Origin of the sequence: Kitasatospora sp. NPDC048722 (assembly GCF_040650235.1) — a bacterium.
Classification (GTDB): Bacteria; Actinomycetota; Actinomycetes; order Streptomycetales; family Streptomycetaceae; genus Kitasatospora.
Genome location: NZ_JBEZGX010000044.1, coordinates 1 through 56,738, shown reverse-complemented (window position 1 = coordinate 56,738; position 56,738 = coordinate 1). Strand labels below are relative to the sequence as shown.

The 56,738-nt window shown below is 74.9% G+C and carries 47 protein-coding genes, 3 tRNA genes, 1 pseudogene and 1 riboswitch (1 of these 52 running past the window's edge); of the genes and pseudogenes, 22 read left to right on the top strand and 29 right to left on the bottom strand.

Going from position 1 to position 56,738, the window contains the following annotated elements; genetic code table 11:
- On the bottom strand, positions 1 to 758 hold the 5' portion of the coding sequence (locus AB0C76_RS28480; protein ID WP_359971045.1) for a DNA-binding response regulator. It extends 22 nt beyond the left edge of the window; 758 of the gene's 780 nt are visible here — the first part of the coding sequence; the start codon lies at positions 756 to 758; the stop codon falls past the left edge of the window.
- Positions 759 to 1,437: 679 nt separating this feature from the next.
- On the opposite strand from AB0C76_RS28480, the gene AB0C76_RS28475 reads away from it, so the two are divergent.
- From AB0C76_RS28475 to AB0C76_RS28430, 10 genes are all read left to right on the top strand, one after another.
- Positions 1,438 to 4,230, top strand: a complete 2,793-nt coding sequence (locus AB0C76_RS28475; RefSeq protein ID WP_359971043.1) for a non-ribosomal peptide synthetase — start codon at positions 1,438 to 1,440, stop codon at positions 4,228 to 4,230.
- Between the two features lie 20 nt (positions 4,231 to 4,250).
- Positions 4,251 to 5,210, top strand: a complete 960-nt coding sequence (locus tag AB0C76_RS28470) for an NAD(P)-dependent oxidoreductase (protein ID WP_359971041.1) — start codon at positions 4,251 to 4,253, stop codon at positions 5,208 to 5,210.
- Between the two features lie 5 nt (positions 5,211 to 5,215).
- Positions 5,216 to 5,647 carry a nuclear transport factor 2 family protein gene (locus AB0C76_RS28465; protein WP_359971039.1) on the top strand — a complete coding sequence of 144 codons (432 nt, stop codon included), beginning with the start codon at positions 5,216 to 5,218 and terminating at the stop codon, positions 5,645 to 5,647.
- Between the two features lie 245 nt (positions 5,648 to 5,892).
- Complete coding sequence (locus AB0C76_RS28460) at positions 5,893 to 7,623, top strand: LCP family protein (RefSeq protein WP_359971037.1); 1,731 nt, start codon at positions 5,893 to 5,895, stop codon at positions 7,621 to 7,623.
- 103 nt (positions 7,624 to 7,726) lie between these two features.
- Positions 7,727 to 8,176, top strand: a complete 450-nt coding sequence (locus AB0C76_RS28455; RefSeq protein ID WP_359971035.1) for an SRPBCC domain-containing protein — start codon at positions 7,727 to 7,729, stop codon at positions 8,174 to 8,176.
- A gap of 186 nt (positions 8,177 to 8,362) precedes the next feature.
- Entirely contained in the window at positions 8,363 to 9,109 is a 747-nt protein-coding gene (locus tag AB0C76_RS28450; protein WP_359971033.1) for a beta-phosphoglucomutase family hydrolase, read from the top strand.
- Positions 9,106 to 11,517 (top strand): glycosyl hydrolase family 65 protein, encoded by a 2,412-nt coding sequence (locus AB0C76_RS28445; RefSeq protein WP_359971031.1) that lies wholly within the window; start codon positions 9,106 to 9,108, stop codon positions 11,515 to 11,517. Before AB0C76_RS28450 ends, AB0C76_RS28445 begins: the two co-directional genes overlap by 4 nt.
- A 124-nt stretch (positions 11,518 to 11,641) precedes the next feature.
- Positions 11,642 to 13,375 (top strand): pyruvate dehydrogenase, encoded by a 1,734-nt coding sequence (locus AB0C76_RS28440; protein WP_359971029.1) that lies wholly within the window; start codon positions 11,642 to 11,644, stop codon positions 13,373 to 13,375.
- A gap of 72 nt (positions 13,376 to 13,447) precedes the next feature.
- Positions 13,448 to 14,083 carry an XRE family transcriptional regulator gene (locus tag AB0C76_RS28435; protein ID WP_359971027.1) on the top strand — a complete coding sequence of 212 codons (636 nt, stop codon included), beginning with the start codon at positions 13,448 to 13,450 and terminating at the stop codon, positions 14,081 to 14,083.
- Positions 14,084 to 14,094: 11 nt separating this feature from the next.
- A complete protein-coding gene (locus tag AB0C76_RS28430; protein WP_329927495.1) occupies positions 14,095 to 14,268 on the top strand; it encodes a DUF6126 family protein in 174 nt (57 codons plus the stop codon).
- A gap of 176 nt (positions 14,269 to 14,444) precedes the next feature.
- On the opposite strand, the gene AB0C76_RS28425 is transcribed toward AB0C76_RS28430, so the two are convergent.
- Together AB0C76_RS28425 and AB0C76_RS28420 are read right to left on the bottom strand one after the other, a co-directional pair.
- A complete protein-coding gene (locus tag AB0C76_RS28425; protein WP_359971026.1) occupies positions 14,445 to 15,869 on the bottom strand; it encodes a PLP-dependent aminotransferase family protein in 1,425 nt (474 codons plus the stop codon).
- Positions 15,870 to 16,081: 212 nt separating this feature from the next.
- Positions 16,082 to 16,249 (bottom strand): hypothetical protein, encoded by a 168-nt coding sequence (locus AB0C76_RS28420; protein WP_359971024.1) that lies wholly within the window; start codon positions 16,247 to 16,249, stop codon positions 16,082 to 16,084.
- 57 nt (positions 16,250 to 16,306) lie between these two features.
- Between AB0C76_RS28420 and AB0C76_RS28415 the strand changes: the two genes are divergently transcribed.
- Positions 16,307 to 16,996 carry an alpha/beta hydrolase gene (locus tag AB0C76_RS28415; protein ID WP_359971022.1) on the top strand — a complete coding sequence of 230 codons (690 nt, stop codon included), beginning with the start codon at positions 16,307 to 16,309 and terminating at the stop codon, positions 16,994 to 16,996.
- 4 nt (positions 16,997 to 17,000) lie between these two features.
- On the opposite strand, the gene AB0C76_RS28410 is transcribed toward AB0C76_RS28415, so the two are convergent.
- From AB0C76_RS28410 to AB0C76_RS28400, 3 genes are all read right to left on the bottom strand, one after another.
- On the bottom strand, positions 17,001 to 17,921 hold the full coding sequence (locus AB0C76_RS28410) for an undecaprenyl-diphosphate phosphatase (RefSeq protein ID WP_359971020.1): 921 nt from the start codon (positions 17,919 to 17,921) through the stop codon (positions 17,001 to 17,003).
- A 148-nt stretch (positions 17,922 to 18,069) separates the two neighbouring features.
- The gene (locus AB0C76_RS28405) at positions 18,070 to 18,261 is read right to left on the bottom strand and encodes a hypothetical protein (RefSeq protein WP_359971018.1); all 192 of its coding nucleotides are present in this window, start codon (positions 18,259 to 18,261) and stop codon (positions 18,070 to 18,072) included.
- A 97-nt stretch (positions 18,262 to 18,358) separates the two neighbouring features.
- A complete protein-coding gene (locus AB0C76_RS28400; RefSeq protein ID WP_359971016.1) occupies positions 18,359 to 19,141 on the bottom strand; it encodes an NRDE family protein in 783 nt (260 codons plus the stop codon).
- Between the two features lie 147 nt (positions 19,142 to 19,288).
- On the opposite strand from AB0C76_RS28400, the gene AB0C76_RS28395 reads away from it, so the two are divergent.
- The gene (locus AB0C76_RS28395) at positions 19,289 to 19,795 is read left to right on the top strand and encodes a carboxymuconolactone decarboxylase family protein (protein WP_359971014.1); all 507 of its coding nucleotides are present in this window, start codon (positions 19,289 to 19,291) and stop codon (positions 19,793 to 19,795) included.
- A gap of 11 nt (positions 19,796 to 19,806) precedes the next feature.
- Positions 19,807 to 20,616, top strand: a complete 810-nt coding sequence (locus tag AB0C76_RS28390; RefSeq protein WP_359971013.1) for an isocitrate lyase/phosphoenolpyruvate mutase family protein — start codon at positions 19,807 to 19,809, stop codon at positions 20,614 to 20,616.
- A gap of 64 nt (positions 20,617 to 20,680) precedes the next feature.
- Here the strand turns inward: AB0C76_RS28390 and AB0C76_RS28385 are convergent, their stop codons facing one another.
- The 12 genes from AB0C76_RS28385 to AB0C76_RS28330 form a co-directional block, all read right to left on the bottom strand.
- Positions 20,681 to 20,938, bottom strand: a complete 258-nt coding sequence (locus tag AB0C76_RS28385; RefSeq protein WP_359971011.1) for a hypothetical protein — start codon at positions 20,936 to 20,938, stop codon at positions 20,681 to 20,683.
- Between the two features lie 43 nt (positions 20,939 to 20,981).
- Entirely contained in the window at positions 20,982 to 22,088 is a 1,107-nt protein-coding gene (locus AB0C76_RS28380) for a cytochrome P450 (RefSeq protein WP_359971009.1), read from the bottom strand.
- Complete coding sequence (locus AB0C76_RS28375) at positions 22,052 to 23,503, bottom strand: cytochrome P450 (protein ID WP_359971007.1); 1,452 nt, start codon at positions 23,501 to 23,503, stop codon at positions 22,052 to 22,054. The genes AB0C76_RS28380 and AB0C76_RS28375 overlap by 37 nt, the downstream gene beginning before the upstream one ends.
- A gap of 73 nt (positions 23,504 to 23,576) precedes the next feature.
- Positions 23,577 to 24,206, bottom strand: coding sequence for an ATP/GTP-binding protein (locus tag AB0C76_RS28370; protein ID WP_359971005.1), 630 nt, complete (start codon positions 24,204 to 24,206; stop codon positions 23,577 to 23,579).
- A complete protein-coding gene (locus AB0C76_RS28365) occupies positions 24,184 to 24,531 on the bottom strand; it encodes a DUF742 domain-containing protein (RefSeq protein ID WP_359971003.1) in 348 nt (115 codons plus the stop codon). The genes AB0C76_RS28370 and AB0C76_RS28365 overlap by 23 nt, the downstream gene beginning before the upstream one ends.
- Entirely contained in the window at positions 24,528 to 24,941 is a 414-nt protein-coding gene (locus AB0C76_RS28360) for a roadblock/LC7 domain-containing protein (RefSeq protein ID WP_359971002.1), read from the bottom strand. Before AB0C76_RS28360 ends, AB0C76_RS28365 begins: the two co-directional genes overlap by 4 nt.
- Positions 24,925 to 26,229 (bottom strand): sensor histidine kinase, encoded by a 1,305-nt coding sequence (locus AB0C76_RS28355; RefSeq protein WP_359971093.1) that lies wholly within the window; start codon positions 26,227 to 26,229, stop codon positions 24,925 to 24,927. Before AB0C76_RS28355 ends, AB0C76_RS28360 begins: the two co-directional genes overlap by 17 nt.
- Positions 26,230 to 26,474: 245 nt before the next feature.
- On the bottom strand, positions 26,475 to 28,673 hold the full coding sequence (locus tag AB0C76_RS28350; protein ID WP_359971000.1) for a SpoIIE family protein phosphatase: 2,199 nt from the start codon (positions 28,671 to 28,673) through the stop codon (positions 26,475 to 26,477).
- A 409-nt stretch (positions 28,674 to 29,082) separates the two neighbouring features.
- A complete protein-coding gene (locus AB0C76_RS28345; protein ID WP_359970998.1) occupies positions 29,083 to 30,231 on the bottom strand; it encodes a PP2C family protein-serine/threonine phosphatase in 1,149 nt (382 codons plus the stop codon).
- 340 nt (positions 30,232 to 30,571) lie between these two features.
- Positions 30,572 to 31,141 carry a TetR-like C-terminal domain-containing protein gene (locus AB0C76_RS28340; RefSeq protein WP_359970996.1) on the bottom strand — a complete coding sequence of 190 codons (570 nt, stop codon included), beginning with the start codon at positions 31,139 to 31,141 and terminating at the stop codon, positions 30,572 to 30,574.
- Positions 31,142 to 31,188: 47 nt separating this feature from the next.
- On the bottom strand, positions 31,189 to 32,016 hold the full coding sequence (locus AB0C76_RS28335) for an alpha/beta hydrolase (protein WP_359970994.1): 828 nt from the start codon (positions 32,014 to 32,016) through the stop codon (positions 31,189 to 31,191).
- A 138-nt stretch (positions 32,017 to 32,154) separates the two neighbouring features.
- Positions 32,155 to 32,445, bottom strand: coding sequence for a YiaA/YiaB family inner membrane protein (locus tag AB0C76_RS28330; RefSeq protein WP_329927478.1), 291 nt, complete (start codon positions 32,443 to 32,445; stop codon positions 32,155 to 32,157).
- 253 nt (positions 32,446 to 32,698) lie between these two features.
- Positions 32,699 to 32,857, top strand: a riboswitch (cyclic di-AMP (ydaO/yuaA leader).
- 12 nt (positions 32,858 to 32,869) lie between these two features.
- On the opposite strand from AB0C76_RS28330, the gene AB0C76_RS28325 reads away from it, so the two are divergent.
- Positions 32,870 to 33,703 carry a M23 family metallopeptidase gene (locus AB0C76_RS28325; RefSeq protein WP_359970992.1) on the top strand — a complete coding sequence of 278 codons (834 nt, stop codon included), beginning with the start codon at positions 32,870 to 32,872 and terminating at the stop codon, positions 33,701 to 33,703.
- A 49-nt stretch (positions 33,704 to 33,752) separates the two neighbouring features.
- On the opposite strand, the gene AB0C76_RS28320 is transcribed toward AB0C76_RS28325, so the two are convergent.
- Positions 33,753 to 34,664 carry a hypothetical protein gene (locus tag AB0C76_RS28320; RefSeq protein ID WP_359970991.1) on the bottom strand — a complete coding sequence of 304 codons (912 nt, stop codon included), beginning with the start codon at positions 34,662 to 34,664 and terminating at the stop codon, positions 33,753 to 33,755.
- 45 nt (positions 34,665 to 34,709) lie between these two features.
- Here AB0C76_RS28320 and AB0C76_RS28315 point away from each other — a divergent pair, with 45 nt between their 5' ends.
- From AB0C76_RS28315 to AB0C76_RS28305, 3 genes are all read left to right on the top strand, one after another.
- On the top strand, positions 34,710 to 35,321 hold the full coding sequence (locus AB0C76_RS28315) for a GNAT family protein (RefSeq protein ID WP_359970989.1): 612 nt from the start codon (positions 34,710 to 34,712) through the stop codon (positions 35,319 to 35,321).
- A gap of 100 nt (positions 35,322 to 35,421) precedes the next feature.
- Positions 35,422 to 36,180, top strand: a complete 759-nt coding sequence (locus AB0C76_RS28310) for a sensor domain-containing protein (RefSeq protein ID WP_359970988.1) — start codon at positions 35,422 to 35,424, stop codon at positions 36,178 to 36,180.
- Between the two features lie 85 nt (positions 36,181 to 36,265).
- Positions 36,266 to 37,045 carry a hypothetical protein gene (locus tag AB0C76_RS28305; protein ID WP_359970986.1) on the top strand — a complete coding sequence of 260 codons (780 nt, stop codon included), beginning with the start codon at positions 36,266 to 36,268 and terminating at the stop codon, positions 37,043 to 37,045.
- Here the strand turns inward: AB0C76_RS28305 and AB0C76_RS28300 are convergent.
- The 8 genes from AB0C76_RS28300 to AB0C76_RS28265 form a co-directional block, all read right to left on the bottom strand.
- Positions 37,042 to 38,208 (bottom strand): hypothetical protein, encoded by a 1,167-nt coding sequence (locus AB0C76_RS28300; RefSeq protein WP_359970984.1) that lies wholly within the window; start codon positions 38,206 to 38,208, stop codon positions 37,042 to 37,044. The genes AB0C76_RS28305 and AB0C76_RS28300 overlap by 4 nt on opposite strands.
- 505 nt (positions 38,209 to 38,713) lie before the next feature.
- Positions 38,714 to 38,787, bottom strand: a tRNA-Met gene (locus AB0C76_RS28295).
- Positions 38,788 to 38,978: 191 nt separating this feature from the next.
- A tRNA-Met gene (locus AB0C76_RS28290) sits at positions 38,979 to 39,052 on the bottom strand.
- Positions 39,053 to 39,279: 227 nt separating this feature from the next.
- Positions 39,280 to 39,353: transfer RNA gene (locus AB0C76_RS28285), tRNA-Met, on the bottom strand.
- A gap of 97 nt (positions 39,354 to 39,450) precedes the next feature.
- Complete coding sequence (locus AB0C76_RS28280) at positions 39,451 to 40,740, bottom strand: PrsW family intramembrane metalloprotease (protein WP_359970982.1); 1,290 nt, start codon at positions 40,738 to 40,740, stop codon at positions 39,451 to 39,453.
- Positions 40,741 to 40,854: 114 nt separating this feature from the next.
- A complete protein-coding gene (trmB, locus tag AB0C76_RS28275; protein WP_359970980.1) occupies positions 40,855 to 41,685 on the bottom strand; it encodes a tRNA (guanosine(46)-N7)-methyltransferase TrmB in 831 nt (276 codons plus the stop codon).
- A gap of 166 nt (positions 41,686 to 41,851) precedes the next feature.
- Positions 41,852 to 43,087 (bottom strand): L-2-hydroxyglutarate oxidase, encoded by a 1,236-nt coding sequence (gene lhgO, locus AB0C76_RS28270; protein ID WP_359970978.1) that lies wholly within the window; start codon positions 43,085 to 43,087, stop codon positions 41,852 to 41,854.
- A 140-nt stretch (positions 43,088 to 43,227) separates the two neighbouring features.
- Entirely contained in the window at positions 43,228 to 44,655 is a 1,428-nt protein-coding gene (locus AB0C76_RS28265) for an MFS transporter (protein ID WP_359970976.1), read from the bottom strand.
- Positions 44,656 to 45,454: 799 nt separating this feature from the next.
- Between AB0C76_RS28265 and AB0C76_RS28260 the strand changes: the two genes are divergently transcribed.
- From AB0C76_RS28260 to AB0C76_RS28250, 3 genes are all read left to right on the top strand, one after another.
- Positions 45,455 to 47,626 (top strand): asparagine synthase-related protein, encoded by a 2,172-nt coding sequence (locus AB0C76_RS28260; RefSeq protein WP_359970975.1) that lies wholly within the window; start codon positions 45,455 to 45,457, stop codon positions 47,624 to 47,626.
- 285 nt (positions 47,627 to 47,911) lie between these two features.
- Entirely contained in the window at positions 47,912 to 48,433 is a 522-nt protein-coding gene (locus AB0C76_RS28255) for a universal stress protein (protein WP_359970973.1), read from the top strand.
- A gap of 76 nt (positions 48,434 to 48,509) precedes the next feature.
- The gene (locus AB0C76_RS28250) at positions 48,510 to 49,214 is read left to right on the top strand and encodes a DsbA family oxidoreductase (RefSeq protein WP_359970971.1); all 705 of its coding nucleotides are present in this window, start codon (positions 48,510 to 48,512) and stop codon (positions 49,212 to 49,214) included.
- Positions 49,215 to 49,242: 28 nt separating this feature from the next.
- Here AB0C76_RS28250 and AB0C76_RS28245 read toward each other — a convergent pair whose 3' ends face one another.
- Positions 49,243 to 51,615 carry a sigma-70 family RNA polymerase sigma factor gene (locus AB0C76_RS28245; RefSeq protein WP_359970969.1) on the bottom strand — a complete coding sequence of 791 codons (2,373 nt, stop codon included), beginning with the start codon at positions 51,613 to 51,615 and terminating at the stop codon, positions 49,243 to 49,245.
- Between the two features lie 391 nt (positions 51,616 to 52,006).
- On the bottom strand, positions 52,007 to 52,879 hold the full coding sequence (locus AB0C76_RS28240; protein WP_359970967.1) for a helix-turn-helix domain-containing protein: 873 nt from the start codon (positions 52,877 to 52,879) through the stop codon (positions 52,007 to 52,009).
- Between the two features lie 487 nt (positions 52,880 to 53,366).
- On the opposite strand from AB0C76_RS28240, the gene AB0C76_RS28235 reads away from it, so the two are divergent.
- Together AB0C76_RS28235 and AB0C76_RS28230 are read left to right on the top strand one after the other, a co-directional pair.
- Positions 53,367 to 54,824 carry an FAD-dependent oxidoreductase gene (locus AB0C76_RS28235; RefSeq protein ID WP_359970966.1) on the top strand — a complete coding sequence of 486 codons (1,458 nt, stop codon included), beginning with the start codon at positions 53,367 to 53,369 and terminating at the stop codon, positions 54,822 to 54,824.
- 147 nt (positions 54,825 to 54,971) lie between these two features.
- Positions 54,972 to 56,264, top strand: a pseudogene (locus tag AB0C76_RS28230) (SpoIIE family protein phosphatase); the annotation flags it as partial.
- Positions 56,265 to 56,738 lie beyond the last annotated feature (474 nt).

Sequence of the window (56,738 nt, the reverse complement as noted above, 5' to 3'; positions counted from 1 at the left end):
TCGACCGCGCGCACGCCGGCCTGGAAGCGGGAGCTGGCACCGAGTTCGCGCATGATCTCGGCGACGTGGCGCCGGTAGGTGCGCAGGGACATGCTGAGGTCGCGGGCGGCCGCCTCGTCGGTGTAGCCGCTGCGCAGCCGCTCCAGGATGCTGCGGGTGAGCTCGCCGAGCAGGCGGGGGCTGAGCGCGAGGTGGTCGTCGAGCTTGCGGCCGAGCGACCAGGCGCCGGCGAAGAGCAGCTCCAGGGCGCGGACGGCGGCCCGGTCGTTGACCAGCGTGGCCTGGCCCTTGGCGTTCCCGGCGGCGGCGCGGACGAGGGCGGCGGCGCCGTCGGAGATGACGATGTCGCGCAGGTCGGCCTCGGAGACGCGGATCTCGAAGCGGGCGCCGGGCGCGTGGGCGAGCTTGGCCAGGGCGCAGTCGGCGACGCCGGGGGCGCAGAGGACCCGGACGACGGTGCCGGGGCGCATGGTGGTCAGGGCGTCGCGGGCGATCTGCTCGAAGGGCCCGGTGCCGGTGACGGCGACGCAGACCGAGTGCCGGGCGCCGTGCACGAGCTGTTCGACGGCCTCGCCGAGGGCGGTGACGTCGGTGTGCGGGGCGGGGGGACTCTGGTCGGGGCGCTGCCGGTACAGCGAGACGGTGGACTCGATCAGTGCCCGTGCCTGGAGCAGGGTCTTTTCGACGTGCGCGGCATGATCGCCCGGCGTCGATTCCTCCTGGCCAGGGCCGTTCGGCGAACCGGCTGCACTGTTCACTTGCGTCCCCCTTACGGTGGTGGTCTTTCCGTTCATTCGCCGTTCAACTGTTTAATCAAGAACATGTCAGATGACACCTGATCAGACCACCTGCGGCTGACAGTAGTTCGGGTGTTCGAAGCCAGTCAACCTTTGCTCAAATTCGCAGGTCAGGGGCCCTTGGGTCCGCACTCGGCGGGTGCGTCGCGGGAAGAGGGCGAAGGGCATCGCGAAGAACATCGCGAAGAACATCGCGATGGGCATATATCAGGCCGGGATTTTCCCACCACCGACCTGGCGAATCCCCAGTCGCCCTGGCATCAACCTGCACTCGGGCGCCGGAAAGGAGCGATCGGCATTCCGTTTTCCTCACGAGAAGTAGCCCGCCCCTCACCGCCGGTCGCGGCCCTGTCCCCTTCCGGCCAACCCTGAACTCGCCCGGCCGGCCTGGACTGGTCCGACCTTACGGTAAGCGGCGTGACCATACGTCAGACGGGGACTTTTCGGCCCATAACTTTGCCGGCCCGGCCGGCCACCGGCGCGACGGCGCGGTGGCGGACGGAGCCGTCGCCGGCGTCCCCGCGCTGAACCGTCCGGTCGCGCCACGCTGCGGACAACCGCACCCCTGTGGTCCTCACCCCTGTTCGGCGTGCCAGGCGGGCTGCCCCGGCGCGCCCCGAAGCCAGGAGACAGACGGCCCGTGACACGTCCCACCAACCTCACCGACCTGCTGCTGGACGTCGCCGAGCGGTATCCATCGGCAGGCCTCGGCCTCGGCCTCGGCCCCGGCACCGCCGACGCCGGTCCGGCCGATCAGACCTACCCGGCCCTGCTCGACGCCGCCCGGCGCGTCCTGACCGGCCTGCGGGGCCGCGGTCTGCGCCCCGGCGACCGGGTGGTGCTGATCCTGGAGCGCGCCGAGGAGTTCCTGCCCGCGTTCTGGGGCGCCGTGCTCGGCGGCTTCGTCCCGTGCCCGCTGGCCGCGCCGGCCGCCGCCGACCCGGAGCGGTGGGCCGCCCAGCTCGCCCACGTCGGCGCCCTGCTGGACGGTCCGCTGACGGTCACCACCGCGGGCCTGGCCGCCGCCCTCCCGCACGACCGGGAGCGCCCGCTCGCCGTCCTGGAGGAGCTGTCCGGCGAGCCCGCCGCGGAGCTGCACCGCGCCGCCCCCGGGGACACCGCCGTGCTGATGCTGACCTCCGGGTCCACCAGCAACTCCAAGGCCGTCATGCTCAGCCACGCCAACCTGCTGGCGTCGATGGCGGCCAAGAACGCCGCGCACCGGCTGGACGCCACCGACGTCACGCTGAACTGGGTCTCCTTCGACCACGTCGCCGCACTGCTGGAGTGCCACCTGCTGCCGCTGTCGGTCGGCGCCCGCCAGCTGCACGTCGCCCCCGCCGCGGTGCTCGCCGACCCGCTGGAGTTCCCGCGGCTGCTGTCCCGGTACGGCGTGACGATGACCTTCGCGCCGAACTTCCTCCTCGGCCTGGTCTCCGCCGCCGCCGACCGGCTCGCCGCCGGGGGCGAGCGGCTCGACCTGAGCCGGGTCCGGCAGATCATCAGCGGCGGCGAGGCCGTCCTGGTCAGCACCGGAGAAACGTTTCTGAAGCGGCTCGCGCCGTACGGCCTGGCCGGGGACGTCCTGTGGCCCGCCTTCGGCATGACCGAGACCTGCGCCGGCAGCGTCTACTCCCGCCGCGGCTTCCCGGCCACCGACCGCGGCGCCGAGTTCGCCAACCTCGGCACCCCCGTCCCCGGCCTGTCCGTCCGCATCGCCGGCCCGGACGCCCGCCCGCTGCCCGAGGGTGCGGTCGGCGAGCTCCAGCTGACCGGCCCGATGATCACCGGCGGCTACTTCCGCGACCCGGCGGCCACCGCCGAGGCCTTCACCGCCGACGGCTGGTTCCGCAGCGGCGACCTCGGGCGGATCGACGGCGGCCGGCTCACCCTCGTCGGGCGCAGCAAGGACAGCGTCATCGTCAACGGCGTCACCCGCTTCAGCCACGACGTCGAGGCCGCCCTCGAACAGCTCGACGGCGTCGCCCGCTCCTACGTCGCCGCCTTCCCGACCCGCCCGGCGGGCAGCGACACCGAGCAACTGGTGATCGCCTTCCACCCCGACCTGCCGGAGGGCGACGAGACCGCCCTGCACCGGGTGCTCACCGCCGTCCGCGCGACCGTCGTCACGCACTGGGGCTTCCGGCCGGCCCTGGTCCTGCCCCTGCCGGCCGAGGCGTTCCCCAAGACCAGCCTCGGCAAGATCCAGCGCGCCCTGATGCGCCGCCGCCTGGAGGAGGGGGCGTACGCCGGGCAGCAGTCCGCCGTCTCCGAACTGACCACGCGCATGCTCGGCGGGTACACCGCGCCCGAGGGCCCGGTCGAGCTCGCGCTCGCCGCGATCTACGCCGAGCTGTTCGACTGCGACCCGGCCGCGATCAGCGCCACCGCGGGCTTCTTCGACCTCGGCGGCACCTCGCTCGACATCCTGCGGCTGCGCGCCAGGGTGGCCGAGCGGCTCGGCGTCACCGGCCTGGAGGTCATCACGGTGCTCACCGCGCCGACCGTCCGCGCCCTGGCCGCCCGCCTCGCCGAGCCCGCCGCCGCCCCGGGCACCGTCCGGCCCTACGACCCGCTGGTGCCGATGCAGACCGGCGGCGACAAGACCCCGCTGTTCTGCGTCCACCCCGGCGTCGGCGAGGTGCTGGTCTTCGTCAACCTCGCCCGGTACTTCGTCGGCGACCGCCCGTTCCACGCGCTGCGCGCCCGCGGCTTCAACGACGGCGAGAAGCCCTTCGTCTCCTTCGAGGAGATGGTCGACACCTACGTGGACGCGATCCGCGCCGAGCAGCCCGAGGGCCCGTACGCCGTGGCCGGGTACTCCTACGGCGCCGCCGTCGCCTTCGAGATCGCCAAGGTCCTGGAGGCGCGCGGCGAGCGGGTCGACTTCGTCGGCAGCTTCAACCTGCCGCCGCACATCAAGTACCGCATGGAGGAGCTGGGGTACGCCGAGACGGCCGCCCACCTGGCGCTCTTCCTGGAGCTGATCGACAAGAAGCAGTCCGTCGAACTCCCCGACGCCCTGCGGCACCTGCCGCGCGAGGAGCAGGCCGCCCGGCTGGTCGCCCTCGCCCCGCCGCACCGGCTGGCCGAACTCGACCTGGACGCCGACCGGTTCGCGGCCTGGGCGGAGATCGCCGACACCCTCACCGGCCTGGGCAAGGAGTACCGGCCGAGCGGCGACGTCCGCTCGATGACGGTGTTCCACGCCCTCCCGCTGCGCGGCACCCGCCAGGAGTGGCTCGACAACGAGCTGCGCCGCTGGGACGAGCACGCCCGTGAGGAGAACCGGTACCTGGAGGTGCCGGGCGAGCACTACACCCTGATGGGCCCGCGCCACGTGGCCGTCTTCCAGGCGGTCCTGCGCCGAGAACTGGACCGCGCGCTCGCCGGGGCCGACGAACTGGCCCGCCGGCGGGCCGCGAACCGATGACGAAGGAGCACAGCAGCACCATGCGGGGGAAGAAGATCCTGATCACCGGCGGCACCGGACAGGTCGCCCGGCCGGTCGCCGAGGCGCTCGCCGAACACGCCGAGGTCTGGTGCATCGGCCGGTTCGGCACACCGGGCGTCGAACGGGCGCTGGCCGACCGGGGCATCCGCACCCGGCACTGGGACATGGCCGACGGCTCCGAGCGGGCGCTCGCCGGACTGCCGCGGGACTTCACCCACGTCCTGCACTCCGCCGTCCACCGCGGCGAGGACGGCGACTTCAACGCCACCGCCGAGATCAACGCCGTCGCCACCGGCCGCCTGATGGAGCACTGCCGCACCGCCGAGGCGTTCCTGTTCGTCTCCACCGGCGCGCTCTACAAGCGGCGGACCCTCGACCACGCCTACACCGAGGACGACCCGGTGGACGGCTCCGCCGACTGGCTGCCCGCCTACCCGATGGGCAAGCTCGCCACCGAGGGCGCGGTGCGCGCCTTCGCCCGGGTGCTCAGCCTGCCCACCACCATCGCCCGGCTCAACATCGCCTACGGGCCCGGCAGTTACGGCGGCGTGCCGATGCTGTACTTCAAGGCGATGCTGGCCGGACAGCCGATCCAGGTACCCCTGGAGGGCCAGAACTGGTGCTCCCTCCTGCACACCGACGACCTGGTGGCGCAGGTGCCCCGCCTCTGGGAGGCCGCCGCGGCCCCGGCCACCGTCGTCAACTGGGGCGGCGACCAGTCCGTCGGCGTCACCGACTGCATCCGCCACATCGAGCGGCTCACCGGTGTGACGGCGAACCTCGTCCCGAGCGAGGTGACCCGCGAGACGTACCGGTTCGATCCCACGCTGCGCCGGAAGCTGACCGGCCCGTGCACCGTCGACTGGCGCGACGGCATCGAACGCACCCTGCGCGTGATGTACCCGCAGTACCTGGACGGCCGCCGGGTGGGCGGCGACGGCACGACGAAGGGACGCTGACCGACATGACCGACACCGCTCTCACCGCCGACGCCACCGCCACCACCGGTGGCCGCGCCCTGATCGAGCGCGCCTACCGGGCCTTCCACGACCGCGACGTCGCCGCGCTGCTGGACACCCTCGACCCGCGCGTCGAGTGGGTGCACCCCGACGGCATGGCCGAGTACGGCCTCGGCGGCACCAAGCACGGCCACGCGGGCGTGCGCGAGTTCCTCGCGACGGTGCCCTCCGTGCTCGGCGGAATGCGCCTGCGACCACAGGAGTTCGTCGCCGCCGGGGACCGCGTCGTGGTCTTCGGTGTGCGCGAGGTCACGTCGAAGCGCGGCACGACGGTGACGCTCCCGTTCATCCACTCCTGGACCCTGCGCGGGGGCCGCGCGGTGCGCATGGAGGACGTCTTCGACACCGTGCTGTTCCGCCGCGTGATCGAGAGCTGAGACACCGCCCCACCTCCCGGGATCCCGGTTCGCGCACGGCGGGCCGGGCTCCCGTCCGCGCTGCGCGCCGGCGTCGGAGACCTTGGTCACACGGTGCGAGATCGACCGGCTTGTATTCTCCGGTGATGGCCGTAGTTCTTATATGGCCTTCGTATTGTGCAACCCGGGTGCGGTCCCGACCGTCTCCCAGAGTACGGTGTGCCCGATCATCACGGGCAGCGCTTCCGGCGGTGAAAGGTACGCGGATGGCAGGCAAACGGGGCGAGAGCCCGGCTCGTGGCGAGGACGCGCCCGACGCGGCCACCACGGACGGCGGCAGCGCCGTCCCGCAGCCGCGCGCCGGAGGACGGGCCGAGGCCCGCCGGGCCGCACAGGGCAAGGGCGGCAAGGGCGCCCCGTCCGCGGGCGGTGGCCGCGCGGCGGCCCGCAACAGCCGGAAGCCTAAGAAGAACGTCAAGAAGATCGTCGCCTGGTCGGCGGCGGGCGTCCTGGTGCTGATCGCGGGCGCCGGCGGCGCCATCTACTTCAAGCTGAACGCCAACATCAAGTCCTTCGACGCGGACGCGATAGCCACCGACCGCCCGCCGGAGGCCCAGGCCGACGCGGACGGCAACAAGCCGGTCAACGTGCTGCTCATCGGCTCCGACAGCCGCGGCGGCTCCAACTCCGACCTCGGCGGCGGCGAGGACGGCGGCGCCCGCTCGGACACGACGATCCTGCTGCACGTCTACGCCGACCACAAGCACGCCGTCGGCATCTCGATCCCGCGCAACGCCATCGTCCAGATCCCGTCCTGCAAGCTGCCCAACGGCAAGTGGACCAAGGCCGGGAACGACCTGTTCAACGCGGCGTTCTCGGTCGGCGGCAGCGACACCGGCAACCCCGCCTGCACCCAGAACACGATCGAGAAGCTCACCGGCATCCGGGTCGACCACACCATCGTCGTCGACTTCAACGGCTTCTCCTCGATGACCAAGGCCGTCGGCGGCGTCGACGTGTGCCTGCCCAAGGCCATCTACGAGGGCGACATCAACCCCAACCTGCACAAGAAGGGCGAGCTCGTCCTCCCGCAGGGCAAGCAGACCGTCGACGGGCAGAAGGCGCTCGACTACGTCCGGCTGCGGCACGGCATCGGCGACGGCTCCGACATCGGCCGGATGAAGCGCCAGCAGGCCTTCATGAGCTCGCTCGCCAACAAGATCAAGTCGGAGGGGCTGAGCCCCACCAACCTGCTGCCGCTGGCCGACGCCGCCACCAAGTCGCTGACCGTCGACCCCGGACTGAGCTCCGCCGACAAGTTGCTGTCCTTCGGCCTGTCTCTGAAGAACATCGACATGCACAACCTCAAGTTCGTGACGGCCCCCTGGCGCTACCGCACCCAGGACGCCAACATCGACCTGGTCCAGCCGGACGTCCAGAAGCTCTGGGACACCCTCAAGGCCGACCACACCATCGACGGCCAGAACGCCACCGGCCAGCAGGACGGCGCCCCCGCCGCCCCGAGCTCGCCGCAGCCCGCCGCCCCGAGCTCGGCGGCCCCGGCCGGCGACGCCTCCAACGAGTCCGTGAAGGTGGCCGTCTACAACGGGACGATCACCAACGGCCTGGCCGGCAAGGCGACCGAGCAGCTCAAGGCCGCCAAGTTCTCGGCCACCACGGCGGGCCAGGCGGCCAGCACGAAGTACAAGACCACCACGATCGAGTACAGCGCCAGCCAGAAGGCGAACGCCGAGAAGGTCGCCGCGCTGTTCCCCGGCGCCAGTCTGGAGCCCAGCAGCTCGCGCGGCATCTCGGTGATCGTCGGCCAGGACTTCGCCTCCGCCAACGGTGCCGCCCCCGCCCCCGGCAGCACGCCCGCGGCCGGCGCCCCCGGCACCCCCGGCAGCCCGGCCCCGCTGCCCACCACCGTCACCAACGACGCCCGCTCCGCGGACGACGACATCTGCGCGAACACCACCTACGGCAGCGGCGGCTGATCGCACCCGTACACCGCACCACCCGTACGACCCCGGGGCGCGTCCGTCCCGGGGTCGTGCCATGGTGGCTGAGGGGGACCGCGGGCCACGAAAGGCGGATCCCATGCCCGAGATCGCCCTGCAGATCGACATCGCCGCCCCCCGGGACGTCGTCCTCGCCGCCCTCAACACCCACGACGGCCTCACCAGCTGGTGGACGACCGCCGTCGACCGCGACGACGACGTCCTGCTCTTCGACTTCCCCGACGTCCCCGAGCCCTTCCGGCTGCGCCGCGAGCGCGCCGACCTCGACCGCGTCGTGTGGGCGAACGCCGGCGCCTTCCCGCCGCACTGGGCCGGCACCTGGATCACCTGGGACCTCGCCGAACAGCCCGACGCCCCCGACCGCACCCGGCTGCTGTTCCGCCACGGTGGCTGGCAGCCCGGCAGCGAGGACGGCGTCCCGATGGTGGCCGGCACCTGGGCGGAACTGGTCGTCCGGCTCAAGGACTACGCGCAGAGCGGCAAGGTCCAGCCCTACTTCGTCACCGCCCGGCGCCACGACCCCGCCTGAGCCCCGCCTGAGCCCGCCGAGCCCCCCGCCCGGTGGCGGGATCGCCGCCGCGGGCCGATCGTTGTCCTGTACCCCGCCCCCCGCCCCCGATCCCACGGGAGGCCCCCGACCCGCCACCCGCGACGCGCCGCCGGGAAATCGGCGGCTTCCCCGGCATCGCGGGCCATCCCGGGTAAGACTGCACCCATGCTGGGCCTACCGGACGACATCCGCGCCTTCCTCTTCGACCTCGACGGGGTGCTCACCCAGACCGCCTTGGTACACGCCGCGGCCTGGAAGGACACCTTCGACACCTTCCTGCGCGCCGAAGCAGCCCGCACCGGCGGGCAGTTCGTCCCCTTCGACGCCGTCACCGACTACGACACCTACGTCGACGGCCGCCCGCGCCTCGACGGCACCCGCGCCTTCCTGCGGAGCCGGGGCCTCGACCTGCCCGAGGGCACCGACGACGACCCGCCGAACGCCCCCACCGTGCACGGGATCAGCCTCGCCAAGAACCACACCGTCCTGCGCATGATCCGCGAGCAGGGCGTCCAGCCGTACGACGGCTCGGTGGCCTACGTGCGCCGGCTGCGCGCGCTCGGGCTGCCCAGCGCCGTGGTCTCCTCCAGCGCGAACTGCCGGGACGTGCTCCGGGCGGCGGGCATCGAGGACCTGTTCGACGTGGTCGTGGACGGGATCGTCGCCAAACGCGAGGGCCTGCCCGGCAAGCCGGCCCCCGACACCTACCTGCACGCGGCCAAGGTCCTCGGCGTCGAACCCGCGCACGCCGCCGTCTTCGAGGACGCCCTCGCCGGCGTCGCCTCCGGCCGGGCCGGCGGCTTCGGCGCGGTGGTCGGCGTCAACCGCACCGGCCAGGCCGCCGAACTGCGCCGGGACGGCGCCACCGTGGTCGTCGACGACCTCGCCGAACTGCTGGGGGAGCAGGGATGACCGCGTCCGACACCTTCGTCGTCGATCCCTGGCAGATCTCCGAACACGGACTCGACCCGGCCTCGATGGCCCGCGCCGAGTCCGTCTTCGCGCTCTCCAACGGCCACATCGGCCTGCGCGCCAACCTCGACGAGGGCGAGCCGCACGGCCTGCCCGGCACCTACCTCAACGGCGTCTTCGAACTCCGCCCGCTGCCCTACGGCGAGGGCGGCTACGGTTACCCGGAGTCCAGCCAGAGCGTCATCAACGTGACCAACGGCAAGATCATCCGGTTGCTCGTCGACGACGAGCCCTTCGACCTGCGCTACGGCGAACTTCTCGGCCACCGACGCTGGCTGGACTTCCGCGACGGCCTGCTGCACCGCGAGGCCGAGTGGACCTCCCCGGCCGGCCGCACGATCCGGGTCCGCTCCACCCGGCTCGTCTCGCTCACCCAGCGCGCCATCGCCGCCGTCGAGTACTCCGTCGAGGCGGTCGACGGCCCGGTGCGGATCGTGCTCCAGTCCGAGCTCGTCGCCAACGAGCAGCTCCCCGGCGGCCCCGAGGGCGACCCGCGCGCCGCCGCCGTCCTGGAGGCGCCCCTCCAGCCCGAGGCCCACCACGCCGACGGGACGAAGGCCGTCCTGGTGCACCGCACCCGCTACAGCGGGATCCGGGTCGCGGCCGGCATGGACCACGTCATCGAGGGCCCGGAGCGGCTCGACACCGTGGCCGAGGCCGCCGCCGACCAGTGCCGGATCAGCGTCACCACCGTCCTCGCACCCGGACAGCGCCTGCGGCTGGTCAAGTTCATGTCCTACGGCTGGTCCGCGACCCGCTCGCTGCCCGCCGTCCGCGACCAGGTCGAGGCCGCGCTGACCGCCGCCCGGTACACCGGCTGGGACGGCCTCGTCGCCGAACAGGCCGACTACCTGAGGGAGTACTGGAGGACCGGCGACATCGAGATCGAGGGCGACGTCGAACTCCAGCAGGCCGTCCGGTTCGCCGTCTTCCACGTCCTCCAGGCCGGCGCTCGCAGCGAGGAACGGGCCATCCCCGCCAAGGGGCTGACCGGCCCCGGCTACGACGGTCACAGCTTCTGGGACACCGAGGCCTTCGTCCTGCCGGTCCTCACCTACTGCCTGCCCACCGCCGTCAACCAGGCCCTGCGCTGGCGCCACACCACCCTCCCGCTCGCCCGCGAGCGGGCCGCCCAACTCGGCCTGGCCGGAGCGGTGTTCCCCTGGCGGACGATCCGCGGCGAGGAGTGCTCCGGCTACTGGCCGGCCGGCACCGCCGCCTTCCACATCGGCGCCGACATCGCCGCCGCCGTCGCCCGCTACGTCCGGGCCACCGCCGACGTCGAGTTCGAGCGCGAGTACGGGCTCGCGCTCCTCGTCGAGACCGCCCGGATGTGGCGCTCGCTCGGCCACCACGACGCCGCCGGCAACTTCCGCATCGAGGGCGTCACCGGCCCCGACGAGTACAGCGCCGTCGCCGACAACAACGTCTACACCAACCTCATGGCGCAGACGAACCTGCGCGCCGCCGCCGAGGCCGCCGGCCGCCACCCCCGCGAGGCCGCCGACCTCGGCGTCGACACCGAGGAGACCGCCGCCTGGCGCGACGCAGCCGCCGCGATGTACGTCCCCTACGACGAGAGCCTCGGCGTCCACCCCCAGGCCGACGGCTTCACCCACCACCAGGTCTGGGACTTCGAGCGCACCCCGCCCGAGAAGTACCCGCTGCTGCTGCACTACCCGTACTTCGACCTCTACCGGAAGCAGGTCGTCAAACAGGCCGACCTCGTGCTCGCCATGCAGGTCCGCGGCGACGCCTTCACCGACGAGCAGAAGGCCCGCAACTTCGCCTACTACGAGCGCCTCACCGTCCGCGACTCCTCCCTCTCCGCCTGCACCCAGGCGGTCATCGCCGCCGAGGTCGGCCAGCTCGACCTCGCGTACGACTACACCGCCGAAGCCGCCCTCATGGACCTCCACGACCTCGGCGGCAACACCCGCGACGGCCTCCACATGGCCTCCCTCGCCGGGGCCTGCATCGCCCTCGTGGTCGGCCTCGGCGGCCTGCGCGACCACGGCGAGACGCTCTCCTTCCGGCCCCGGCTGCCCGCCGGGCTCACCAAGCTCGGCTTCTCGCTGATGGTCCGCGGCATGCTGCTCGGCGTCGAGATCACCCATGACGGGACGACCTACACGCTGCGCCGGGGCGAGGTCGTCCACCTGAAGCACGACGGCGAGCCGGTCCAGCTGAAGGCCGGGGAGCCGGTCACCCTCCCGACCACCGTCCCGCCCGCCCAGGAGCGCTGCGCCCAACCCCCCGGCCGCGAACCCGCCCGCCGCCAGCCCCAGGCCGGCCTCGCGGCGGGCAAGGTCGGCGGCCAGAACCCCGACCACCTGGCGGCGGAGTGACGGCGGCCGGGCTCCCGGGGCCTCCGCCCGTTCCCCCGTTCGGCCTCCCCGCCGTGCACCTGCACCCTCCTCCCCGGAGGGTGCAGGTGTCCCGCGTCATCCGGCAGCCGATCGAGGAGACCCCGTGGCGAGCGTGGCCGAACAGATGGTGGAGGTGCTCCGGCAGGCCGGCGTGGAGCGGGTGTACGGCGTCGTCGGCGACAGCCTCAACCCCGTCGTCGACGCCATCCGCCGCGCGGAGGGCATCGGCTGGGTGCACGTCCGCAACGAGGAGGCCGGTGCCTTCGCCGCGGCCGCCGAGGCCGAGCTCAGCGGCCGGCTCGCGGTCTGCGCGGGCTCCTGCGGCCCCGGCAACACCCACCTCGTGCAGGGCCTGTACGACGCCCAGCGCAGCGGCCTGCCCGTCCTCGCGCTGGCCTCCCACATCCCGTCCGGGCAGATCGGCACCGGGTTCTTCCAGGAGACCCACCCCGAGCGGGTGTTCACCGACTGCAGCAGCTGGTGCGAGATGCTCTCGACCCCCGCCCAGCTGCCGCGCCTGCTGCGGATCGCGATCCAGCACGCGCTCGGCGCCCGCGGCGTCTCCGTCCTCGCCTTCCCCGGGGACGTCGCCGCGCTGCCCGCCGCCGGCCCGACCGGCAGCGGCCACTTCCTGACCGAGCAGGCCGTCGCCGCCCCGCCCTGGGCGCAGGTGCAGGCGCTCGCCGAACTGCTCAACTCGGCCCGCCGGGTGGCCCTGTTCTGCGGCGCCGGAGTCCGGTACGCGCACGCCGAGGTGCTGGCCGTGGCGGAGGCCCTGAACGCGCCGGTGGGCCACTCGCTGCGCGGCAAGGAGTGGATCCAGCACGACAACCCGTACGACGTCGGGATGAGCGGCCTGCTCGGCTACGGCGCCTGCCACGAGGCCCTGCACGGCGCGGACCTGGTGGTGCTGCTCGGCACCGACTTCCCGTACGACTCGTTCCTCCCGCAGGCCCGCACCGTCCAGGTCGACCACGACGCCACCCGGCTGGGCCGCCGGACGGTCCTGGAACTGGCCGTCCACGGGGACGTCGCCGCGACCCTGCGGGCCGTCCTGCCGCTGCTGGAGCCGAAGCCGGACCGGTCGTTCCTGGACGAGATGCTGCGCAAGCACTGCAAGGCGCTGGAGGACGTCGTCGGCGCCTACACCCGGGACATCGAGGCGCACCTGCCGATCCACCCCGAGTACGTCGCCGCGGTGCTCGACGACGTGGCCGCCCACGACGCGGTGTTCACCGTGGACACCGGCATGAACAACGTCTGGGCCGCCCGCTACCTCCAGCCGAACGGCCGCCGCCGGGTGATCGGCTCCTTCCTGCACGGCTCGATGGCCAATGCCCTGCCGCACGCGATCGGCGCCCAACTCGCCTGTCCCGGACGGCAGGTGATCGCGATGGCGGGCGACGGCGGGATCGGCATGCTGCTCGGCGAACTGCTCACCGTGGCCAAGCACCGGCTGCCGGTGAAGACCGTGGTCTTCAACAACGGCGCGCTCGGCATGATCAAGCTGGAGATGCTGGTCTCCGGTTACCCCGAGTGGCAGATCGACAACGGCGACGTGGACTACGCCGGGATCGCGCGGGCGATGGGCATCCCGGCCAAACGGGTGACGGAGCCGGCCCGGGTCCGGGAGGTGCTGGCCGAGGCGCTGGAGCGGCCCGGGCCCGCGCTGGTCGACGTGGTCACCGACCCGAACGCGCTGTCCATCCCGCCGCACATCACGGCCGCCCAGCTGAAGGGCTTCGCCCTGGCGGCGGGGCGCACGGTGCTCTCCGGCGGGGTGGGACGCATGGTCGACCTGGCCCGGAGCAACCTGCGCAACATCCCGCGGCCCTGAGCTTCTGCCCGGAGCTTTTGCCTGGAGGGCAAAATTCTTGCCCGTGCGGCACGTGAGGTGTCCACTGGTCACATGACCACCAGCCCCACCGGTGCCCCCGCCGAGGGCGAGCAGCTCGACGACCAGGAGGTCGCCGGCCTCGCCGCCCGGCTCCGCGAACACCGGCACAGCAGCCGCCTCACGCTGGAGGTGGCGGCCGCCCGGGTCGGACTGTCCCCAGCCTATCTGTCCCGGCTGGAGACCGGCCGTCGCCAGCCGTCGCTGCCCGTCCTGCTCGGCCTCGCCCGCGCCTACGGCACGTCCGTCTCCGGACTGCTGGGCGAGGCGATGACCGAACCCGACCCGGTGGTCCGCGGCGGCGTCATCGAGCCCGGCCGGGCCGGCGGCTGGGGTTACCGGCGGGCCGGCGCCCCCGGCCGGGCCATGCAGGCCCTGCGGGTCCACGTGCCGCCGGGAGTGCAGGACGCCGTCGTCCGGGTCCACCCGGGCGAGGAGTGGCTGTACGTCCTCCAGGGCGCCCTGCGGCTGACCCTCGGCGACCGCGTCCACCACCTGGCCGTCGGCGACTCCGCCCACTTCGACTCGCTCACCCCGCACTGCATCGCCGCCGAGTCGGCGCAGGGGGTCGAGCTGCTCTTCGTCCACACCCTGCTGCAGAGCCCCGGTGGCGAACTCTGCCTCGGCGGCGGCCCTGCCGCACCGCACTGAGGAGACAAACCATGGCCGCTGACCCGACCACCCACACCTCGACCCCCGAGGCCCCCAAGACCATCGACGCCGGCAAGTGGGCCAACCGCCGCGTCGCCGTCCGCCTGGTCATCTACACCGCGGGCATCCACGCCTTCGCCGGCTTCATCATGCTGCTGTTCGAACTGGGCGGCCGCAACAAGTAGGTGGGACCGGGGACGGCCGCCCCGATCCCCGATCCCCGCGCCCCGTGCCCTTCCCTCCTCCCCGATCCCCGTGCTCCGACACGGGCGCTGGGGGCACCCCGGCCGGAAGCCGGGGGAGGAACCGCGCGTTGCGGTGGGCACGGACCCGCACTCGGCCGCCGCGCGGCAACCCGCGCTCACGCACTGCGCAGCAGCCCGCACAACGCCGACAGCGCAGCGGGGAACGCGTGCTCCGCGGGAGTCCCGTACCCGATCACCAGCGACGGCGGTCCGCCCGCGGCGGCACCGTCCGCCCGGTGCCACGAGAGCCCGTTGAGCGACACCCCGGCCGCCGCCGCCCGCGCCAGGAGCTCGGCCTCCGACGGTCCGTCCGCCGGCAGTTGCAGCACCGCGTGCAGCCCCGCAGCGATGCCGGTGACGCGGACGTGCGGGGCGTGCTCGGCGAGGGCGGCCACCAGCCGGTCGCGGCGCCGCCGGTAGTGCAGCCGGCAGCGCCGCACGTGCCGGTCGTACGTCCCGGAGGCGATCAGCTCGGCGAGCGTCAGCTGGTCGAGCACCGGCGACATGATGTCGGCGAGCTGCTTCAGCCGGGCCACCGGTTCGACGAGCGCGTCCGGCAGGGCGAGCCACGCGAGCCGCAGGCCCGGCGCGAGGCTCTTGGCGGCCGTCCCGGCGTACACCACGCGCTCGGGGTCGAGCGCCTGCATCGCGCCGAGCGGCTGCCGGTCGTAGCGGAACTCGCCGTCGTAGTCGTCCTCGACGACGTACCCGTCGTGCTCGCGCGCCCACCGCACCGCCGCCGCACGGCGGTCGGCGGCCAGCGGTGCGCCGGTGGGGAACTGGTGGGCGGGCGTGAGCAGGACGCCCCCGACCCGGTCGTCGAGCAGCTCCACCCGGGCCCCGGCGTCGTCGAGCGGGAGCGGGACGGTCGCGAGCCCGGCCGCCCGGGCGACGGCGAGCTGCGGTGGCAGGCCGTACTCCTCGACGGCGAGGGCTCCGGCCCCGCGGTCCCGCAGGGCCGCGCAGAGCAGCCCCAGGCCCTGCGTCACGCCGCTGCACACCAGCAGGCGGTCCGGGTCGGTGCGGACCCCGCGCACGCGCGCCAGGTAGTGGGCCAGCGCCTCCCGCAGCTCGGGGCGCCCGAGCGGCGAGCCGTACCCGAGGGCCTCGTGCGGTGCGGTGGCCAGCGCCCGGCGGGCGGCGGCGAGCCAGGCGGTGCGCGGGAAGAGCGACAGGTCGGGCCGGCCGGACGTCAGGTCGTGGCGCGCGGCCGGGCGTTGCCGCACCGGCCGGGCGGCCCTGGGCGCCGTCGGCCTGGGCGCCGCCCGCTCGGCGACGGTGGTGCCGGAGCCCTGCCGGGAGGTGAGCCAGCCTTCGCCGGTGAGCTGCCCGTACGCCTCCACGACGGTGTTGCGGGCGATCCCGAGGTCCTCACCCAGCGCGCGCGAGGACGGCAGCCGGGTGCCGGGGGCGAGCCTCCCGTCCTGGACGGCCTCGCGCAGCGCGTCCTCCAGGGCGGCCCGCAGCCCGGTCCCGGCGGCGCGCCGCCCGGTGAGGTCGAGGTGCAGGTCGCCGCCGAACGCGCTCCACGAAGTGCTCATCGACGGGATTATCCCGCGTCGCCGGCGAGCCGCGGGTGGTGGCGGTGCATCGCCGCGAGGACCTCTTCGAGCGGGACCGGGAGGGTGTTGGCGGCGATGTTCGCGGGTCCGTACCCGAGGGAGCGGTTGAGGCCGGCGCTCGCGCGGACGAGGTGGGGCGCGCGGGCCAGGTAGGCCGCCGGGTCCGCGGGTCGTCCGTCAGCGGACCGGGCTCACCCCGGGCCGCCGGTGGCGCGGACGATCCGCCCGGTGATCCGGTGGCCGTCCGGGCCGGTCAGGAAGGCGACGACGCGGGCGCCGTCCCGTGCCGGCCGTTCGACGGTCGTCCGTCCGACGTCGCGCGGTCCGCCCGGGACGACCGCCGTCCTGCGCTCCAGCACCGCGCCTCCCGGTGCTCCGCCGTCGTGGTGTCACGTCCTCGCGCTACCGTGCCGCCCATGGCGAACTATGTACTCGTGGCAGGCGCGTGGCTCGGCGCGTGGGCGTGGGACGAGGTGGCGGCGGAGCTGCGCGCGGCGGGGCACGGGGCGTACCCGCTGACGCTGTCCGGGCTCGCGGAGAAGCGCGGGGTGGATCCGGCCGGGCAGGAGGCCCACGTGCGGGACATCGTGGCCGAGGTGGAGCGGCTCGACCTGCGCGACGTCGTCCTGGTGGGGCACAGCTACTCGGGCATCCCGGTGGGCCAGGCCGCCGAGCGGATCGGCGACCGGCTGGCCCGGGTGGTGTTCGTGGACGCCGACGTGCCGCAGGACGGCGAGTCGTTCGTCTCGGTGGCCGGGAACGGCCAGGAGGTGGCGGTGGCGATCGCGATGAACGACGGTTTCTGGCCGCCGCTCGCGGCCGGGGACTTCGCCGGCCAGGGCCTCACCGACGAGCAGGTCGCCCGGATCGTCGCCGGTTCGACGCCGCACCCGGGCGCCTCGCTGACCGAACCGGCCGTGCTGGGCGACGCGTTGCCCGAGCTGCCGGTGACGTACGTCAAGTGCCTGCTGGACTGGCCGGAGCCGTTCGGCCGGGCCGCCGAGCTGCTGGGGGGCGAGCGGTGGCGGCTGGTCGAGCTGGACACCGGCCACTGGCCGATGTTCTCCCAGCCGCACGAACTGGCGGCCGTGCTCCAGGAGTCGTGACGACCTAGAGCGAGAGGTAGACCGCGCTGCCGACGCCGGCCACGAAGCAGTAGATCGCGAACGGCGTCAGGCTGCGGGTCTCGAAGTACTTGGTGAGGAAGCGCACCGACACGTACCCGGCGACGAAGGCGGCGATGCTGCCGGCCACCACCGGGCCGAGGACGGCGGAGTTCTCCGGCTTGAACAGTTCGGGCACCTTGAGCGCCGAGGCGGCGATGATCACCGGCGTGGCGAGCAGGAAGGAGAACCGGGCGGCGTCCTCGTGGTGCAGCCCGCGCAGGATGCCGGCGCTCATGGTGACGCCGGAGCGGCTGATGCCGGGGAAGAGCGCGAGGATCTGGGCGGCGCCGATCCAGGCGCCCTGCTTGTAGCCGAGCCGGGCGAGCCGGTGGTCGGAGGCGATCGCCGGGTCCAGCCCGGGTTCGTCGGACACCGGGGCGGCGTGCCCGGCCCGCCGGCGGCCGGTGCCGCCGCGCTTGAGGCGCTCGGCGCCGAGCAGCACGAGCCCGTTGAGGGCGAGGAAGGCGGCGGCCGGGATCGGCTTGCCGAGGGCGTTGCGCAGGGCCTTCTCGAAGGCGAGGCCGGCGATGCCGACCGGGATGGTGGAGACGATGAGCAGCCAGGCGAGCTTCTCGTTGCGGGTCTCCACGCGGCGGTGGCGGATCGAGCTGATCAGGCCGCTGATGATCCGGAGCCAGTCCTTGTAGAAGAAGACCACCAGTGCGAGCGCGGTGGCGAGGTGCAGGCCGACCAACACGGAGAGGTAGGGGGAGCCCTCGGCGGTCATGTCCAGGTCGTGCTGGATCTTCCCGCCGATGATCGCCGGCAGCAGGATGCTGTGGCCCAGGCTGGAGACCGGGAAGAGTTCCGTCACACCCTGCAGCAGGCCGACGCCTATCGCTTCCGGGTAGGTCAGGGTGGACATCGCGCACCTTCGCTCGGGGGTCTGATCAGGGGGAGCCCCGGCGAAGCTACTACGGGGATGTAGACGCCCGGCAGGCCTGGGGCCGGAAGTTCACCGAGTGGACGTCTCGCCGAAACCCGGTCCGGGCGCCCGGTGTTCGGGCGCCCGCTCAGGCCGCGGCAGGGTGCGCGGCCCGCGCGTGGGTGAGCAGCACGTGCACCCACACGGCCAGCAGCACCCCGGACGACACGGCGCGCTCGGCCGCGTGGCTGAGCGCCAACGCGGCGCCCGCGGCGACGAGCGCGGTGCCGGCCACCAGCAGGGCGGCGGACAGCACCTCCGCGGGGCGGGTGCGGTTCATCGTGGTCCTCCCTCGTGGTCGACGGAGGACCACGATGCAACCTCCCGTTGCGGCAGGTTCAAGCGCCTTTTCGCCGACGGCCCCGGACCGGCCCGGATCAGCCCGGCGCCACCCGCCGCCACGCCGGGGCCCCGGCGGCCACCGGCGCCGGCCCGAAGTCGTGGCGCAGCCGGTCCGGCCCGAGGGCGAGCAGCGAGATCGAGGACGAGCCCCAGATCCGCCCGTCGCCGAAGTCGCGCCGCTGGACGAGCGCCGCGTCGTCGTCCGGCGCGAGCCCGTCCCCGGAGACGACCGGCAGCCAGGCGCCCCACGCGTCCTCGACGCTCGCGTCGCCGTCCGGTTCGGGCCGGGGCTCGGCCGCGAAGCGGGCCCGGAAGTACGCGGCGCGGGCGGCCATCAGGGCGTGGATCCGCTCGGAGGCGGTCCGGCTGTGGGCGCGGCCCTCCGGGCCGTCGTTGAGCACGACGCTCAGGCCGGTGGGCAGGTGGTGCTCGACGAGCCGCCCGCCGCCCCAACTGGCCACCCGGGCGCCGTCGGGGCCGGCCAGCACGAGGTGGAACGGGTCGTACGGGGTGAGGTCGAGGTGGCCGACGCCGCCCTCGCGCACGGCGGTGAGCGGCAGTCGGCCGCGGGAGAGCCGCGTCTCGGCGGGGGCGAGCGGTCCGAAGCCGTTGAGCAGGCACGCGGCCGTGCGCTGCCCGGGGTCGGCGGCGAGCCAGGTGCCGCCGGCGGCGAGGTCGAGCCCGCCGACCAGCTCCGGGTGCTCCGGCCAGTGGTGGGCCGGCGGGAGCCAGCGTCGCCCGAGGTACTCGTCCCGGACGGAGAGGAGCAGGACGGGCACCGCCGACCCCGGCTCGATGCTGACGAACGCCGTGCACACGATCCCGGCCCCCTGTTTCCGCCCTGTTCAGTGATCCTCGCACGTCGGTTCGGGTGCCGGAACACCGGTGGGGCCGGAAAGTGGCCCAGGAACACCGCAGGTGAATGCACCAGGCGGTGGGGCCATTCCGTCCCTAGGCTGGTGATCATGACGACGACGAACGAGACCGCGGCGCACGGGACCGCACAGGGTGAGGACGCGCCGGTCCCCGCGCCCGCACAGCGCCTCGCGATGCACCGGCTCGCCCCCGAGTACTACTCCGCGATGATCGCCGTGGACCGCGCCTCCCGGACCGGCCTCGACCCCCGGCTCGCCGAGCTGGTCAAGGTCCACGCCTCGATGATCAACGGCTGCGCCTTCTGCATCGACATGCACGCCACCGACGCCGCGAAGGGCGGCGAGCAGGACCACCGCCTGATCTCGCTCCCGGCCTGGCGCGAGACCCCGTGGTTCACCGCGAAGGAGCGCGCCGCCCTGGCGCTCACCGAGTCCGTCACCCTGCTGACCCAGGGGCACGTGCCGGACGCCGTCTACGACGAGGCCGCCGCCCACTTCGAGGAGCCCGAACTCGCCCAGCTGATCGCCCTGATCGCGACCATCAACGCCTGGAACCGGATCGGCGTGACCTCGCGCCTCAGCCCGGCCGCGAAGTGAGGGGAACCGCCGTGACGAGCCAGCAGGACAAGGCCCGGCTCCTGCACGAGCTGCACCGCGCCGGCGAGCCGCTCGTGCTCGCCAACGCCTGGGACGCGGTGAGCGCCCGCCTGGTCGCCGACGCCGGCGCCCGGGCCGTCGCGACCGCCAGCGCGAGCGTCTCCTGGACGCTCGGCAGCCCGGACGGCGGCGGCGCCGACCGCGACCTGGTGCTGGCGCAGACCGCGCTGGTCGTCCGCGCGGTGGAGCAGCCGGTCACCGCCGACCTGGAGAGCGGCTACGCGCAGACCGCCGCCGGGGTCGGCGAGACGGTGACGGCGCTGCTCGGCACCGGCGCGGTCGGCGTGAACCTGGAGGACGAGGGCCGTCCGCTCGACGAGGCGGCCGAGCGGATCGCGGCGGCCCGGGCGGCGGCGGACGCGGCCGGGGTGCCGCTCTTCGTGAACGCGCGGACCGACGTCTTCCTGTACCGACCGGGAGAGCCGGAGGGCCGGCTGGACGAGGCGGTGCGCCGTCTGCGGGCCTACGTCGAGGCCGGTGCGGACGGCGTCTTCGCTCCCGGCGTGACGGACCCGGAGACGATCGCCGCGCTGGTCCGGGCGGTCCCGGCCCCGCTCAACGTGCTGGCCGCGCCCGGCTCGCCGTCCGTCCCGGAGCTGGCGAAGCTCGGCGTCGCGCGGGTGAGCCTCGGTCCGGGCCTCGCCAAGGTGGCGTTCGCGGCGGTCCGCCGGGCCGCCGAGGAGGTGTACGCGAGCGGCACGTACACCGCCCTCGACGGCGGGCTGACCTACCCGGAACTCAACGGGCTCTTCCAGGGCTGACGGACCCGAGGGCCCCGACGGCCCTCCGGGGCGAAGGCGGACGGGCCGACCGCACGGGGGTCGGTCAGCCGATCTGCCCGCTGAGCCCGGGGTGGGTCATCTGGTTGGTCCCGATCTTCTCCACCTCCTGGGCGGTGTGCCCGACCACCGGCAGCCGGCCGGCGGTGTGGATGGCGAGGTCGGCGGGGGAGACGGTGAGGCCGTCGGTGAGACCGCCGGTGGCGTCCGGGGAGGCGGCGGTCTGGCTGGTGGCGGAGGCGGCGGGCGCGGCGAGCGCGAGGCCCGCCATGGTGAGGGCGGCCAGGGTGGCGAGTTTCTTCATGCCCTGCCGAACGACCCGGGCCGCCCTCGGGTAACCGGACGGCTCAGACCGTCACCCTCAGGGTCCGCACGCTGTTGCTGATGAACGAGGCGATCGGCTCCGGCTCCGCGTCCTCCGCGAGGGCGAGGCCGGGGAAGCGCTCGAACAGGTGGCGCAGCGCCGTCTCCGCCTCCAGCCGGGCCAGCCCGGAGCCGAGGCAGAAGTGCGGGCCGTGCCCGAGCGACAGGTGCCGGTTGGGCCGCCGGGTGAGGTCGAAGGCGTCGGCGTCCTCGTGGTGCCCGGAGTCGCGCCCGGCCGCCGCGTACGAGGCGAGCATCGCCTCCCCGCGCCGGATCACCACCTCCCCGACCTCGATGTCCTCGATCGCGTACCGCAGCGGGAACTGCCCGACCGGGGAGTCGTACCGCAGCGTCTCCTCGACCACCGCCGACCACGGCTGCTCGCCGTCCAGCACCAGTCGCAGCTGCCCGGGGTGGGCCAGCAGGGCGCGGACGGCGTTGGTGATCAGGTTGAGCGTGGTCTCGTGCCCGGCGACCAGCATCAGCAGCAGCGTGCCGACGAGTTCGGCCTCGCTCAGCCGGTCGCCGGCCTCGCGCGCGGCGATCAGGTCGGTGGTCAGGTCGTCACCGGGCTCGGCCCGCTTGGCCGCGACGACCGACGCGAGCAGCGCGTTGAGGTCCTGCTGCGCGGCGACGGCGGCGGCCGGCGTGGCCGAGCTGGAGACGAGCGTGTCGGACAGCTCGTGCAGCGCGTCCTGCTGCTCGACGGCGAGGCCGAGCAGTTCGCCGATCACCTGCATGGGCAGCGGGTACGCGAAGTGCGCGCGCAGGTCGAACGGGCCCTCCAGCTCGGCGACGGCGTCGAGCAGGGCGACGGCCCGCGCCTCGATCGCCGGCGCCAGGTCGGCGATCCGGCGCGGCGTGAAGGCCTGGCTGACGAGCCCGCGCAGCCGCCGGTGGTCGTCGCCGTCGGCGGTGACCATCCCGGGCACGGTGACGAAGTTCAGCAGTGGCCAGCCCTCGGGCAGCCGGCCCTCCCGGAAGTCCGTCCACAGCCGGGCGTCCTTGCCGACGCGCGGATCGGCGAGCAGCGCCTGGAGCGCGTCGTGGTGGGTTATCGCCCAGACCACCACCCCGCCAGGGAGCTCCACCAGGACCGCCGGGCCGGCGCCTCGGAGCCGGGCGTTCTCGGTGTGCTGGTCCCGTCCGAAGGGGTCGAGTCGGACGGGCCGGTGGCCGGTTCCTCGGGGAGCGTCGGCGATGTCCATGCGGGCCTCTCGGGGGCGGGCGGTCGGGGTGGGGTGAAGGCGCTGTAGAGCACCGGCAGGCTGAGCAGCGCCCGCGACCACGGGGAGGGGCGCCAGGCCAGTTCGACCGGCGGGACGGCGAGTTGGAGGTCCGGCAGCCGGTGCAGCAGGGTCTCGACCGCGGTCTCGACGATGATCCTGGCCGGGTGCTGCGCCGGGCAGACGTGCTGGCCGGCGCCCCAGGCCAGGTGGGCGCGGTTGCCGCCGAGCGAGCCGTGCGCGGGTGCGACGCCCTGGGCGGCCGGGTCGGCGTTGGCGGCGGCCAGGCCGAGCACGAGCATGTCGCCGGCGCTGATGTACTGGCCGCCGAGCACGGTGTCGGTGGTGGCCCAGCGGCCGGGGAAGTTCTGCGTCGGCGGGTCGCGCCAGAGCACCTCCTCCAGCGCGTCGGAGACGGTGAGCCGGCCGCCGGTGAGGGTGGCCCGGAAGCGGCGGTCGGTGAGCAGCAGCCGCAGCGTGTTGCCGGTCCAGTTGATGCTGGTCTCGTTGCCCGCGACCATCAGCACCACCAGGTGGTGCACCGCCTCCTCGTCGGTCAGCCCGGCCGGGTGGGCGAGCAACCAGGAGGTGAGGTCGGCGCTCGGGGCGGCCCGGCGGCGGCGCACCAGGTCGACCAGGATGGCCTGGAACTCGGCGCTGGCGCGCACCGATTCGGCGCCACTGTCGACGAAGTGGCTGATCAGCTCGATCAGTCGGGGACCGGCCGCGGCGGGCAGGCCGACCAGCTGGGTGAAGACCAGCAGCGGCAGCGCGCGGGCGTACTGGGCGATCAGGTCGGCGGTGCCGTCCGGGCCCCAGCTGTCGATGAGCCCGTTGGCGGCGGCCTCGGTGGTCCCGCGCAGTTGGTGGTGGTCGATCTGGGCGAGCGTGTCCGCGACGGCGGCACGCAGCCGCTGGTGCTCCGCGCCGTCCAGGTTGAGCAGGGTGGGGCGCCACGCGGTCATCGGCAGCAGCCGGGAGTCGGCCGCCAGCCGGCCCTCGGCGGGCACCCGCCAGCGGCGCGAGTCCTTGGAGAACAGCGTCTCGTTGCGGGTGAGTTCGAGCAGTTCGGAGTAGCCGAGGACGAGCCAGGCCTCGACCCCCGGCTCCAGCTCGATCGGCGCGACCGGTCCGTAGCGGGCGCGCAGCCGGGCGTACAGGCCGTGCGGGTCCTCGGCGACGGCGGCGCCGTACAGCGGGGTCAGCGGGCCGCCCGCGGGCATCCCGCCGCCGTGGCCGACGGGGCACCCGGAGGTCGTCGGCGGTTCGGGCGCGCTCATGCGCCCACCTCGCCGCGCTCGGCAGGGGCGTTCGCCCACGTGCGCCTCCCGGCGATCCGCTCACTTCGATCGCTCATCCCTGGAGCTCCAGGACGGACGTCCGGTGCAGGTGGTCCACGAAGTCGATCAGCAGGTCGTAGGACTGCCGCCGGTCGCGCGCGTCGCAGTAGAGGATCGGCACCTCGGGCAGCACGTCGAGCGCCGAGCGCAGCTCCTCCTCCGGGTAGGTCGGCGTGTCCGGGAAGACGTTGACGGCCACCGCGAACGGGATCCGCTGCTCCTCCAGCCGGCCGAGCACCTCGAAGCTCTCGTCCGGCCGCCGCAGGTCGACCATCGCGATGGCGCCGAGCGCACCGCGCGACAGGTCCTCCCACAGCGGCCAGAACCGCTGCTGCCCGGGCGTGCCGAACAGGTACAGCGCGAGCCGGGGGTTGAGCGTGATCCGGCCGAAGTCCAGCGCGACCGTGGTCGTCGTCTTGTCGCCGCGCCCGGAGAGGTCGTCGACGCCGCTGCTCGCGGCCGTCATCGTCTCCTCGGTGCGCAGCGGGGTGATCTCGCTGAGCGAGCCGACCAGCGTCGTCTTGCCGACCCCGAACGGGCCGGTGACCAGGATCTTGACCGCCCCCTGGACGGAGGACGGCAGGTACTGCGGGTCGGCGGGCACCTCGGCGGGCGCGGCTTCAGCGGAGTTGGCGGAGGCCAACGAGCACCTCTTCCAGGAGGGTTGTGGGCAGGCGTTCGGCCTGCGGGACGGGCGGGAGCACCTGAACGGCGCCGAGGTCCCACAGGTCGCCGACCAGCACCTTGACGACGCCGAGCGGCAGCCCCAGGTGGGCCGCCACCTCGGCGATGGACAGCAGGCTGCGGCAGAGGCCGAGGATGCGCCGGTGCTCCCGGTTCAGCAGGGCGTGGTCGGGGGGTTCGGGCACGTCCGGTAAGGCGCTGACCAGACTCTCGATCGCCAGCTCGGGCCGGGTGGAGCGGCTGCGGCCGCCGGTGATGACGTACGGGCGGACCGGCCCGTTCACCGCGGGCCCCCCGCCGCGTGGTCGACCCGCGGCGGGCTGGTGAGGTGGGTGCCGATCCGCTCGACCAGGACCTGCATCTGGTAGGCGACCAGCCCGGCGTCGACCGCCTCGCCGGTCACCACGGCCAGGTGCGCGCCGGCCCCGGCGGCGACGATGAACAGGTACCCGCCCCCGTACTCGATGATGATCTGCCGGGTGGCGCTGGCGGGCCCGCCGAAGCCCACCGCGACCCCGCGCGCGAGCGACTGCAGGCCGGAGCAGGCGGCGGCGAGCCGCTCGGCGTCCTCGCGCACGATGCCCGCGGTGCGGCCGATCTCCAGGCCGTCGTTGGAGACGACGACGGCGTGCTGGACCTCGGGCACGGCGACGATGTCGGCGAGGAGCCAGCCGAGATCAGGGGTGGTGGTCATGGAACTCTCCGGAGCGCTGGGGAAGTCGGGGGGACGCGGAACGGAACGGGTCGTCGTGGGCCTGGGCCCGGGCGGCCGAGCGGCCGCTGGCGGTGCCGGCCTGGAACATCGCCATGAAGGCCTGCGCGTCCCGGGCCGACCGGTACGGCGGCGCGGGCGGCGGAGGCGGGGGAGCGGCGTGCTGCGCGGTCGTGCCGGCACGGTCGCGCCGGTGGCTCCGGCGGGGCAGCGGCGGCGGAGCCGGGTCGCCGGCGGGGAGACCGGCGGAGGGGGGAGGCCCTGCGGGCAGGGGGGGTGCGAGAGGCGGGGTGTCCAGCAGGGGGTGGCCGCCCACCGCGGGGGAGTGGTGGGGGCCGGCGCCGAACGCCCGGTCGTCCGGCCCGAGGCCGGGGACGGTCGGCGGAAGCGGTTCGGTGAGCAGCGCGTTCGGCAGCAGCACGACCACGCGCACGCCGCCGTACGGGGAGGGCGCCGAGCTGAGCGTGACCCGGAAGCCGTACTGCTCGGCGAGCCGGCCCACCGCCGCCAGGCCCAGCTGCGGCACCTCGCCCAGCCGGGACACCTCCAGCGTGCTGCCGCCGGTCAGCGCGGCGCCCGCCTTGGCGACGGCCTGTTCCGGCATGCCGACGCCGCCGTCGTCGATCTCGATGACGGCGCCGTTGTGCACCGGCATCAGCGTGACGAACACCTGGGTGCTGGGCGGGGAGTAGCGGGTCGCGTTGTCCAGCAGCTCGGCGACGGCGTGGATCAGCGCCTCGGCGGCGGCGCCGACCACGGCGGTCTCGATCCGGCTGCGCACCACGACCCGCTGGAACGGCAGGATGCGCGACTGGGCGCCGCGGACGACGTCCTCCAGCGAGACGGGTTCGGGCCAGTGCCGTCCGGCCCGGGCCCCGCACAGCACGGCCAGGGTCTGGGCCAGCCGGGCCTGTTGGGCCGCGGCGTGGTCGGCCTTGAGCAGGCCCTCCAGCAGCGCCGGGTCGTCGTGGGTGCGCTCCATCTCGTCGAGCAGGGCCTGCTGGTCGTGGGCCATCACGAGGATCCGGCGGGCCACGCTGAGGAAGGCCCGCTGGGTGGAGGCGGTGTGCTCCTGCTCCTGCTGGACGACGGCCAGTTCCTCGCCCCGGCGGGAGAGTTCGGCGGTCAGTTGTTCCTGGAGCCGGGCGACGTCGCGGCGCAGCCGCTCGGCCCGGCGCCGGTGGGTGACGGAGACCGCGTGGTAGCGGGCGGCGGTCACGAGGGCGAGTGCCGCGAGCACGCCGGCTGCCGTTGCGCACCACTGAGTCATCGTCACGCGGCGAATTCTAGGGTGATGATCCTACGAAGGTGTGAACGGATCTCGCCAAGTGACCGGATCTCGTCAATATCCAGTCAATTCGGTGTCGATCCAACCTCGTTCGCCCCCGACCGGGCTGTCGGGCGGCCACACTTCCCCCGCGGTTCCTCCCTACTCGGACACTTCGGACACGTGCGGGATGGCCGAGTCGCGTCCCGGGATGTGTGGGGAACGTGTGCACGGTGTTGCGGACGGGATCACATCCGGTGCAGGAGCAACAGGGCCACGTCGTCCGGCCGGGAGCGGCGCTCCGTCACGTTCAGGGTCAGCAGGTCCGCCAGCCGCTCCAGCGCGGGCGCCGCACCGATCCGGCCCGGACCGGTCTGCCGGGCCCACAGCTCCAGTCCGTCCAGCATCCGCTGCACCGACTCGTCGTAGTCCTCCTCGCGGTCCTCCACCAGCCCGTCCGTGTACACCAGCAGCGTCTCGCCCTCCGCGAGCCGGCCCGTCGTCAGGTCGTAGGGCTGCCCCGGGTCCACCCCCAGCGGCGGCCCGCCCGGCAGCTCCAGCTCGACCGCCCTCGCGCCGGCGATCCGCACCGGTGCCGGATGGCCGGCCCGGGCCGCGGTCAGCCGGCCGTCCGCCGGGTCCAGGGTCAGGTAGAGGCAGGTCGCGAACAGCTCGGTGTCCAGCTCGGCCAGCAGCCGGCTGGTCCGCCCCAGAGTGGCCGCCGGATCGTGCCCGTCCGTCGCGTACGCCCGCAGGCCGCTGCGCAGTTGTCCCATCACCGCGGTCGCCTCGGCGTTGTGCCCCTGCACGTCGCCGATCACCAGCCCGATCCGGCCGTCCGGCAGCTTCAGCAGGTCGTACCAGTCGCCGCCGATCTGCATCCCCTCGGTGCTCGGCAGGTAGCGGGCGGCGCTCGCGATGCCCGGCAGGCGGGGCAGCGTGCGCGGCAGCATCGCGCGCTGCAGCTCGCCGGCGCGGTGGTGGTGGGTGTCGTACAGCCGGGCCCGCTCCAGCGACTGCGCCAGGATGCCGGCGAACGCCGAGTACAGGGTGCGGTCCTCGCGGCCGAAGGTCCGCTCGGTCGCGAAGGTGATCAGGCACGAGCCCACCTGCCGTCCGGACGCGACCAGCGGCAGCACCGCCCAGGCCGCCGGGCTCCCGGCCGGGCCGCCGGGCGTGCCTCGCCCGGGTTCGCTGAACAGCGGGGCGGAGTGGGTGAGCGAGGACTGCATCACGTCCTCGGACAGGTCCGCCAGTCGGGTCGGCTCCGAGCGGCGCGCACCCCCGTAGACCGTGTGCGTGACGGGCAGCAGCCGACCCTCGTCCACCAGGTCCAGCACGATGCTCGCGGCCCCGAACGAGGGCCGGGCCACGTCCGTCACGGCGGTGGTGACGTCCCGCACGGTCACCGCCCGCGACAGCGCCCGGGTCAGCGTCAGCAGCAGCGCCGTCCGCGCCGCCCCGGCCTTGTCCTGCCCCTCCGGGCCGTCCTGCGGCTTGTCCTGCGCCGGACCCTCCCCGGCGAGCGCCTCGCCGTGCTCCGCGAGCAGCCCCGCGACGCGTACCGGCCGGTCGTGGGCGTCCAGCATCACCTCGCCGGACTCCTCGACCCGCACCACCCCGCCGCCCCGGCGCAGCACCCGGTACTCGATCCGGTACGGCCCCCCGACGGCCAGCGCCTCCGCCATCGCCGCCCGCACGTCCGGCAGGTCCTCCGGGTGGACGATCCGCTCCAGCTCCGGCGCCGAGCCGTCGGACGCCACCGGCTGTCCCGTCACCCGGAACGCCTCGGCGTCCCACGCGGTCTCGCCGGTCACCAGGTCCCGCTCGAACGCCCCGTGCCGCGCGGCCCGCGCGGCGAGCGACAGCATCGGGCGCCCCGGTGCCCCGGCCGGCCCCGCCGGAGCCTGCGCGCTCTGCGGCAGTCGGCCGTCCGCGTGATCGAGCAGGTGCGCCAGCCGGTGCGCGCACGCGTCGCCGATCGTCTCCAGCACGTCCAGGTCGCGCAGCGGGACCGTGCCCCGGTGGGCCAGCGCCAGCGCCAGCACCCCGATCGGCCGCTCGTCCACGATCATCGGCAGGGTGATCACCGCGACCATCCCGGTGCCGAGCCCGGCGTCCTCGTTCGGATAGTCGGCGCTCGTGTGCTCGGGCGACAACAGGTACGGACGCCGCATCCGCAGGGCCGTCGCGGCCGGCAGGTCGCTCCCCGGATCGATCGTCCCGTACCGCTCGTGCACCCACCTCGGCAGCCCGTGCGAGGCCGTCAGCCGCAGCATCCCGGCGGAGTCCAGAAGGTACAGCGCCGAACCCTCCCCGGTGATCCAACTGGGCCCGTCGGCGAGGACGGTGGCCAGCATCTCGGCCGCCGTCGTGCAGCCCAGCAATAACCGCACGCAGCGCATCGCACTGCGCACCGCGCGGTTCTCATCCTCGACGGGAGCCATTGATTCTTCATACCCCATTTCCCCACCCCACGAGCCCCCGGCGATCCCCCACCCTGCCTGCCACGCCCCCACCCCCACTGCCGGTTCCCACCCCCACCCGACCCGCGCGCGGGCCCGCGCCACCTCCGGACGTCCGGGCCAGTGCGGTCCCTCAGGCCCCCTCCGATCGCTCGCGCCCCGAGCCCCCACAGCACCCTCATGCCCCGCGCCCGTGCGCGCCGCCCGCCCGCCAGGGGTCCGGGGACCCCGGTGGCTCCTTGGACCGCCGCGCCGCCTGCCCGCGACGGGCCCGCCTTCCGGGCAGCCGCGTTTGGATCGCCCGCGTCCCCGGCGGCCCACTCCCCCGGCGCCCGTGCGCCGCCCCGGCTGTCGTTCCCCCGCCCTTCTCGGCTGCTCCCCTTCCCTCCGCTCAGCGCTTCCCGCGTCCGGGGAGGTCAGGGGAGGGGCCACCAGCGGGCCCCAGCCGACGTACCAGCACCAAGGTCCGGTCGTCCGCGACGTCGCGCGCCACGGTCCGCACGAGCTGCGCCGCCGCGCCGCGCGTGAGTTCCTGTTGCGTGCGGTGGGTTCGCAGCTCCGGTTCCGCAGCGGCCAGCAGCCGGAGCACACCCTCGTCCAGGTCCCGGCCCGGCACCTCCACCAGGCCGTCGCTGAACAGCAGCAGCGAGTCCCCGTGCGCCAGCCGCCCGGTCGACGCCGGGTAGGGGGCGCCGGGGATGAGGCCCAGGGCCGGCCCGCCGTGCGCGGCGAGCTCCCAGCCGCCGCCGTCCGCCCGGCGGAAGCGCGCGGCCGGCGGGTGGCCGGCGTTGAAGAGGCGGTAGTCGCCGGTGGCCGGGCGCAGCGCGAGGTGGACGGCCGTCGCGAAGTGGTCGTCCCAGCCCATCCGGACGAGGTGGTCGTTGGCCGCCGGCAGGAACGCCTCCGGCGGCACCCGCCCCAGCAGCATCCCGAAGGCGCCCGACAGGTGCGTGGACCTCGCGGCGGCCCGGCTGCCCTTCCCGGACACGTCCACGAGCAGGAGCTCCAGCAGGTCGTCCTCGGGGCGGTGGGTGCAGAGGAGGAAGTCCCCGGAGAAGGAGGTGCCGCCGGCGGGGGCGAGGGCGCTGTCGAAGTGCCAGTCGAGGAGGCGGTCCGGGAGCCGGGCGAGGGTCCTGGTGTGCTCGGCGAGTTCCAGGAGCATGGAGTCGCCCTGGGTGCCGCGCAGCCCGAGCCGGTGCCGGAAGCGGTTGGCGATCAGCACCGTCGCCCCGGTGGCGGCGAGGACGAGGGTCACCCCGAGCCGTACGCAGTGCGGGTCCTGCAGGGCGGCCCCGAGCGCACTGCCCGCGAGGGCCGCGCACACGAGCACCAGCAGTCGCCCGCGCGGCAGCACGAGCCCGCCGACCACGAGCGGCAGCACGAGCGCCGACGGGGGCCAGCTGTACGGCAACGCGAGCGGCAGCAGCCCGAGCACCACCGTGAGCACCAGCAGCACGACGAGCGCGTCCCGCCCGGCCCGCGCGTCCCCGTCCAACAGCCGCCCGTACCACCGCCGCACCCTCCCGACCAGCGCGGGCAACAGGACCTCCACCAAACGGGTGGGCGGTCCCCGGTCATGACCCCCCAGTCAGCCCCGCCACATTAACCCCCAGCAGAAACGTTCCCTCTGCCCCCACCCGCACCCAGCCTCCAGCCCCCCGCGCAGGAAGTCGTCCCCGGCCGGCTTCTGGCGCGTTCCGGATCGCCGTTCCCCGTCCCCGGCTCCGTGCACCCTCGCCAACCTCCCTCCCTGCGCGGGAAGTCGTTCCCGCCGACTTCCCGTGTCGCCTTCATTCCGCGGCCGCAGCACCCCCGGAGCGCTCTCCCCCATTCCTGCCTGCTCGCGTGAGAAGTCGACTCGGCCGGCTTCCCGTGTCGCCTCAGGCCTTCGGCCAGGTGTGGAGGCCGCTCGTCAGGGTGGTGATGAGGCGGTCGTGGGTGGTGGTCAGGTCTTCGGCGAGCTGGAAGGCGCCGGCGATCGAGAGGGAGGCGAAGCCGTGGGCGAGGGAGCGGACGGTGCGGGCGGCGTGGATGGCTTCGGAGCCGTCGAGGCCGTACTCCCGCAGGACGGCGACGATCACCCCAACCAGCCGGGCCGCCGCGGCGTTGAGGTCGTCGTCCGCCCGGGGGGCCTGCGGCAGGGCGTTGTACCGGTGCGGGTACGCCGTCGCGTAGGCGTGGTAGGCGCGGAGGACGGCGGCGACGGCGTCGTCCCCGCTGCGGCCGAGGGCGGCGTCGGCGAGTCGGGCGGCCAGTTCCTCGGTGACGCGGACGGCGATGAGCCGCCGCAGTTCGGTGAGGCCGCCGCTGACGTGCTTGTACAGGGAGGGGGTGGCGACGCCGGCCCGGGCGGCGACGGCGGCGAGGGTGAGGCCGTCCGGTCCCTGGTCGTCGATGAGGGCGAGGGCGTGGTCGACGACCTGCTCGGGCGTCAGTCCGACTCGGGGCATGGCGCGGTCTCTCCGTGTCTGTCCGGGGGCGTTGCGGGTGGGGATGCTCAGGCGATCTCGGCGAGGAAGGGCAGCAGGGCGTCGGCGACGGCCTGCGGGTTGTCGGCCATCGGGTAGTGCCCCGAGCCGTCGATCATCACCTTCCGGGCGCCGAGCGCCGCGGTCTGCCGGTCGGCGACGACCTCGGGCTTCGGGAAGTCGGGGTCCTTGGTGCCCATGAGGACGAGCGCCGGGCACCGCACGGCGGCGGTCCAGCCGACGGGCGAGGAGTCGCCGCGGACGTGTCCGCGGGTGGCGGTCCTGCGGCCGGGGGTGCGCAGCGCGTCGACGAGCCCGGCCACGTACGCGTCGAAGTCGGCCGGCTTGGTGCCCGGGTAGGCGAGCTTGCGGTGGTAGAAGCCCCAGAACGCGGGCCAGTGGATGACGACGGTCCCCATGGCGTGGACGACGCCGCGCATGAGGGCGTTCTGCGGGAGGTTCTCGATGAAGGCGTCGATCAGGACGATCCCGGCGACCCGCTCGGGCGCGTCCCCGGCGACCTTGACGACGGTCGCCCCGGTGTAGGAGCTGCCGGCCAGGACGGCCCGCCCGATGCCGAGGTGGTCGAGCAGGGCGAGGACGTCGGCGGCGACGGCGCCCGGCGTGTAGTCGTTCCAGGCGATCGAGGACTCGCCGAAGCCGCGCAGGTCCATGGTGACGACGCGGTGGCCGGCGGCGGCCAGCAGCGGGACGAGGTGCCGGTACGAGCGGCGGCTGTCGAGCATCCCGGGGAGGAGGACGACGGGGGTGCCGTCGCCCTTCCGGGTGTCGTCGAAGGCGATCCGGCCGCCGGGAACGTCGAGGTACTGGGTCTCCGGGGTGGTGGTGCCGTTCATGGTGGGCCTCCTCGGTCCGCTGCTGCGGTGGCATCGGCGGTGCTGCCGATAGCCATAAAGCTAAGGCTAATAGCCTTAGCCGTCAAGCTATCGGCACCCGGGGTCGAGGTCGCCCGCGCCGAGCGGCACCCCGCCCCCTCAGGTCCCTTCGACCTTGAACGGGTCGTGCTCGCTGAGCAGCTTCTCCAGCCTGGCCTGGTCCACCCGGGTGACGATCTCGTTCGTCTCCTGCCTGTCCCGGATGACCTTGGCGAGCGTGAAGGAGGAGGTGACGGTGTAGAGCAGGCCGATCCCGAGGAAGGCCCGGGTCCAGGCTCCGACCGGCAGGTAGGCGATCCCGATGGCGAGGGCGGTGCCCGACAGGGCGAAGGAGAGCACGGCCTGGAGGTGGTACGCGGCCGTGGTGCGTGACTGCATCGGTGCGTTCATGGCGCCAGGATGGCGGCGGTCCGGCCCGCCGCACATGAGTAGGAGTACTCAGGCGGGCCTGTCGAGGTCGTCGTCCGGTGACTCCCAATCACGTTAAGTAGTGTCAGGGGTGGGCAAGAGCCGCAAACCAGTCATAGGGAACAAGCCGCCCGCCCGGTTGTCGGCCGTCCCGGGCGGATGGCTTGGAATCAGGGCGTCCTAGGATTAACGTCTGATAACGCAGCGCGGTCGAAACGCCGTACCCAGACGGCACCGTGCGCCGTCGCCTAATCCCGCCGGCCGGCCTCCGGGCAGGTCAGGGAGCCGGGGAACCACGTTCCTTGGGGTGAATCGGCGGGGCCCCGGCCCGGCCGTAGGAGACCTTCCTGCTCCGAACCCGTCAGCTAACCCGGTAGGCGCGAAGGAAGGAAAGGAGCACGCCTCCGTGGCGTCGACGCACACCCCGGCACAGCCCGCCGGCCCTGCCGCCGGTACCCAGCTCCTCGAGCACCCCCGTCCGGCCGGGGACGAGTTCCCGGCCCCGGAGGCCGAGGCCAACCGCCACCGGATGCCGCGTCAGACCCGCGGAGCCTCCCCGCTGCTCGGCGTCACCGCCGTCGCCGCCACCCTGGGCGCCACCGGCTTCGCCTCCGCGACCCCGGCCGCCGCGCCCGCCATCGAGTCCCCGGACGAGGCCCCGGTCGCGCTCTCCGCCGACCCCGGCCTCGCGCTCGCCGCCCGCATCCAGCAGCAGGCCGACGGCCAGCGCACCGCCGCCGAGGAGAGCGCCCGCGTGCAGGCCGCGCAGGAGGCGCAGGCCAAGGCCGCCGCCAAGGAGGCCGAGGCGAAGAAGGCCTCCGACGACGCCGAGAAGGCCAAGGCCGCCGCCCTCACGCTGCCGGTGCGCGACTACAACCTGAGCGCCCACTACGGCCAGAGCGCCCGCTACTGGGCGCACCTGCACACCGGCCTGGACTTCGCCGCCGACACCGGCACCGCCGTGTTCGCGGTCGGCCAGGGCACGATCACCTCGGCCGGCTGGTCCGGCGCGTACGGCTACCGGATCGTCGAGACCCTGCCCGACGGCACCGAGATCTGGTACTGCCACCTCTCCTCGATCATCACGGGCAGCGGCAAGGTGACCTCGGGCCAGCAGATCGGCAAGGTCGGCGCCACCGGCAACGTCACCGGCCCGCACCTGCACCTGGAGGTCCGCCCGGGCGGCGGCGCCCCGGTCGACCCGGAGACCTGGCTCCAGCAGCGCGGCCTCAACCCCTAGCCTCCGCACGCGCGAACAGGAAGGCCCCGGCCGGCCGGGGCCTTCCGCATCAGCCCTCCTGCGGCGACTCAGGCGACTCAGGCGACTCCGACGACTCCGGCAGCTGCGCCAGGTACGCCTCGATCTCTCCCGACCCCGGCTCCGGCGCGAGCTCCGGGAACTCCTCGACCAGCATCCGCGGCAGCCCCGGCACCGTCCACTCGCCGTACAGCGCGAGTGCCACCTGCACCGCCGCCTCCTCGAACTGCCCGAAGTCCCCGGCCAGTTCGTCCGGCATCGGGCGCCCCAGCGCGTTCAGCTCGGCGAGGTTGCGGTAGCTTCGCCGCATCAGGCCCTGCTCCAGCAGCCGCCGCGCGCCGTCCGTGGCCATGCCGACCGAGAGAACCCGGCCCGGGCCCCAGCCCCGCTCGTCCGGCTCGTCCAGCCACCCGGCCTCGGCCAGCGCGGCGAACGCGTCCAGCCGTTCCTCCTCGCCCAGTTCGAGGAACCCGGCGAGCCAGTCCCGCACCGCCGCCCCGTCCGCGACGTCCACCCCGTGCGCGCGCAGCAGCACCGCGTACAGCCGGGGCCACGTCACCAGGTCGGCCCGGCGCAGCAGCCCGGCCGCGACCTCGCCCTGCCACTCGGCCTCGGCGTGCAGCCGCTCCTGCCGCTTGGCGTTGAGCCGCTTCGCCGCCCGCTGGTGGTCGACCAGGAGCCGGACGGCCTCGCCGTACGCGAACGGGTCCTCGTCGGGGGCGGGCTGGACGTACAGGTGGAGCCGCTCGTACAGCAGGTGTTCCACGGCGTCCGAGGTCAGTTCGGGCCAGCCGTCGCGCATCCTGCCCTCGCCCAGCTCCAGCAGTGCCAGCACCGTGCGCAGCGGCGCCTCGGCCACCGGGGTGCGGCCCTCCGCCGCCGCCCAGGCGAGCAGGTCGGCGGCCCTGGTGCGCGGGGCGAGTCGCAGGTCTTCGTCGTTCATAGCTCGAACGGTAACCGCTGGTCGGGGGGGGTAGGGTCGGCAGCCATGGTCCCCGTACGTCTCACCGGCCCCCGGCTGGCCGTCCGCGAGTACCACCACACCCCGGAGGAACTGGACGCGCTGCACGCGCTCTTCGGCGACCCGGAGGTCACGCGGTACCTCCCGTTCGAGCCGCGCGACCGCGAGGCCTGCGCGGACCAGCTCGACCTGTACGTGGAGGGGGCGATGGAGGAGCAGCGCGGCACCTACCGGTTGGCCGTCACCCTCCTCGCCGGAGCCGGAGCCGGAGCCGGAGCCGACGCCGACGGCCCGCTGGCCGCCACGCCGATCGGCCAGGCCGCCCTCACCCTCGGCCCGTACCGGTCGGCCGAACTCGGGTACGTGCTGCGCCGGGACGCGTGGGGGCACGGCTACGGGAGCGAGGCCGCCCGGCTGCTCTGCGTCCTCGCCTTCGACCACCTCGGCCTCCACCGGCTGGCCGCCTCCGTGGACGTCGACAACGCTGCCTCCGTCCGGGTGCTCGGGAAGCTCGGCTTCCAGCGGGAGGGCCGGGTCCGGCACGACGTCCTCAAGGGCGGCGTCTGGTCCGACTCGTACCTGTACTCACTCCTCGCCGACGAGTGGCGGGGGAGCGGAACGGCGGGTACGGGGGGTTAACCCCACCCCGGATCCGCCAGGCCTCCGGATGCCGCCGGACCACCCCGCCCGACAAGGATGAAACCGTCAGCAGGGGAACGAGACGGGCAGGGGCCGGGACATGAGCAGCTTCACCACACACGACCGCGACTGGGACTTCCTGGACGGCCACGACGGCCGCACCGGCGAGCGCACCGACCACGGCCGCCCCGCCCGGGCCCGCCGCACCGAGGAACCGCCGCCGTTCTGGCGGGCGCCGTTCTCCTCGCACTACTACCGCGAGGTCGGTTACGTCCTCACCGGCCTGCCGGTCGGGCTCGTGGGCTTCGCCGTCGCCGTCATCCTCTTCTCGTTCGGCGCCGGCACCTTCGTGACCGCCCTCGGCCTGCCCGTCCTGGCCGGGCTGACGGTCGCCGCCCGCGGCTTCGGCCGGCTGGAGCGCTCCCGGGCCCGCGGCATGCTCGCCCTGGAGGTGCCGGGTCCGGCGCCGGTGCGCCGGACCCGGCCGGGCGCCTGGGGCGCGATCACCGCACGGCTGGCGGACGCGGCCGGGTGGAAGGGCGTGCTGTACCAGGTGTTCATGTTCCCGTGGGCGGTGTTCAGCTTCACGATGACGCTGGTGTTCCTGCTGGTCGGCTGGACGATGGCGCTCTACCCGCTCTACCACTGGGTCTTCCCGACCTTCACCTCGTGGCGGGGCTACAAGGTGTTCGACTACACGGACGGCAAGGGCGTCGAGCACGTCTACTTCGTCGAGGGCGCCGGGCAGATCGCCGCGGTGTCGGTGGCCGGCATCGTGATCGTCTTCCTCACCGCCCAGCTGGTCCGCAGCCTGACCAACGTCAACCGGGCCGCGATCCAGGGCCTGTGCGGCCGCTGACCCGCCGAGCGAGCCCCTCCCGGCCCCGACCGCGCCCCGGACCGCTCCGGATGCGCCCGGGGCCGGCCCGTGTTGCGATGGCCGGGTGGCCGACGACACCCCAGCCGCGGACCCAGCCGCGGACCCAGCCGCCGACCCAGCCCCGGACCCGGACCCGCTGGTCACCTCCCGCCCCCTGGACGAGTACTGCGCGCTCTTCGGCCTCACCCGGGCCCGGTTAGCCGCCCTGCCGGGACCGGTGCTCGACTGCCCCGGCGGCGCCGCCGGCCTCTCCGCCGAGGCCCGCGTCCTCGGCTGCCGCGTGATCGCAGCCGACCCGGCCTACGCCCTGCCCCCGCCCGCCGTCGCCGCCCACGCGCTCGCCGCCCGGGCCGCGATGGCCGCCGCCATGACCACCCGCCCCGAGCTGTACCTGCCCGCGCGGCTGCTCCCGCCCGACCGCTACCTGCGCAGCTGGGACCGCGCCCGCCGGCTGTACGTCGCCGACGCCGCCGCCCACCCGGAGCGGTACGTGGCCGCGGCGCTGCCCCGATTGCCCTTCGCGGACGGCACGTTCGCCCTCACCCTGAGCGGCTACCTGCTCTTCGCCTACCCCGAACGCTTCGGCCCGGCACGGCAGTTGAACGCGCTGGTGGAGCTGGTGCGGGTGACCTCCCCGGACGGCGAGGTGCTCGTCCACCCGCTGCACGACGGCCGCGGCCGCGCCTGCGGCCACCTCGACGCCCTGCGGTACGCGCTCGGGGAGCGCCGGGTCACCAGCGAGATCCGCCGCTTCCCGCGCGCCGGTGACGGTCACACCCGCCGCGTCCTCGCACTGCGGGCCGCCGACCGTCGCCGCCGCCGCGGGGCCGGCCACACCGTCTAGGAGCCGTCCCCCGGATCCGCCTGCTGCGGCGGAACGACTGCGGGTACGGCCGCAGGTTCGCCTGCGGCTGCGGCTGCGGCTGCGGAAGCGGGCACGGGGACAGGGGCCTGCGGGCCGGCCGGCGCCTCCAGCCGGGACAGGATCTTCTCCGCCAGCCAACTCCGGTCCGAGCCGTACGGAATGCCGTCCGGCAGCATCAACTGCCCCGCCACCGCGTCCCGCAGCCGCTGCGCCTGCGGGCCCGGAAGCCCGGAGAGCAGGCCACGCGCGGCCAGCAGCGCGTGGTACTGCTCGAAGCCCGAGCGCGGGTGCTCGATCGCGTCCAGCACGCTCGGCAGGTCGGCGAGCGCAGGATCGCCCTGCATGAGCGCGAGCGCCTGGATCCGGCGGCCCTCCGAGCCGTCCACGTACAGGTCCCGCACCCGGTCGGCGGTGAGCGCCGAGCGGCGCGCGGTCGAACGGACCTCGGCCACCACGCCGTCCGGTCCGGCCGCCGGCGACGTCGCGGACGGCGGCAGCTGCGCGGCGAGCGCGCCCGGCCGGTCCGCGCTGCCGCCCAGCACCCCGAGCTGCTGCATCGCACGCACCCGCAGGTCGTCCGCGCCGACCTTGTCGCCGTGGCGGTCGCGGTCCTGCCCGGCCAGGAAGAGGTCCAGCGCCTGGTCCGCGCCGGTCAGCACCTGGGGCAGCGCGAGCCGGGTCACCAGCCAGCCGGCCAGGAAGCCGAAGACCGTGAAGTACAGCACCAGCGCCGCCGCGAACGGCACCGCCGCGTCCTTACCGCCCAGCGCGGGCGCCAGCGCGGTGCCGAGCTGGTGCAGCCGTTCGCCGAGCGAGCCGAGCTGGGTCAGCCCGACCCCGAGCAGCACCTTGGTCAGCCAGTCCGACACCTGCTCCAGGTTGGTGTTCGGCGCGTACGAGCCCTGCGGCTCGCCGGAGCCGTTGCGCACCCGCGGCACCCCGAACAGGAAGCCGAGGGCACCGCCGACGACCGACGACGCCCCGGCGATCACGAGCCCGCCGCCGAGTGCCTGCCAAGCGTGGGCACGGCCGAGCGAGAAGAGCAGCAGGCCCAGCAGGCCCGTCCCGAACAGGACGGCGGCCGCAGCCCGTTGAGCCGTCCGCAGGGCCGCCGTGCCGGTCCGCCGCCGCGCCTTCGTCATCGCGTACCCCCTGTGCCCGCGTCGCTCCGCTCCGGAATCCCGGCCGACTCTAGCGTCGCGGTCCCACCGCGGACACGCCCCGGGGGTGCCGCGGCGACGGCGGACGGAGAAACGCAGACGGCCCGTGGGCTGCTCCTCCGCGCCGGCCCGTGCACTGGCCAGGCGCCGAGGCACCGGGGATGTACCGGTGAGCCCACGGGCCGGGTGACTGCTGTGGATTTCGCCTGCCGGGAGCCCGAGGGCTCCACCCTGCGCAGGCAGGGGCGGCTCTAGCGAGCAGCCACCTCACGCATCCTGATGGAACTCAATTCAGGATCACCTCCTTTCAGTGTGCCGCCACTGTAGGCAGCGCTCCGGAGGGAGGGCAACGGATTATTCGCGCGACCGCTCGAGCACCCTCGTGCCGGAAACCGTGCCGGGGCCGGGACCGTGGGCGGGGTCGGGGGTGGTCGGGGGAACGCGAAAGGCCCGGAGAACGGATCCTCCGGGCCTTTCGGCTACTGAGTAGCGGGGACAGGATTTGAACCTGCGACCTCTGGGTTATGAGCCCAGCGAGCTACCGAGCTGCTCCACCCCGCGTCGGTGAACACCACAGTACGGGAAAGCCGCCGCGATGGGAAACGAGATCGGAAACGGGGCCGGAAACCGTGCCGGAAACCGTGCCGGGGCCGGGGCCGGGGTCGGGGTCGGGACCGTGGGCGGGGTCGGGGGTGGTCGGGGGAACGCGAAAGGCCCGGAGGACGGATCCTCCGGGCCTTTCGGCTACTGAGTAGCGGGGACAGGATTTGAACCTGCGACCTCTGGGTTATGAGCCCAGCGAGCTACCGAGCTGCTCCACCCCGCGTCGGTGAACACCACAGTACGGGGAAGGCGCCCGGATGGGAAACGAGATCGGAAACGGGGCCGGAAACCGTGCCGGAAACCGTGCCGGAAACCGTGCCGGGGCCGGGGCCGGGGTCGGGGTCGGGACCGTGGGCGGGGTCGGGGTCGGGACCGTGGGCGGGGTCGGGGGTGGTCGGGGGAACGCGAAAGGCCCGGAGGACGGATCCTCCGGGCCTTTCGGCTACTGAGTAGCGGGGACAGGATTTGAACCTGCGACCTCTGGGTTATGAGCCCAGCGAGCTACCGAGCTGCTCCACCCCGCGTCGGTGAACACCACAGTACGGGGAAGGCGCCCGGATGGGAAATCGGTTCTCCGGCGGGGAGCCGGCGGGGAGTTCGTCAGCGCCCTTCCGGGCCGCGTCACCCCGGCACCGCCGCGCGTTTGCGGCGCCGGGCCGCGTGCCGCACGCTGCGCGACCTCGCCCACGCCGCGAAGCCGACCAGCGCACCGAAGCAGGGCACCATCAGCACCGCGTACACCAGCAGGAACCCGTGCGTGCCCAGATCCGCGGCGGCGTTCCAGATGCCGTGCAGGACCATCGCCAGCAGCAGCCCGACCGGCGCGCCGATCCGGGCCAGCCAGTGGCGGCGGGTGGTGAGCGCGACCGCCACGCCGAGCCCGGTCAGCGCGGTGAAGAGCGGGTGGGCGAACGGGGAGAGCAGGCCGCGCAGGACGAAGGTCTGCACGGTGCTGTCGAAGTCGCGCAGGCTTGGCGGCTCGCCGAGGCCGATGCTGTCCAGCCGCTGCTGCTGGTCGCTGGAGAAGGCCCGGCCGAGGTAGAGGGCGTTCTCGGTGAACGCGAACCCGCACGCGGCCATCCCGCCGAGCACCACTCCGGCTGCCAGCGTGCGCGGCCGGGAGCGCGCCGTCCGGCCGGGCCCGGCCGAGCCGGTGGACGGCGGGGCGGGCCGCAGGTACGGCAGGGGGCGCAGATAGGGCCGCAGTCCGAGCCGCTCGCGGGCGTGCGGCCCGGCGGCCCGGCGCGCGTACGGGCGCGGGCTCCGGGGGCCCGGCAAGCGGCGCAGCAGCGGCGCGCAAGGGCGCCCGCCCCGTCGGCCGCGGCAGCGCGGGCGCAGGCCGATCGGCAGCAGGAGGACGAGCAGGGCGGTGCCCTTGGCGGTCTCCTCGATGACCGGGGTGACGATGCCGGCGCCCAGCAGCTCGCCGAGCGGGCCCTGGTGGCCGGTGAGGTGGCTGCTGGTCCAGTTGTTGGCGAGGATCGCGACGGTGGTCGCCGCGCAGGCGCCCCAGCCGAGGCAGAACACGGTGTGCCGCAGCGGTACGCGGGCGGTCAGGTTGAGCCAGGCGAGGCCGCCGAGCACGAACGGCAGCGGCACCATCGCGAGCCCGAGGCCGACCAGCAACCCGGTCGTGCCGGTCTGCCGCCGGACCAGCTGCAGGATCAGCACCCCGCACGCGCCCAGCGTGAGCACGGCGGTCGCGGTGACGGAGGAGAGCGCGAGCGAGCGGGCGCGCCCGGCGCGCGGGACGGCGGCCCGGGCGGTGCCCGGCCAGGGCAGGAACCGGTGGACCCGGCGCGTCCGCGGCCCCGGGATCGTCCGGGTGCCACCGGTGCGCGGAGCCGTCTGCGGTGCCTCGGCGGCGGCCCGGACGGTGGACCGGAACCCGCCGCCCGACGGGCTGCTCACGCGGCTCAGGGTAGGCCACGGCACGGGCCCGGAGGGAGGACTCGGGACGAATCGTCCGGTTCGCGCCGGGCCCGTCGGCGGCCGGGGCCGGGCCTTTCGAACGGCCCGGACGGCTCAGCGGCGGCGGAAGAGCAGGTCGTGGACCACGTGCCCCTTGGCGATGCCCGCCCGCTCGAACTTGGTGACGGGCCGCCACTCGGGCCGCGGCGCGTACCCGGGAACGCTGCCGTCCGGGTGGTCGGCGGGCTCCAGCCAGCCGGTGCCGTCGCCCTCGGGGTGCAGGTTCTCCAGCTCCGGCGACGCCGACAGCACGTCGAGCATCTGCTCGGCGTACGGCTCCCAGTCGGTGGCGCAGTGCACCAGGGCGCCCGGGGCGAGGCGGGGCAGGACGAGGTCGAGGAAGGAGGACTGGATCAGCCGGCGCTTGTGGTGCTTGGGCTTGGGCCACGGGTCGGCGAAGTAGACCCGCAGGCCGGCCAGCGAGGCGTCCGGCAGCATGTCGCGCAGCAGGATGACGGCGTCCCCGGCGGCGAGCCGGACGTTCTCGGAGCCGTCGCGCTCCAGCAGTCCGAGCAGGTTGCCGTGGCCGGGGGTGTGGACGTCGGCGGCGAGGATGCCCTTCGTCGGGTCGGCGGCGGCCATCGCGGCGGTGGTCTCGCCCATGCCGAAACCGATCTCCAGCGTCACCGGGAGCTCGCCGAACAGCTCGCGCAGGTCGAGCGGGGTGCCGTCGATGGGGATGCCGTACGTCTCCCAGCCGCGGTCCAGGGCGCCCGCCTGGGCGTTGGTCATCCGCCCCCGGCGCGGCTGGAAGCTGCGGATGCGCCGCTCGCGGTGCTGGGCCTCGGTCGCCTTGTGCGGGTACATCGGCGCGGGGTAGCCGGCCGGCGCGGCGGACAGGCGGGCGGACGGCGATTGCTGGGGGATGGGGGCGGTGGCAGTCACAATCACCCGAGTCTACGGGGCCGCGCGGGGCGGCCGGAGGGGCGTGTGACGCGGTTCATCCGCCCCTCTGCGCGCCGCCGGTCCGCCTCCCCGCCGCGCCGTTCGCCAGCCCTTCTGCGCGCCGCTCACCCGCCTCCCGCCGGCCGCCTCCGCGTGCCCGCACCGCTCACCCCTCCGCCTCCAGCGCGGCCAGCGCCCGGCGGGCCACCTCCCGGCCGATCGGCAGCGAGGCGGTCGCGGCGGGGGAGGGGGCGTTGAGGACGTGTACCAGGCGGCGCGGGGAGCGCGGGTCGGCCGGGTCGAAGCCGGCGAACGCGAAGTCGTCCAGCAGCGAGCCGTCCCGGGCGACCGCCTGCGCGCGCACCCCGGCGGTGGTCGGCACCAGGTCGTCGGCGGTCACCGCGGGCAGCAGCCGCTGGACGGCGGAGGTGAACGCCCGCTTGGACAGCGAGCGGTGCAGCTCGCCGACCTCGTACCGCCAGTGCCGCCGCAGGATCCGCCAGGTGCCGGGAAAGGCCAGCGTCCCGGCCAGTTCGCGCGGGCGGACCGTTCGCCAGTCGTACCCCTCGCGGGCCAGCGCGGGCACGGCGTTCGGGCCGACGTGGACGTCCCCGTGGACGCCCCGGGTGAGGTGCACGCCGAGGAAGGGGAACGCCGGGTCGGGCACCGGGTAGACCAGGCCGCGCACCAACTCGCGGCGCTCCTTGACGAGTTCGTAGTACTCGCCGCGGAACGGCACGATCCGCAGGCCCGGGTCGTCGCCGGCCAGCCGGGCGATCCGGTCGCTGTGCAGCCCGGCGCAGTTCACCAGCACCCGGCAGTGCAGCTCGCCGGTGGAGGTCTGCACCGTCACCCCGTCCGCCCGCCGGTCCACGGCCCGCAGCTCGCAGCCCGGCCGCAGCACCGCGCCCGCCTCCCGGGCCAGCCGGGCGTAGGCCGTGGCGACGGCCGGGAAGTCGCAGATGCCGGTGGTGGCGACGTGCAGTCCGGCCAGGCCGGTGACCTCCGGCTCGTGGCGGGCGATCCCGGCCCGGTCCAGCTCGGTGACCGGGATGCCGTTCGCCCGCCCGCGCTCGGCCAGCGCCGCCAGGCGCGGCAGTTCGTCGGTGCGGGTGGCGACGACGAGCTTGCCGGTCACCTCGTGCGGGATCCCGTGCTCGCGGCAGAAGTCGACCATCTCGGCGGCGCCCGCCACGGCGAACCGCGCCTTGTACGAGCCGGGCCGGTAGTAGAGGCCGCTGTGGATCACCCCGCTGTTGCGCCCGGTCTGGTGGGCGGCGAAGCCGGGCTCCTTCTCCAGCACCGCGATCCGCAGCTCCGGCCGGGCCGCCGTCAGCGCGTACGCCGTCCCGAGCCCGACGATCCCGCCGCCCACCACCAGCACGTCGAAGTCGTACGTCACTGCCGCTCCTCGCAGTCCGCCCGGCCGGCCCCCGCCCGTCGCCGGGCGCGGGGCCGAGTTCGCCGCCGATGCTGCCACGGCGGGCGGGAGCGGTCGAGGGTGCCCGAGCCGGTGGACGGCCCCCGGCGCGCGCGAGGCGGTCACGCCGGGGCGACGATCACCGCCCGGGCGCGCTCGGCCAGTTCGCGGACCCGCCGCTCGCCCTGGAAGGGCTCCAGGCGGCGCAGCATCTCGACCACGTACTCCCGGCTGCGCTGCGAGGAGATCCGGCCGGCCACCTCGACGGCGCGCTCGCCGGCGGCGACCGCGGCGTCCAGGTTGCCCGCCTCGGCCTCGGCCATCGCCGAGACGACGAGCCGCAGTCCGTGCGAGCGGACGAAGCCCTCGGTCGGCTTGGCCAGCGCCTCGCGGGTGAACTGCCGCACCTTGGAGGGCACCCCGAGGTCCCGGAAGCACTCGGCGGCGTCGGCGGCGAGGCGGTCGTAGGCGTAGAAGTCGATCCACGAGGGATCAGGATCACCGGCGCGCGCTCGTTCGAGTGCGCTCTCCGCCGCGCCGAGCGCCGTCGCGCACGCCGCCGCATTGCGGGCCTTGGCCTGGGCCCGTGCCTCCACCAGGTGGAAGAAGCTCATCGTCCGGGCGGTGGCGAGGCCCCGGTTGCGCTCCAGGGCGGCCTGCGCGAGGTCCACCGCCTCCTCGGCGAAGCCGCGGTAGCCCGCCTGGAGGCTCATCGAGGCGAGCACGTAGCCGCCGAGCGGCACGTCGGCGGCGGCCCGGGCCAGGCGCAGGGCCTGGATGTAGTAGCGCTGGGCGGCCTCGTGCTGCCCGGTGTCGAAGGCCATCCACCCGGCCAGCCTGGTGAGTTCGGCCGTCGCTCCGAACAGCGCCCGGCCGACCGCGTCGCTGTACGAGGCGAGCAGCAGCGGTGCCGCCTCCACCCGCAGGCACTCCGGAACCATGGACGAACGCCAGTCCCCGCCGCCGTACTTGGAGTCCCAGCGGCGCGCCTCCTGGGCGGCCTCGCGGAGCTTGGCGGCGTCCGAGTGGCCGACCCGGAAGGGCGCCGACTCGCTCGCGGCGCGCGGCACGTCGCGGGCCACCGAGCCGTCCGCGGGGTTGATCAGCCAGCGGGAGACGGGCGTCGCGTAGGCGGCGACCGAGAAGGTGCCCGCCAGGCTGTCGCTCCAGCGCCCGCCGCCGGGCCCGCGGCGCAGGTCGAGGTCGACCCGCCAGAGGTCGGTGGCCGAGCGGACCGCCTCGGAGACCTCGCGGGGGAAGGCCAGGCCGAGTTCGGGTGCCGGGTCGGTGTCGCCGAGCCCGATCTCCTCCAACGGGACGGGCCGGCCGAGCTTGCCGCCGATGGCGGTGGCGATCAGGTGCGGGACGGGCCCCTGCGGGACCATGCCCTTGCCCACCCAACGGGCCACCGAGGTCTTGTCGTAGCGCAGCGTCAGCCCGCGCTGGGCGCCGAGGTCGTTGACCCGGCGGGCCAGCCCCGCGTTGCTGATCTGGGCGAGGGACAGGAGCGTGCCGAGCCGTTCGTTCGGTCCTCGTGGGCTGACGGTCATGGTGGCGGCGGCACCTCCTGCGGCCTTGTGCGCGGGGCCCGGGCGGCACCGGGCCGTAGCTGCTGTACCTAGAGTAGTCGGACGCGTTCCGACGGTTAAGAGGCCTCATTCCGGATGGCGGGATCGCGCACCCGGCGCCCCCGCGCCGGGAGTTCGCGGAGCCGGGCCGGAACCGCCCGGAACGGGCCGGGGGTGCCGCGCGCCGGAGCGTCGTGCTCCGGTCCCGTGTTCACGTGCGCCCGGCCGTGCCCCCTGGCCCGACCGGCGGCGCGGCGATTCGCTGGTGGTCGTGGGTCGGCCCGCCGTCGAGGACCCGGCGGGCCGGGGGATGCCGCCACCTCAATCCCCGCGGGTGGCGGCGAAGTCCGGGAGGGCATGCGGATGCCCTCCCGGGCTCGACGACGCCTTTCGGCCATCTCGCGATGCCCATGCCAAAGGCGTCCTCGCGGGCGGTCCGGGCCATGGAGGGGGAGGCCCGGCCCGCCCGGCGGGGGACGACGCCCACCGCCCACCGAACGGATCCGGCCGCACGCCGGCACCGGCCGCACCGCCGCGCCGAGGGGTGCGTCCGCCGTCGCTCCGGACCCGCACGGCCCGCGTGCCCGGGCCCCGAACTCCCGCGGCGCGCAACCGGAACCGACAACACCGGTCACCGCGGCGCCAACCGGTGGCACGATGTCTCCTGACGGCGCGCCGGAACGGACCGGGCAGCCGCCGCGGCGCACGCGACGAGCCGGCCCGGGGCTGCCCGCCGGAGGACGTGCCGCACGGCGGCAGGTCCTCGTCCGGTGGAGGCGCGATGCGGTGGCTGACGGGCTGGAGCACGGGCGCTCCCCGCGCGGGCGCACCGGCGCACGAAGCGCTCGCGACGGTCGCGCCGATCGCCGCGCACACCCTCTGGACCGGCGCCAACCCGCTCTGGGCGGTGGGCGACTGGCGCCCCGAGGAGATCCGCCTCGTCACCCTGCGGCCCGGCGCCCGCGCCGCCGTCACCGGCGGCTTCGCCGCCCCCGACCCCGTCGAGGACACCCCCGCCACCACCCGGCTCGCCGTCCTCGGCCACTGCGGTGCCACCGACGCCGAACTCGCCGCCGGTCTCGCCGCCGCCCGCGGCGGCGCCGTCCGCCACCTCACCGCCTGGCCCGGCAGCTACACCGTCGTGCTGCGCACCGGCACCCGCTCCACCCTGTTGCTCACCGACCTGGCCGGCGCCCAGCCGGTCTTCCACACCCCCTGGTGCGGCGGCACCGCGTACGCCACCGCCGCCCTCCCGCTCGCCGACCTGGTCGGCGCGCCCCTCGACACCGGCCACCTCGCCGCCCGGCTCGCCTGCCCGGAGTCGCCCGAGGCCCTCGGCACCGGAACCCCGTACCTCGGCGTCCAGCGGGTGCCGCCCGGCCACGTGCTCGCCGTCCGCGGCGGCCGGCCCTACCTCGACGCCTACGACGAGTCCGGCGGCGCCGACCAGCCGCGCGGCGAGGCGCCCGCGGTGCGCGAACTCACCCGCGCCCTGCTGGAATCCGTCCGCTCCCGGGTCCGCACCACCGCGCCCGCCCCGCCCGGCGGCGGACGCCCCCGGCTCGGCGTCGACCTGTCGTACGGCACCGCGTCCGCGACCGTCGCCCTGCTCGCCGCCGCGGTGCCCCTGCCGCCCGCGCCCCAGCCGGCGCAGCCGTCCGTGCCTCCGGGCAGCGGGCGGGAGCCCGGCGCGGCGACGGCCGGCGGCGTGCGGACGGGCGGTGCGCGGACGGGCGCGGTCAAGGGCTCCTGGGCCCGTTCGGCCGCCCGGGAGCCCGCCGCCCCCGAACAGTTGGCCGCCGTCACGCTCGGCGAGACCGAACCCCCGGCCACCCTCGCGCTCGCCCCCGACACGCCCCGGCTGCGGCACACCGTGCTCGACCCCGGCCCCGACGCCCTCCCGTACGCGAGCCTGCGCACCGACCCGCAGTCCGGGCGGCTCACCGACGAACCCGGTCCCGAACTCGTCGCCGCCGCCCGCGCCGAGGCCCGCTTCGACGCCGGCGGCACCGACCACCTCACCGGCTACGGCGCCCGCCAGGTGCTCGACGGGCACCCGGCCCGGCTCGCCGACCTCATCCGGGCCGGACGGCCCCGCGAACTCCTGCCGCCCGTCGCGGCGTTGGCGGGTGTCGACCGTGCCGCGGCCGGCGTCCTCACGGGTGCGCTGCGCACCCCGCTCACCGTCGTCCGGGCCGCCCACCGGCTCTCCCGGATCCGCTACGCGGAGGCGCTGGACGACGCCGCGGCGAAGCTGACGGCCCGGCACGTCCCCGGCGGCGGCGGGACGGCGGGCCACCGCTCGGCCGGCGACCTCGCCTGGTGCGTCCCGGGTCCGGCGGCCCGCTGGCTCTCCGACGACGCGCTCTCCGCGGTCGCCCTGCGGCTCCGCCTGGCGGCGCGCCGACCAGCGCCCGAGGAACACCCGGGTGCGCGACGGGCCCGGCACGCCCTCTACCGGCAGGCGCGCTCCTTCCGCACGCTCGTCCACGCGGCCGAACAGCCGGGCCAGCGCCTCCACGCCCCCTTCCTGGACAACCAGGTGGTCCGCGCCGCCCGCCTCCTCCCCGACGACGTCCGCCTCCAGCCCGGCGCCCGGCACGCCCTCCTGCACGCCGTCCTCACCGGTGCCGGCCGCACCGACCTCCCGCCCGACTGGGGCCGCGGCCCCCGCCCCGACCGCACCGCCCCCGCCCGTGCGGGCCTGCGCCTCGCCGCCGACGGCCTGGCCGAACTCTTCGACGCCCCCCTCCTCGCCGAAGCCGGCCTGATCGACCTCCCCGCCGTTCGCGCCGGCCTCGCCGACCCCGCCACCCTCCGCTCGCCGCACGCCCTCGCGGGCCTCGCCGACCTGGTGTCCACCGAACTCTGGCTCCGCCGTGTCCGCGCCCGCCGCCACGGCGCCTGCTGGACCGGTCTTCCCCAGCCCACCCACCCCGCCCTCACCTCCTGAACCCCGCCCGCCGTCTCCCCGCCCCGCTTCACCCCACGTGCCCAGGCGCACCCCAAGCACCCCACGCCCCCGCCGGCCCCAAACCGCCCGGGCGCACCACGAGCACCACGCGCCCCACCCCTTTGGCCGACTCGTCACCAGCCGCACCCGGCCACCGGAAAGCCTGCGCCCCCGACCACCCCTTGCGGATCGCCGCCCGCCCCCGCCGCGCGGCTCGGCGGCCCCCCGTGCGGGGCGGGTGATGATGGCGGGGTTGCCGTTGAGCGCGGGTGTGAGGAGGCGGTCGTGGTCGGGGTGAGCCAGGAGGAGCCGGTGCCGGTGGTGCTGTCGGTGCTCGGGCGGCCGCCGACGGGGCGGGCGCCCGGGGTGCTGGCGGCGTGCGACGGGTCGGACGGGTCGTTGTGGGCGCTGGACCGGGCGATGACGGAGGCGGAGCTGTTCGGCCTGCCGCTGTACGTCCTCGCGGTGGTGAACCCGGCGCCGGCCGGTTACCCGCCCGGGATGGCGGAGCTGGTGCGGGAGAGCGTCGAGACGCTGGTGGAGAGCATGGCGGACGGTCTGCGCCGGTCCGTCGCCGCCGTGCAGCAGCAGCGTTCGCGGCCGTACGCGGGGGAGTTGTCGCTGCACGTGGTGCTGGGGAACGTGATCGAGGTGCTGCTGGAGGCGTCGACCCGCCAGCACACCCTGGTGCTCGGCACCCGCGGCAACGGCGGGTTCAACCGGCTGCTCCTGGGTTCGGTGAGCACGGCCGCCGTCCACCACGCGGCCTGCCCGGTCCTGGTGGTGCCGGCGCCGTCACAGGTCTGAGTCGCCGGGAATGTCCCGAGATGGTTCACCGTTCACCTATCTCGTCAGACGCACCCCCACCCCTGGAGCCCCCGTCATGAAGGTCGAGATCTACTCCGACATCGCCTGCCCCTGGTGCTACATCGGCAAGCGCCGCTTCGAGGAGGCGCTGGACGGTTTCGCGGGCAAGGAGGGCGTCGAGGTGGTCTACCGGCCGTACCAGCTGGTCCCGGACGCGCCGGCGACGGCGAGCCCGCACCGGGAGTGGCTGGCCGAGCGGTACGGCCCGCAGTCCGTCGCGATGGACGCCCACGTCGCCGAGCTGGGCCGGGCCGAGGGCATCACGTACGACTTCGACGCCGCGCTGCACGCGAACACGTTCCTCGGGCACCGCCTCCTGCACCTCGCGGAGACGGAGTACGGCGCCGCCGCCCAGGGCCGGCTGAAGGAGGCGCTGCTGAAGGCGCACTTCACCGACGGCGTCGACGTCGGCGACCGTGCCGCGCTGACGGACGTCGCGGTGGCCGCGGGCCTGGACCGCGAGCGCGTGGCGCCCTACCTCGCGGGCGACGAGGGCACCGCCGAGGTGCGCGCGCAGCTGGCGGAGGCCCGGGAGCTGGGCATCACCGCCGTCCCGACCTTCGTGTTCGAGGGCAAGTGGGCGGTGCAGGGCGGCCAGGAGGCCGAGACCTTCCGCCAGGTGCTGGAGCAGGTGGCCGCCGAGATCGGCGAGCGCAGGCCGCTCCCCGTCCAGGTCGCCCCGGCCGGGGAGGCCTGCGCGGACGGCGCCTGCGCCATCTGACCGTCACCGAGCCCCCCGGAGGCCCGCTTCAGGAGCACCTGAAGCGGGCCTCCGCCCAGTCGGCCACGTTCAGTGCCGACCAGACCCCGTGCACCGGCGTGACGACCAGCCGGATCGACGTCTGCCCGGCGAGGGGCACGTGCACGGGCACCGCGTCGTCCCCGGCCGCGAGCGCGGGGGAGCGCCACAGGGTGCTGCCGTCGCCGCCCTGCACCGAGAAGACGACGCCGCCGGGCGACACCGTCAGGTCGTCGAGGCCGGCGACGGCGTCGAAGGACGTGCAGGCGCGGTCGAGGTCGATCTGTGTGGCGGCGGGGGCGTGCACGGTGAGGGCGTGCGGGTGGTACTCGCCGCCGATCCAGGCGCCGCCGTGCTGCCAGAACCAGTCCGTGCCCTTCTGCCGGATGGCGGGTCCGGGCGGCGGGAGCCGGGTGCTGCCGGGCTTGTGGACGGGCAGCGAGTCGGCCCAGAAGTCGGTGGGCCCGGGCGGCGTCGGCGGCGTGACGGTCGGCGTCGGCACCGGGGGCACGGTCGGGGTCGGGACGGTCGGGCTCGGGACGGGCGGCACCTCGGGCGTGGGCACGACCGGCGTCTCGGGGACCGGTACGGCGGGCGGCGTGACGACCGGGCGGGTGTGCGTGGGCGTCGGGGCCGGCGCGCTCGTGGTCGCGGGCGGCGGCGTGGCCTTGCGCGCCGCCGGGCTCGGGACGGACGTCGGCGTCTGTGTCGGCTTGGGGGAGGGGGCGGGCGGCGGCACGGGTGCCGGTGCGGCGCTGCTCGGCGCGGGTACCGGTACCGCGGGCGCGGGCGCGGGCGGCTCCGGGACCGGGGCGGCGGGGGCCGCGGACGCGGTGGGCGCCGAGACCGGGGGCCTGGCCTCGGGCGAGGCCGTGAGCGCGTAGGCGGCGACGGCGGCGGCCGCCACCGCGACGGCGGCGGCGATGCCGGCCTTGGCCGCCGTGCCGAGGCCCTCCGCGGCGACCGCGCCGGCCCCGGACCCGCTCCCGCCGGCGGCACCCCCGGCACCGGCCGCACCAGCACCGGCTCCGGCACCCGCACCACCGGTACCGGCCGCGGACCCGACGGCGGCTCCCGCCGTGCCGGCCGTCGACCCGGCCGTCGCCGCGGCCGTCCCGACGGCGGCGCCACCGACCGCCGCGGCACCTCCCACCGCGGCCGCGGCGGCACCGAATCCGCCGACGCCGACCCAGACCAGCACCCCGCCGGGCAGCAGCGCGCGCAGACCGGTGTTGATCTCGGACAGTTCGAGGTAGGCCGCGGTGCAGCGGTCGCACTCCTTGAGGTGCCCTCCGACGTCCGCCGAGGCCCGCTTGCGCAGCGAGCCGCGCGCGTACGCGCCGAGCCGGTTGGCGTACCCCTCGCACGCGCTGTCCTGGCTGCCGGAGACGTGGGCCTGGAGGAACGCGGCGGCCAGGCGGTCGCGGGCCCGGTGGGCCTGGACGGCGGTGGCGTTGGCGGTCTTGCCGAGCATCACCGCGACGGTCTTCGGGGACTCGCGTTCGACCTCGGTGTGCCAGAGCACGACCCGGTCGTCCTCGGGCAGTTCGGCGTAGGCCTGCATGACCATGCGCTGGTCGGCCATGGCCATCGCCCAGGCGTCGGCGCCCGGGTCGGCCAGGTCGAGGTCGACGACGGCGGCCGAGCTCTGGGCGAACACGCCGAAGTCGTCGACGAGTTGTTCGCGCCGCTCGCTGCGGGTCCAGGCCGCGGCGACGTTGCGCACGGCGGTCAGCAGGTAGGCGCGGACGGCGAACTCGGGGCCCTTGCCCGCCCTGAGCGCCTGCAGGGTGCGGGCGAACACCTCGCCGGCGAGGTCCTCGGCGGTGAAGCTGTCCCGGCAGCAGGTGCGCGCGTAGCGGCGGACGGAGTCGACGTGCCGGCGGTAGATCTCCTCGTATGCGGTGTCGTCGCCGGCCCGCACCCGGGCGGTCAACTCGGCGTCGGAGGGCGGGCGCTCGCCGTCCACCGGGTTGGCGGGGGCGGGCACCGTGGGACGCGCGCGGCGGCTGCCGCCGACGAAGGCCTCGGGGGCGACGCCACCGCGGCCGGCCGGTGCCTGGCCGGGCACCCGGCCCGGCGGGAGGGCGGCGGCGGAGGCGGACAGCGACTCGCGGCTGGGCATCCCGGCCTGGTCGGGGACGTGGCCGGTGGCCGGTCCCGTGGCCGATCCCGGTGCGCTGCCGGGAACTTGGCCGGACGCGCGGCCGGGCACGCCGGAGGACGATGCGTCGGAGGACCCCTCCGCCGGGCCGCCGGAGGGAGCGCCGGCGGCGCCGTCCGGCGAACCGCCCGGGTGACCGTCGGCACGGCCGTCGGCGTGGCCGTCAGCGCGGCCGAAGTCGAGCCCGTATCCGTAGTCGTTCTGTTCCTCGGCGCTCACAACGGACCCCAGACTCCACGACGGCCCCCGTGACGCGGCAGAGCACGCGGGCGTGCGTGAGCGCACGGTCCCCCGTCGTACGGCGCCGACGGCGCTCGAAGGGCGCGCATCCGGACATTGGCTCCAACCACGGGCAAAGGATGGCATAGCGCAGGGAAGGGCGGTAGCCGGACCGGCCGGTACCCACTCTTCCGAGGGGACGTCGCGGATGTGTTCGCCCAGCGCGCGACAGTCGGTTGTGCGACGCCCGCACCCGGCGCGCGCCCACTGCCCGCGCGCCGGTCACTCGTTCAACTCCCTTACCGGTCACGGCAGCCCGCCGTGCCCGGTCGACCCGCAGGCCGTGCCCGGGATCACCGGTCCCGGCGGGCGTGAGCCCGCCCGTGGGCCGTCAACGCGCCCGCAGGCCGTCCAGCAGGATCTGCAGCAGCCGGTCCGAGGGCCCGGCCACCGCGTGCCCGTCCGCCTGCGGGCCGCCGACCACGACGCCCGGCACCCCGGCCACCGCCGGTACCGTCCGCGCCGCGTGCACCGGCACCGACGCGGTCAGCACCAGGACGACGTCCGCGACCGTGACGCCCGGCCGCAGTTCGCCCGCCGCGCCCGCCCGGGCCACCAGGGCGGCCAGCAGCTGGAGCAGCAGCCGCGGATCGGCGTCCGCCGCCGTCGCCTCGGCCGCCGTCCGCGCCTCGTCGCCGTGCAGGTCGAACCGGGCGGCGAGTGCCTGTTCGGGCGCCCGCTGCTCGGGCACCCGCCCCAGCTCCTCGGCGTACCGGAACGCCTCCGGCGGCAGCAGCCGCCCGGCGCCCGTGCTCACCGCGCGCGCCAGGTACCCGGCCAGCGACTCCCAGGCACCGCCGCCGCCGTACAGCGACTCGCGCGCCTGTGCGGTCAGCCAGGCCACCTCCTCGGCGGCGATCCGCTGGACCAGCACCTCCTTGCTCGGGAAGCGCCGGTACACCGTGCCGACGCCGACCCCGGCGCGGCGGGCGACCTCCTCCATCGGTGCGCCGTAACCGAATTCGCCGAACACCTCCCGGGCGGCGCGCAGCACGCTCTCCAGGTTGCGCCGCGCGTCCACCCGCAGCCGGGCGCCCGGCACGGCGGCCTGCGACGGCTCCGCCCGGTACGGGACACCGGCGTACGAGACCGCCGACACCGCGTGCTGCGGAGGCAGTTCCACCGGTCCGCGCTGCTCCGGCACCGTGCTCTGGACGACGTGCGGTGCACCCGCCCGCCCCAACATCTGTTCCTGATCCATCATCTCAACTCTCCCCCGCAGGCGTCCGATCCCGGACCCTGTCGTCGCCCGCCCCTGCACCCCCCGGTGCAAGCTCAGCCCGTCAGAAGTGACCTGATGACCCATTGCTCGTGCCGCCCGTCCCGTTCCGGTGACCACGGTCGTGCCACCGGGCCGGGCCACGCGTCCGGCTCGGCGCGTCGGCACCGTCCGAGGCCTCGTCCGGGAACTACCCTTCCCCGGATGACTGTCCCGCAGTCGGGTTCTCGCGCCAACGCTGGAACTGGCCGTAGTGGCCGCTCCACGGTGCGTCGCCGCCGGTTGTCATGGCGGTGGCCGCTCCGGCACACAATCCGACCATAGTTCACGGCTCTCCGAAGCCGAAAGTGCGTCAGAAAGTCGCCCGGGCAGCACAACTGGCCACACCGGTCACTCGCGCCGCATCAGGCCCCGTACGGACTGTGGACAAGACGGCCCCCCACGGTCCTTCATAGGGGAGCGCGTCGGGGGGATGCCCCCCCCGAACGGGGGACGGCCCGGACTCCGCGACCGGGACGGAACACCATGCGAACGCGACACCGTCCGGAGGTGCACCATAAGGATCCTGATCGCCGGAGGCGGCTGCGCCGGGACGGCCACCGCGCTCCACCTCCAGCGCGGCCTGCGCGACCGGTTGCGCCGGGGTGAGGTGGAGATCACCGTCGTCGAGCCCCAGGCGTACCTCACGTACCACCCGCTGCTCGCAGAGGTGGCGGCCGGCTCGATCGACCCGCGGCACGTGGTCGTGCCGCTCCGCCGGGCCCTGCCGGACTGCCGGGTGCTCACCGCGAGGATCACCCGGATCGAGCACGCCGCCCGCCGGGCCCTGGCCGACGCCGCGGCCCCCGGCGAGGCCCCGACGCCACTCGAACTCCCGTACGACATCCTAGTGGTGGCGCCCGGCTCGGTCTCCAGGACGGCTCCGGTGCCCGGCCTCGCCGAGCACGGCCGGGGCTTCTCGACCGTCGCCGAGGCGGTCGGCCTGCGCAACCACGTCCTCGAACAGCTGGACCTCGCGTCCGCCACCCGTGACCCGGCCCTGCGCCAGTCCGCCCTCACCTTCGTCTTCGTCGGCGCCGGGTACGCGGGCGTCGGCGCACTCGCCGAGCTGGAGGACATGGCCAGGTACGCGGTGCGGGGCTACCACAACGTCGCCCCGGAGGACCTGCGCTGGGTGCTGGTCGAGGCGACCGACCGGATCCTCGCCGAGGAGTCGCCCGAACTCGCCGCGCACACCCTGGGTCAGCTGCGCGAACGCGGCGTGGACGTCCGGCTGCGCACCACGCTGGAATCCGCGGCCGGCCAGGTCGTCGCCCTCTCCGACGGCAGCCGCTTCGCGGCCCGCACCCTGGTCTGGACGGCCGGCGTGCGCCCGTCCCCGCTGCTGCGCGACACCGACCTGCCGCTGGACACGGCCGGCCGTGTCCGCTGCCTGCCCACCCTCCAGGTCGTCGGCCCGGACGGACGCGCGCTGCCCGGCGTCTGGGCGGCCGGCGACTGCGCGGCCGTGCCCGACCCGCACGCGGACGGCGCCCCCTGCGCGCCCAATGCCCAGCACGCCTTCGCCCAGGCCGAGCTGCTCGCCCGCAACGTCGCCGTCGCCCTGGAGAGCGGCCCGCACTCGCCCGGCCTCGCCGCGTACCGGCCGGGCCCGGCGGCCTGTTCGACCTCGCTCGGCCTGCGCCGCGCCGTCGCCCACACCAGGCGCGGCGGGCGCCTCACCGGACGCCGCGCCTGGTGGCTGCACCGCGCCCGGCACCTGCGGCGACTGCCGAGCGCGGACCGGCGGGTGCGGGTGCTGATGGACTGGGTGCTGGGCGGGCTGTTCTCCCGGGAAGTCGTCTCGCTCGGCACGCTGGAGCATCCACGTTCGGAATTCGAGGCGGGGTTCGGACCGCGCCCCGAACGCGGGCCGGACGCCCCGGCGTGACGGACCGGACGGCCACGCCGAGCGCGCGCGACTTCCGGAATCGGCCCTCCGCCTGACAGGATCAGCCCCAACCGAGTCATTACCCCGTGTGCTGATGTGTACACAAAAAGTGATGATATGACTGGAAAACGAGGAAGCGGCCGTCGTTTGAACCTCATGCGCTGGAGCGCCCGGCTCACCGGAGTCCCCTGGCGTGCCGCCCCGCAGACCGCGGTCGGCACGGAGGACGGCGTGCCCTCCGGCGACGTCGTGGTCCCCGGCCCGCGCGACCCGACCAGCCTCGCCACCGCGGCCGAACTCCTCGACCCGCACAAACCCCAGCACCTGCGCGAGGTCCTCAACCGGATCCCCGCCCCCGTCGCCGTCACCTACGGCGCCCTGCACCAGCTCGCCTACGCCAACCGCGCCTACCGTGAACTCTTCGGCGAGCGCCCCACCGGCCTGCCCGCTTGCGAGGCCCTGCCCGAGCTCGCCACCCTCGGCGTCCTGCCGCTCATGGACCAGGTCATCCGCGGCGGCCGGCCCCGCAGCGTCAAGGCGCGCTGCATCCTCGGCCTCACCGGCAACCGCTACTACAACGTCTCCTGCGTCCCGCTCGGCACCGGCGATCCCCGCGACTCCCGCGACTCCCGGGACGTCCCCACCGACGGCCCGCCCGCCGGCGTCCTCATCTTCGCCGCCGAGGTGACCGACCAGGTCCTCGCCGCCGCGAGGCTCCGCGAGGCCGAACGCCGCCAGCGCGAGGCCGCCGTCACCCTCCAACGCAGCCTGCTCCCGCAGAAGCTCGACCAGCCCGCCGACCTCCGCGTCGCCGCCACCTACCAGCCCGGCGGTGCCGAGGCGGCGGTCGGCGGCGACTGGTACGACGTGATCGCCATCGACGGCGGACGCACCGCGCTCGTCATCGGCGACGTGATGGGCCGCGGACTGCGCGCCGCCGCGGTCATGGGCCAGCTGCGTACCGCCGTCCGCGCGTACGCCCGCCTCGACCTCCCGCCGCACGAGGTCATGCGCCTGCTCGACGGCCTCGCCATGGAGATCGACGCCAACCAGATCGCCACCTGCACCTACGCCGTCTGGGACCCGCAACGCCGCACCCTCTCCTACGCCTCCGCCGGCCACCTCCCGATGCTCCTGCGCTGCCCCGACGGAACCATCCTGCGCAGCGAGGAGCAGAACGGCCCGCCCCTCGGCACCGGCGGCGGAATGCACGTCTCGCACACCCTGCGCCTCCTGCCCGGCACGACCGGCGTCCTCTATACGGACGGACTCGTCGAGCGCCGCGACGAGGACATCGACCAGGGACTCGACCTCCTCGCCCGCACCCTGACCGGCGCGATCGGCGCCCCCGAGGTGATCTGCGCCCGTCTGCTCCGAGCAATGGGCGTGACGTCGGAACACGACGACGACGTGGCCGTCCTGGCCTTCCAGCTGCCGGCCGCCGAGACCGCCGAGGGGGCCCCCGAAGAGGCCCCCGAAGAGGCCCCCGAGGAGCGGGAACCCGCGCTTGACTCGGTCTCCGGAGAGGTCTAGAGTTCTTCGAGTTGCCTGACAGGGAGCACCGGACACGCATCGGCGCGGACGGTCCCGGGGCGGCCAATCCTCTGAAACACCACTTCCCGGTCCGGGCTGGTCCGCGTCTTGTCGCGGCTCGGTTCGTATTCGGCGTGCGCGTTTTATTGGATTGCGGTCGGACTTCGGCTGGATTCGCTTTTCGGAGCGGGGATCGGCTAGAGTTTGAAACGTCGGACGGGGCGTCAAGTCCCGGAAGACACCGGCGAGTTGGATGACGAAGCCCCGGAAAACGGAGCGGAGAACATCTGATAAGCTGGAAACACGAAAGAACGAAGCGCCCGGAGGGCCCGCTGGAAGGCGGCTCGAAGGAAGCGTCCGTTCCTTGAGAACTCAACAGCG

What these genes read in the sequence shown, in the direction of transcription:
- AB0C76_RS28470 (WP_359971041.1), top strand. Translation starts at nt 4,251, where the DNA reads ATGCGGGGGAAGAAGATCCTGATCACCGGCGGCACCGGACAGGTCGCC.
- AB0C76_RS28465 (WP_359971039.1), top strand. Translation starts at nt 5,216, where the DNA reads ATGACCGACACCGCTCTCACCGCCGACGCCACCGCCACCACCGGTGGC.
- AB0C76_RS28460 (WP_359971037.1), top strand. Translation starts at nt 5,893, where the DNA reads ATGGCAGGCAAACGGGGCGAGAGCCCGGCTCGTGGCGAGGACGCGCCC.
- AB0C76_RS28455 (WP_359971035.1), top strand. Translation starts at nt 7,727, where the DNA reads ATGCCCGAGATCGCCCTGCAGATCGACATCGCCGCCCCCCGGGACGTC.
- AB0C76_RS28450 (WP_359971033.1), top strand. Translation starts at nt 8,363, where the DNA reads ATGCTGGGCCTACCGGACGACATCCGCGCCTTCCTCTTCGACCTCGAC.
- AB0C76_RS28445 (WP_359971031.1), top strand. Translation starts at nt 9,106, where the DNA reads ATGACCGCGTCCGACACCTTCGTCGTCGATCCCTGGCAGATCTCCGAA.
- AB0C76_RS28435 (WP_359971027.1), top strand. Translation starts at nt 13,448, where the DNA reads ATGACCACCAGCCCCACCGGTGCCCCCGCCGAGGGCGAGCAGCTCGAC.
- AB0C76_RS28430 (WP_329927495.1), top strand. Translation starts at nt 14,095, where the DNA reads ATGGCCGCTGACCCGACCACCCACACCTCGACCCCCGAGGCCCCCAAG.
- AB0C76_RS28425 (WP_359971026.1), bottom strand. Translation starts at nt 15,869, where the DNA reads ATGAGCACTTCGTGGAGCGCGTTCGGCGGCGACCTGCACCTCGACCTC.
- AB0C76_RS28415 (WP_359971022.1), top strand. Translation starts at nt 16,307, where the DNA reads ATGGCGAACTATGTACTCGTGGCAGGCGCGTGGCTCGGCGCGTGGGCG.
- AB0C76_RS28410 (WP_359971020.1), bottom strand. Translation starts at nt 17,921, where the DNA reads ATGTCCACCCTGACCTACCCGGAAGCGATAGGCGTCGGCCTGCTGCAG.
- AB0C76_RS28405 (WP_359971018.1), bottom strand. Translation starts at nt 18,261, where the DNA reads ATGAACCGCACCCGCCCCGCGGAGGTGCTGTCCGCCGCCCTGCTGGTG.
- AB0C76_RS28395 (WP_359971014.1), top strand. Translation starts at nt 19,289, where the DNA reads ATGACGACGACGAACGAGACCGCGGCGCACGGGACCGCACAGGGTGAG.
- AB0C76_RS28385 (WP_359971011.1), bottom strand. Translation starts at nt 20,938, where the DNA reads ATGAAGAAACTCGCCACCCTGGCCGCCCTCACCATGGCGGGCCTCGCG.
- AB0C76_RS28375 (WP_359971007.1), bottom strand. Translation starts at nt 23,503, where the DNA reads ATGAGCGCGCCCGAACCGCCGACGACCTCCGGGTGCCCCGTCGGCCAC.
- AB0C76_RS28360 (WP_359971002.1), bottom strand. Translation starts at nt 24,941, where the DNA reads ATGACCACCACCCCTGATCTCGGCTGGCTCCTCGCCGACATCGTCGCC.
- AB0C76_RS28355 (WP_359971093.1), bottom strand. Translation starts at nt 26,229, where the DNA reads ATGACTCAGTGGTGCGCAACGGCAGCCGGCGTGCTCGCGGCACTCGCC.
- AB0C76_RS28350 (WP_359971000.1), bottom strand. Translation starts at nt 28,673, where the DNA reads ATGGCTCCCGTCGAGGATGAGAACCGCGCGGTGCGCAGTGCGATGCGC.
- AB0C76_RS28340 (WP_359970996.1), bottom strand. Translation starts at nt 31,141, where the DNA reads ATGCCCCGAGTCGGACTGACGCCCGAGCAGGTCGTCGACCACGCCCTC.
- AB0C76_RS28335 (WP_359970994.1), bottom strand. Translation starts at nt 32,016, where the DNA reads ATGAACGGCACCACCACCCCGGAGACCCAGTACCTCGACGTTCCCGGC.
- AB0C76_RS28330 (WP_329927478.1), bottom strand. Translation starts at nt 32,445, where the DNA reads ATGAACGCACCGATGCAGTCACGCACCACGGCCGCGTACCACCTCCAG.
- AB0C76_RS28320 (WP_359970991.1), bottom strand. Translation starts at nt 34,664, where the DNA reads ATGAACGACGAAGACCTGCGACTCGCCCCGCGCACCAGGGCCGCCGAC.
- AB0C76_RS28315 (WP_359970989.1), top strand. Translation starts at nt 34,710, where the DNA reads ATGGTCCCCGTACGTCTCACCGGCCCCCGGCTGGCCGTCCGCGAGTAC.
- AB0C76_RS28310 (WP_359970988.1), top strand. Translation starts at nt 35,422, where the DNA reads ATGAGCAGCTTCACCACACACGACCGCGACTGGGACTTCCTGGACGGC.
- AB0C76_RS28300 (WP_359970984.1), bottom strand. Translation starts at nt 38,208, where the DNA reads ATGACGAAGGCGCGGCGGCGGACCGGCACGGCGGCCCTGCGGACGGCT.
- AB0C76_RS28265 (WP_359970976.1), bottom strand. Translation starts at nt 44,655, where the DNA reads ATGACCGTCAGCCCACGAGGACCGAACGAACGGCTCGGCACGCTCCTG.
- AB0C76_RS28260 (WP_359970975.1), top strand. Translation starts at nt 45,455, where the DNA reads ATGCGGTGGCTGACGGGCTGGAGCACGGGCGCTCCCCGCGCGGGCGCA.
- AB0C76_RS28250 (WP_359970971.1), top strand. Translation starts at nt 48,510, where the DNA reads ATGAAGGTCGAGATCTACTCCGACATCGCCTGCCCCTGGTGCTACATC.
- AB0C76_RS28240 (WP_359970967.1), bottom strand. Translation starts at nt 52,879, where the DNA reads ATGATGGATCAGGAACAGATGTTGGGGCGGGCGGGTGCACCGCACGTC.
- AB0C76_RS28235 (WP_359970966.1), top strand. Translation starts at nt 53,367, where the DNA reads ATGCCCCCCCCGAACGGGGGACGGCCCGGACTCCGCGACCGGGACGGA.